General features: G+C 52.6%; 53 protein-coding genes and 1 pseudogene (2 of these 54 only partly in view). 30 read left to right on the forward strand and 24 right to left on the reverse strand.

The features are described 5' to 3' along the window. On the reverse strand, positions 1–475 hold the 5' end (the start) of the coding sequence (locus tag RAHAQ2_RS09205; protein ID WP_015696960.1) for a M20 peptidase aminoacylase family protein. 710 nt of this gene lie to the left of the window's left edge; the window shows 475 of its 1,185 coding nt (coding positions 1–475); the start codon lies at positions 473–475; the stop codon falls past the left edge of the window. 230 nt (positions 476–705) lie between these two features. On the opposite strand from RAHAQ2_RS09205, the gene RAHAQ2_RS09210 reads away from it, so the two are divergent. The 9 genes from RAHAQ2_RS09210 (at position 706) to RAHAQ2_RS09255 (ending at position 9,733) form a co-directional block, all read left to right on the forward strand. Further along, complete coding sequence (locus RAHAQ2_RS09210) at positions 706–1,692, forward strand: MsnO8 family LLM class oxidoreductase (RefSeq protein WP_015696961.1); 987 nt, start codon at positions 706–708, stop codon at positions 1,690–1,692. A 9-nt stretch (positions 1,693–1,701) separates the two neighbouring features. After that, the gene (locus RAHAQ2_RS09215) at positions 1,702–3,039 is read left to right on the forward strand and encodes an LLM class flavin-dependent oxidoreductase (protein WP_015696962.1); all 1,338 of its coding nucleotides are present in this window, start codon (positions 1,702–1,704) and stop codon (positions 3,037–3,039) included. 153 nt (positions 3,040–3,192) lie between these two features. Beyond that, positions 3,193–4,170 carry an acrylyl-CoA reductase (NADPH) gene (acuI, locus tag RAHAQ2_RS09220; protein ID WP_015696963.1) on the forward strand — a complete coding sequence of 326 codons (978 nt, stop codon included), beginning with the start codon at positions 3,193–3,195 and terminating at the stop codon, positions 4,168–4,170. Positions 4,171–4,362: 192 nt separating this feature from the next. Continuing rightward, on the forward strand, positions 4,363–5,334 hold the full coding sequence (locus RAHAQ2_RS09225; RefSeq protein WP_015696964.1) for a chemotaxis protein: 972 nt from the start codon (positions 4,363–4,365) through the stop codon (positions 5,332–5,334). A 317-nt stretch (positions 5,335–5,651) separates the two neighbouring features. Beyond that, positions 5,652–6,434 carry an alpha/beta fold hydrolase gene (locus tag RAHAQ2_RS09235; protein WP_015696965.1) on the forward strand — a complete coding sequence of 261 codons (783 nt, stop codon included), beginning with the start codon at positions 5,652–5,654 and terminating at the stop codon, positions 6,432–6,434. A 107-nt stretch (positions 6,435–6,541) separates the two neighbouring features. Next, positions 6,542–7,105 (forward strand): peptidylprolyl isomerase, encoded by a 564-nt coding sequence (locus RAHAQ2_RS09240; protein ID WP_015696966.1) that lies wholly within the window; start codon positions 6,542–6,544, stop codon positions 7,103–7,105. Between the two features lie 45 nt (positions 7,106–7,150). Continuing rightward, on the forward strand, positions 7,151–7,477 hold the full coding sequence (locus RAHAQ2_RS09245; RefSeq protein ID WP_015696967.1) for a hypothetical protein: 327 nt from the start codon (positions 7,151–7,153) through the stop codon (positions 7,475–7,477). Between the two features lie 10 nt (positions 7,478–7,487). After that, entirely contained in the window at positions 7,488–8,324 is an 837-nt protein-coding gene (locus RAHAQ2_RS09250; protein WP_015696968.1) for an MBL fold metallo-hydrolase, read from the forward strand. 194 nt (positions 8,325–8,518) lie between these two features. Beyond that, the gene (locus tag RAHAQ2_RS09255; RefSeq protein WP_015696969.1) at positions 8,519–9,733 is read left to right on the forward strand and encodes an acyltransferase family protein; all 1,215 of its coding nucleotides are present in this window, start codon (positions 8,519–8,521) and stop codon (positions 9,731–9,733) included. A 162-nt stretch (positions 9,734–9,895) separates the two neighbouring features. On the opposite strand, the gene RAHAQ2_RS09260 is transcribed toward RAHAQ2_RS09255, so the two are convergent. Further along, the gene (locus RAHAQ2_RS09260) at positions 9,896–10,783 is read right to left on the reverse strand and encodes a LysR family transcriptional regulator (protein WP_015696970.1); all 888 of its coding nucleotides are present in this window, start codon (positions 10,781–10,783) and stop codon (positions 9,896–9,898) included. A 466-nt stretch (positions 10,784–11,249) separates the two neighbouring features. Here RAHAQ2_RS09260 and RAHAQ2_RS09265 point away from each other — a divergent pair, with 466 nt between their 5' ends. From RAHAQ2_RS09265 to RAHAQ2_RS09280, 4 genes are all read left to right on the forward strand, one after another. After that, entirely contained in the window at positions 11,250–12,677 is a 1,428-nt protein-coding gene (locus RAHAQ2_RS09265; RefSeq protein ID WP_015696971.1) for a bifunctional 2-methylcitrate dehydratase/aconitate hydratase, read from the forward strand. A 63-nt stretch (positions 12,678–12,740) separates the two neighbouring features. Then, on the forward strand, positions 12,741–13,868 hold the full coding sequence (locus RAHAQ2_RS09270) for a hypothetical protein (protein ID WP_238532063.1): 1,128 nt from the start codon (positions 12,741–12,743) through the stop codon (positions 13,866–13,868). Beyond that, a complete protein-coding gene (locus tag RAHAQ2_RS09275; protein WP_015696973.1) occupies positions 13,865–14,845 on the forward strand; it encodes an aminoglycoside phosphotransferase family protein in 981 nt (326 codons plus the stop codon). The genes RAHAQ2_RS09270 and RAHAQ2_RS09275 overlap by 4 nt, the downstream gene beginning before the upstream one ends. Positions 14,846–14,873: 28 nt before the next feature. Beyond that, a complete protein-coding gene (locus tag RAHAQ2_RS09280) occupies positions 14,874–16,256 on the forward strand; it encodes a DHA2 family efflux MFS transporter permease subunit (protein ID WP_015696974.1) in 1,383 nt (460 codons plus the stop codon). A 91-nt stretch (positions 16,257–16,347) separates the two neighbouring features. Here RAHAQ2_RS09280 and RAHAQ2_RS09285 read toward each other — a convergent pair whose 3' ends face one another. From RAHAQ2_RS09285 to RAHAQ2_RS09295, 3 genes are read right to left on the reverse strand one after another with little or no spacing between them, the layout of a single operon-like run. Then, complete coding sequence (locus tag RAHAQ2_RS09285; protein WP_015696975.1) at positions 16,348–17,265, reverse strand: HlyD family secretion protein; 918 nt, start codon at positions 17,263–17,265, stop codon at positions 16,348–16,350. Then, complete coding sequence (locus tag RAHAQ2_RS09290; protein WP_015696976.1) at positions 17,262–17,477, reverse strand: DUF1656 domain-containing protein; 216 nt, start codon at positions 17,475–17,477, stop codon at positions 17,262–17,264. Before RAHAQ2_RS09290 ends, RAHAQ2_RS09285 begins: the two co-directional genes overlap by 4 nt. Next, positions 17,467–19,491, reverse strand: a complete 2,025-nt coding sequence (locus RAHAQ2_RS09295; protein WP_015696977.1) for an FUSC family protein — start codon at positions 19,489–19,491, stop codon at positions 17,467–17,469. The genes RAHAQ2_RS09290 and RAHAQ2_RS09295 overlap by 11 nt, the downstream gene beginning before the upstream one ends. A gap of 125 nt (positions 19,492–19,616) precedes the next feature. Between RAHAQ2_RS09295 and RAHAQ2_RS09300 the strand changes: the two genes are divergently transcribed. The 3 genes from RAHAQ2_RS09300 (at position 19,617) to katG (ending at position 24,127) form a co-directional block, all read left to right on the forward strand. Beyond that, positions 19,617–20,402 carry an AraC family transcriptional regulator gene (locus RAHAQ2_RS09300; RefSeq protein WP_015696978.1) on the forward strand — a complete coding sequence of 262 codons (786 nt, stop codon included), beginning with the start codon at positions 19,617–19,619 and terminating at the stop codon, positions 20,400–20,402. Positions 20,403–20,629: 227 nt separating this feature from the next. Further along, positions 20,630–21,655 (forward strand): LLM class flavin-dependent oxidoreductase, encoded by a 1,026-nt coding sequence (locus RAHAQ2_RS09305; RefSeq protein WP_015696979.1) that lies wholly within the window; start codon positions 20,630–20,632, stop codon positions 21,653–21,655. Between the two features lie 261 nt (positions 21,656–21,916). Beyond that, complete coding sequence (gene katG, locus RAHAQ2_RS09310; RefSeq protein ID WP_015696980.1) at positions 21,917–24,127, forward strand: catalase/peroxidase HPI; 2,211 nt, start codon at positions 21,917–21,919, stop codon at positions 24,125–24,127. Between the two features lie 59 nt (positions 24,128–24,186). On the opposite strand, the gene RAHAQ2_RS09315 is transcribed toward katG, so the two are convergent. From RAHAQ2_RS09315 to RAHAQ2_RS09350, 8 genes are read right to left on the reverse strand one after another with little or no spacing between them, the layout of a single operon-like run. Beyond that, a complete protein-coding gene (locus RAHAQ2_RS09315; RefSeq protein ID WP_015696981.1) occupies positions 24,187–25,587 on the reverse strand; it encodes an FAD-binding oxidoreductase in 1,401 nt (466 codons plus the stop codon). A 27-nt stretch (positions 25,588–25,614) separates the two neighbouring features. Next, entirely contained in the window at positions 25,615–26,430 is an 816-nt protein-coding gene (locus RAHAQ2_RS09320; RefSeq protein WP_015696982.1) for an ABC transporter permease, read from the reverse strand. 4 nt (positions 26,431–26,434) lie between these two features. Next, positions 26,435–27,262 (reverse strand): ABC transporter ATP-binding protein, encoded by an 828-nt coding sequence (locus RAHAQ2_RS09325; RefSeq protein ID WP_015696983.1) that lies wholly within the window; start codon positions 27,260–27,262, stop codon positions 26,435–26,437. Continuing rightward, complete coding sequence (locus tag RAHAQ2_RS09330) at positions 27,259–28,242, reverse strand: ABC transporter substrate-binding protein (protein ID WP_015696984.1); 984 nt, start codon at positions 28,240–28,242, stop codon at positions 27,259–27,261. Before RAHAQ2_RS09330 ends, RAHAQ2_RS09325 begins: the two co-directional genes overlap by 4 nt. Before the next feature lie 13 nt (positions 28,243–28,255). After that, positions 28,256–29,137: a creatininase family protein gene (locus RAHAQ2_RS09335; protein WP_015696985.1), complete on the reverse strand. Its 882-nt coding sequence runs from the start codon at positions 29,135–29,137 to the stop codon at positions 28,256–28,258. A gap of 29 nt (positions 29,138–29,166) precedes the next feature. Beyond that, a complete protein-coding gene (locus RAHAQ2_RS09340) occupies positions 29,167–29,628 on the reverse strand; it encodes a RidA family protein (RefSeq protein WP_015696986.1) in 462 nt (153 codons plus the stop codon). Further along, entirely contained in the window at positions 29,618–30,898 is a 1,281-nt protein-coding gene (locus RAHAQ2_RS09345; protein WP_015696987.1) for an amidohydrolase family protein, read from the reverse strand. The genes RAHAQ2_RS09340 and RAHAQ2_RS09345 overlap by 11 nt, the downstream gene beginning before the upstream one ends. 20 nt (positions 30,899–30,918) lie before the next feature. Beyond that, positions 30,919–31,893: a PDR/VanB family oxidoreductase gene (locus RAHAQ2_RS09350; protein WP_015696988.1), complete on the reverse strand. Its 975-nt coding sequence runs from the start codon at positions 31,891–31,893 to the stop codon at positions 30,919–30,921. A 213-nt stretch (positions 31,894–32,106) separates the two neighbouring features. Between RAHAQ2_RS09350 and RAHAQ2_RS09355 the strand changes: the two genes are divergently transcribed. The 4 genes from RAHAQ2_RS09355 (at position 32,107) to RAHAQ2_RS09370 (ending at position 36,752) form a co-directional block, all read left to right on the forward strand. Continuing rightward, positions 32,107–33,030 (forward strand): LysR family transcriptional regulator, encoded by a 924-nt coding sequence (locus RAHAQ2_RS09355; RefSeq protein WP_015696989.1) that lies wholly within the window; start codon positions 32,107–32,109, stop codon positions 33,028–33,030. 261 nt (positions 33,031–33,291) lie between these two features. Continuing rightward, a complete protein-coding gene (locus RAHAQ2_RS09360; RefSeq protein WP_015696990.1) occupies positions 33,292–34,281 on the forward strand; it encodes an ABC transporter substrate-binding protein in 990 nt (329 codons plus the stop codon). 11 nt (positions 34,282–34,292) lie between these two features. After that, complete coding sequence (locus tag RAHAQ2_RS09365; RefSeq protein ID WP_015696991.1) at positions 34,293–35,720, forward strand: amidohydrolase family protein; 1,428 nt, start codon at positions 34,293–34,295, stop codon at positions 35,718–35,720. 27 nt (positions 35,721–35,747) lie between these two features. Continuing rightward, complete coding sequence (locus RAHAQ2_RS09370) at positions 35,748–36,752, forward strand: isopenicillin N synthase family dioxygenase (protein WP_015696992.1); 1,005 nt, start codon at positions 35,748–35,750, stop codon at positions 36,750–36,752. Positions 36,753–36,811: 59 nt separating this feature from the next. Here RAHAQ2_RS09370 and RAHAQ2_RS09375 read toward each other — a convergent pair whose 3' ends face one another. Continuing rightward, the gene (locus tag RAHAQ2_RS09375) at positions 36,812–37,000 is read right to left on the reverse strand and encodes a YjfB family protein (RefSeq protein WP_015696993.1); all 189 of its coding nucleotides are present in this window, start codon (positions 36,998–37,000) and stop codon (positions 36,812–36,814) included. 224 nt (positions 37,001–37,224) lie between these two features. On the opposite strand from RAHAQ2_RS09375, the gene RAHAQ2_RS09380 reads away from it, so the two are divergent. Further along, a complete protein-coding gene (locus tag RAHAQ2_RS09380) occupies positions 37,225–37,764 on the forward strand; it encodes a DUF2058 domain-containing protein (protein WP_015696994.1) in 540 nt (179 codons plus the stop codon). A 55-nt stretch (positions 37,765–37,819) separates the two neighbouring features. Here RAHAQ2_RS09380 and RAHAQ2_RS09385 read toward each other — a convergent pair whose 3' ends face one another. The 3 genes from RAHAQ2_RS09385 to RAHAQ2_RS09395 all read right to left on the reverse strand — a co-directional run bounded on the left by RAHAQ2_RS09385 (position 37,820) and on the right by RAHAQ2_RS09395 (position 40,144). After that, positions 37,820–38,728 (reverse strand): LysR family transcriptional regulator, encoded by a 909-nt coding sequence (locus tag RAHAQ2_RS09385; protein ID WP_015696995.1) that lies wholly within the window; start codon positions 38,726–38,728, stop codon positions 37,820–37,822. A gap of 135 nt (positions 38,729–38,863) precedes the next feature. After that, a complete protein-coding gene (locus RAHAQ2_RS09390) occupies positions 38,864–39,637 on the reverse strand; it encodes an SDR family oxidoreductase (protein ID WP_015696996.1) in 774 nt (257 codons plus the stop codon). Positions 39,638–39,754: 117 nt separating this feature from the next. Beyond that, positions 39,755–40,144, reverse strand: coding sequence for a winged helix-turn-helix transcriptional regulator (locus RAHAQ2_RS09395; RefSeq protein WP_015696997.1), 390 nt, complete (start codon positions 40,142–40,144; stop codon positions 39,755–39,757). Positions 40,145–40,256: 112 nt separating this feature from the next. On the opposite strand from RAHAQ2_RS09395, the gene RAHAQ2_RS09400 reads away from it, so the two are divergent. Both RAHAQ2_RS09400 and RAHAQ2_RS09405 read left to right on the forward strand, forming a co-directional pair. Further along, positions 40,257–40,991, forward strand: a complete 735-nt coding sequence (locus tag RAHAQ2_RS09400; protein ID WP_015696998.1) for an SDR family NAD(P)-dependent oxidoreductase — start codon at positions 40,257–40,259, stop codon at positions 40,989–40,991. A gap of 69 nt (positions 40,992–41,060) precedes the next feature. Further along, positions 41,061–41,660 carry an NADPH-dependent F420 reductase gene (locus RAHAQ2_RS09405; RefSeq protein ID WP_015696999.1) on the forward strand — a complete coding sequence of 200 codons (600 nt, stop codon included), beginning with the start codon at positions 41,061–41,063 and terminating at the stop codon, positions 41,658–41,660. 67 nt (positions 41,661–41,727) lie between these two features. Here the strand turns inward: RAHAQ2_RS09405 and RAHAQ2_RS09410 are convergent, their stop codons facing one another. Next, positions 41,728–42,618 carry a LysR family transcriptional regulator gene (locus RAHAQ2_RS09410; protein WP_015697000.1) on the reverse strand — a complete coding sequence of 297 codons (891 nt, stop codon included), beginning with the start codon at positions 42,616–42,618 and terminating at the stop codon, positions 41,728–41,730. Between the two features lie 229 nt (positions 42,619–42,847). On the opposite strand from RAHAQ2_RS09410, the gene RAHAQ2_RS09415 reads away from it, so the two are divergent. Both RAHAQ2_RS09415 and RAHAQ2_RS09420 read left to right on the forward strand, forming a co-directional pair. After that, positions 42,848–44,044, forward strand: coding sequence for an MFS transporter (locus RAHAQ2_RS09415; RefSeq protein ID WP_015697001.1), 1,197 nt, complete (start codon positions 42,848–42,850; stop codon positions 44,042–44,044). Between the two features lie 10 nt (positions 44,045–44,054). Then, positions 44,055–45,083: an alpha/beta hydrolase gene (locus RAHAQ2_RS09420; RefSeq protein ID WP_015697002.1), complete on the forward strand. Its 1,029-nt coding sequence runs from the start codon at positions 44,055–44,057 to the stop codon at positions 45,081–45,083. Between the two features lie 98 nt (positions 45,084–45,181). Here the strand turns inward: RAHAQ2_RS09420 and RAHAQ2_RS09425 are convergent, their stop codons facing one another. Together RAHAQ2_RS09425 and RAHAQ2_RS24885 are read right to left on the reverse strand one after the other, a co-directional pair. After that, positions 45,182–45,499, reverse strand: coding sequence for a darcynin family protein (locus RAHAQ2_RS09425; protein ID WP_015697003.1), 318 nt, complete (start codon positions 45,497–45,499; stop codon positions 45,182–45,184). 865 nt (positions 45,500–46,364) lie between these two features. Further along, positions 46,365–46,636 (reverse strand): annotated as a pseudogene (locus RAHAQ2_RS24885) (IS110 family transposase); the annotation flags it as partial. 1 nt (position 46,637) lies between these two features. Here RAHAQ2_RS24885 and RAHAQ2_RS25690 point away from each other — a divergent pair. Then, positions 46,638–46,808 (forward strand): TetR/AcrR family transcriptional regulator C-terminal ligand-binding domain-containing protein, encoded by a 171-nt coding sequence (locus tag RAHAQ2_RS25690; RefSeq protein ID WP_156105434.1) that lies wholly within the window; start codon positions 46,638–46,640, stop codon positions 46,806–46,808. A 293-nt stretch (positions 46,809–47,101) separates the two neighbouring features. Further along, on the forward strand, positions 47,102–48,193 hold the full coding sequence (locus RAHAQ2_RS09430) for an alpha/beta hydrolase family protein (RefSeq protein ID WP_015697004.1): 1,092 nt from the start codon (positions 47,102–47,104) through the stop codon (positions 48,191–48,193). On the opposite strand, the gene RAHAQ2_RS09435 is transcribed toward RAHAQ2_RS09430, so the two are convergent. Then, positions 48,099–49,136 carry a helix-turn-helix domain-containing protein gene (locus RAHAQ2_RS09435; protein ID WP_015697005.1) on the reverse strand — a complete coding sequence of 346 codons (1,038 nt, stop codon included), beginning with the start codon at positions 49,134–49,136 and terminating at the stop codon, positions 48,099–48,101. The two genes, RAHAQ2_RS09430 and RAHAQ2_RS09435, sit on opposite strands and share 95 nt — an antisense overlap. 598 nt (positions 49,137–49,734) lie before the next feature. Between RAHAQ2_RS09435 and RAHAQ2_RS09440 the strand changes: the two genes are divergently transcribed. Then, complete coding sequence (locus RAHAQ2_RS09440; protein ID WP_158309242.1) at positions 49,735–51,750, forward strand: TonB-dependent siderophore receptor; 2,016 nt, start codon at positions 49,735–49,737, stop codon at positions 51,748–51,750. Here the strand turns inward: RAHAQ2_RS09440 and fhuF are convergent. The 3 genes from fhuF to RAHAQ2_RS24635 are packed head-to-tail and all read right to left on the reverse strand — an operon-like array spanning position 51,734 to position 55,375. Next, positions 51,734–52,501 carry a siderophore-iron reductase FhuF gene (gene fhuF / locus RAHAQ2_RS09445; RefSeq protein WP_015697007.1) on the reverse strand — a complete coding sequence of 256 codons (768 nt, stop codon included), beginning with the start codon at positions 52,499–52,501 and terminating at the stop codon, positions 51,734–51,736. The genes RAHAQ2_RS09440 and fhuF overlap by 17 nt on opposite strands. A 1-nt stretch (position 52,502) precedes the next feature. Further along, positions 52,503–54,497, reverse strand: coding sequence for a Fe(3+)-hydroxamate ABC transporter permease FhuB (gene fhuB / locus RAHAQ2_RS09450; protein ID WP_015697008.1), 1,995 nt, complete (start codon positions 54,495–54,497; stop codon positions 52,503–52,505). Further along, positions 54,494–55,375, reverse strand: coding sequence for an ABC transporter substrate-binding protein (locus tag RAHAQ2_RS24635; RefSeq protein WP_015697009.1), 882 nt, complete (start codon positions 55,373–55,375; stop codon positions 54,494–54,496). The genes fhuB and RAHAQ2_RS24635 overlap by 4 nt, the downstream gene beginning before the upstream one ends. 886 nt (positions 55,376–56,261) lie before the next feature. Between RAHAQ2_RS24635 and RAHAQ2_RS09460 the strand changes: the two genes are divergently transcribed. Beyond that, entirely contained in the window at positions 56,262–56,819 is a 558-nt protein-coding gene (locus tag RAHAQ2_RS09460; RefSeq protein ID WP_015697011.1) for an OsmC family protein, read from the forward strand. A gap of 183 nt (positions 56,820–57,002) precedes the next feature. Continuing rightward, a protein-coding gene (locus RAHAQ2_RS09465) for a TetR/AcrR family transcriptional regulator (protein ID WP_015697012.1) crosses the window boundary here: on the forward strand, positions 57,003–57,190 show its beginning. The gene runs 382 nt beyond the window's last position; only the first 188 of its 570 coding nucleotides appear in the window; its start codon is at positions 57,003–57,005; its stop codon lies beyond the right edge, outside the window.

Here is a 57,190-nt window from a genome sequence, read left to right on the forward strand (position 1 = left end):
CACCGGCTTTAATCAGCTGCGACGCACCGCCAAACCGCTCTTCGGCGGGCTGGAAAAACAGACGCACGCGGCCGGGGAGCTGATCTTCACGGGCTTTCAGCAAACAGGCCGCGCCGAGGATCACGGACGTGTGGAAATCGTGGCCGCAGGCATGCATCACGCCGGGCTGTTGCGAACTGAATGGCACACCGGAGGCTTCTTCAATCGGCAGGGCGTCGATGTCACCGCGCAGGGCAACCACCGGGCCGTATTCCGGGCCGATTTCAGCCACGACACCGGTTTTCAGCCCGAGCGATAAAATGCGGATCCCGGCGGCATCCAGCCACCGGGTAATCTTTTGTGTGGTCACAAACTCCTGATTGGATAACTCAGGATGCTGATGTAATTCACGGCGATAAGCGATGAGTTGTTCTTCTAATCCTGTGGCATTTTGGGCGGCGATGTTTTTCGTTTGCTCGGCAAGTGAAATGCTCATGGCGAAATAACCTTATTGTCTGAATTAGCATGTTATAGAGATGCAGCAACTCATTTCATGCTAGCCAGACGGAAGGAAATAACTAAATACTCAGTCGCTATAATTTATAGTCATTTTGCACAGCGGCCCGCATAGCAAAATACTGACTATAGAAACGTGTTTTTATTATTTAGCTTTGAACTTATTTCGTGGAACTCTTTTTATCACAACGGATAAAAAGGGACGCGCAGGTGAATTACCGACTGAGTTTATTAGATCAAAGCCCGATCAACGACGGGCAGACCGCTGCGCAGGCGCTAGACGCGACGCTGACTTTTGCGCTGGCAGCTGAAAAACTGGGCTATCACCGCTTATGGGTGTCGGAACATCACGATACTGACAAGCTGGCGGGCAGCTCACCGGAAGTGCTGATCGCCTGGCTGCTGGCGCGCACTTCCCGGCTGCGGATCGGCTCCGGCGGCGTGATGCTGCAACATTACAGCCCGTATAAAGTGGCGGAGAATTTCCACCTGCTGTCATCACTGGCGCCGGATCGCGTAGATATCGGCATCGGCAAAGCCCCCGGCGGTTTACCGCTGTCGACCAAAGCATTGCGCGGTCATGCCCCGGCCGAATCATCGCCGGGTTTCCCCGCGCAGTTACAGCAACTGACGCATTATCTGACGCACCTCGATGATCATCTGGCGGGCACAGAGGCGCGTGCGTTGCCGCGTCCGCCGGTTGCGCCGCAGCGGTTTTTACTGGGTGCCAGCAAAGAGAGCGCCCGTCTGGCGGCGTCGCTGGGCTGGAACTTTGTCTTTGCCGGTTTTATCAATGCCTCAGCGCAAGTGATGACCGAGTCGGTGCTGGCCTTCCACGAATATTCCGCCGGACAGGGGCAGGCGCTGGTCAGCCTGGCGGTGCTGGCGGCAGAAACCCGGGAACAGGCGGCCGGGCTGGTGGCCGAGCGGCATAATTTTCGCGTCACGGTGGGCGACCGGCACGTCACGGTGGGTTCCCGCGAACAGGCCGAAGCTTTTGTGCGGCAGTCCGGTGCGACGCAATACCACATCGAACAGCAGCAAATCAGTGTGCTGCACGGCACGCCGGGCGACATCCATGAGCAGTTGCGCGATATCCAGCGCCGCCTGTGCGTAAACGAATTTGTTATTCACACTCCCCTGACCGAGGCTGCTGTACGGCTGAAGTCCATCGAATTGCTGGCTGGCCAGCTGTAAGGAGATTTCATGAGCCATTCTAAAAGTATCAAGCTGGGTCTGATGTTGCACGGTGCCGGCGGCCACATGAATTCGTGGCGTCATGAGAAAGCGCCTGCGGATGCCAGCGTTAATTTCCCGTATTTTCGTGATCTGGCCCTGCGCGCCGAAGCTGCCGGTTTTGATTTCCTGTTTGTGGCCGACGGTTTACACATCAACGAAAAATCGTTGCCGCATTTCCTCAACCGTTTTGAACCTGTCGCGTTGCTGTCTGCGCTGGCTTCGGCCACGCACAGCATCGGGCTGGCGGGCACCATTTCAACCTCGTACAGCGATCCGTTCACCGTGGCACGCCAGCTGGCATCGATTGACAATATCAGTCAGGGACGGGCGGGCTGGAACGTGGTGACCTCGCCGCTGGCCGGTTCGGCGAAAAACTTCGGCAAGGATCATCCTGAACACGCACTGCGCTATCAGATTGCGGAAGAATACATCAGCGTGGTGCAGGGGCTTTGGGATTCGTGGGAGGACGGTGCTTTTGTGCGTGACCGCGAAAGCGGGGTGTTTTTCGACGCGGCGAAGCTGCATAAACTGAATCATCAGGGGCAGTTTTTCTCGGTGGAAGGGCCGCTGAATATTCAGCGTTCGCCACAAGGGCAGCCGGTGATTTTCCAGGCCGGCGCGTCGGATGCCGGTATCGCGCTGGCGGGGAAATCTGCCGATGCCGTTTTCACTAACGCCCGCACGCTGGAAGAAGCGCAGGAATATTCAGCAAAATTGCAGGCGCAGGTCAGTAAAAATGGCCGTCATCCGGTGGGTATCTTCCCCGGTATCAGCCCGATTGTCGGCACAACCGAAGCGGAAGCTGAGGCCAAATATCAGTATCTGCTGTCGCTGTTGTCACCCGACGATGCCCTGGCCTACCTCGGACGGTTCTTCGATCACCATGATTTCAGCCAGTATCCGCCTGACGGCCCGTTCCCTGAGCTGGGCGATTTAGGTCAAAACACTTTCCGTTCCACCACCGACAGCATCAAGAAGCTGGCGCGGGAGAAAAACCTGACGCTGCGTGAAGTGGCGTATCAGACCACGTTGCCGCGCGGCGAATTCTTCGGCACGCCGCAGCAGGTTGCTGACCAGCTGATCCGCTGGGTGGAAGAGGGCGGAGCCAGCGGATTTATCATCAGCGGACCGGTGCTGACCGAAGCGCTGGACGACATTACCCGGCTGGTGTTGCCGGTGCTGGAAGCACGAGGTTACTGGCATCCTTCGCAGGCGACGACGCTGCGTGAGCGCCTGAATATTCCGTTCAAGACTAACCGTTACAGCGTACCGGAATCACTTCGTGAGACGGTGAGCATAAAATAGTTACAACATACTAAAGCTTTTCCACCGCCCGCCACGGTAGCCCCGAGCGGGCTTTTTGCTTTGCAGGGGATCTGCGGGGGTTGTCTCACCGAAAAAAGGGGCGTAGGTTTCGACAAAACCATAAGAAATCTTTGAACAGATAAAGGGACAAAAATGAAAGCATTGGTTCTGGAACAACAAGACAAGGCCACGCTGGCCGAAGTGAAAGAGATTGCGCTGCCGGACATGGCGGCAGGCGATGTGCTGGTGGATATCAGCTGGTCAGGGCTGAATTACAAAGACGCACTGGCCATCACCGGTAAAGGTAAAATCATTCGTCAGTTTCCGATGGTGCCGGGCATTGATTTCGCCGGCCATGTCAGCCGCAGCAACGACCCGCGTTTTTCCGTCGGGCAATCCGTCATTCTGACCGGCTGGGGCGTCGGTGAAACGCACTGGGGCGGTCTGGCTGAGCAGGCTTGCGTCAAAGGCGACTGGTTGGTGGCGCTGCCGGAAGGTCTGGCTGCGCGCAATGCCATGATCATCGGCACCGCCGGTTTCACCGCCATGCTGTGCGTCATGGCGCTGGAAGAGGCGGGCGTGACGCCGGAAAGCGGTACCGTGGTGGTGACCGGTGCCAGCGGCGGCGTGGGCAGTACGGCGGTGGCGCTGTTGCATACGCTCGGTTACACCGTGGCGGCCGTCACGGGCCGTGAGTCGACCCATGCTTATCTGCGTAAACTGGGTGCCAGCGAAATCCTCTCCCGCGATGATTTTGCCGAAACCCGTCCGCTGGAAAAACAAGTCTGGGCCGGTGCGGTGGATACCGTCGGCGACAAGGTGCTGGCAAAACTGCTGGCGCAAACCAATTACGGCGGCTGCGTGGCAGCCTGCGGTCTGGCGGGGGGCTTCAACCTGCCGACCACGGTGATGCCGTTTATTCTGCGCAATGTGCGTTTGCAGGGGGTGGATTCAGTGTCGGTTCCCGCTGAACGCCGCGCGGCGGTGTGGGAACGTTTACTGAATACGCTGCCGGAAGATTTTTATCAGCAGGCTGCGACAGAAATTACGCTGGAACAGGTTCCGGCTGTCGCAGCCGATTTCCTGAACAATAAAATTCAGGGCAGAACGCTGGTTAAAATCGGCGGCTGACCGTTGTTGCCCGGTATTTCCGTGATACCGGGTGCTTTCCCTTCAATTTTCTTCCCGCTCTAAAGAATTCCCCCTGTCCGGCCGATAAACAGAGTGTCCCTCTGAGAAAAAAGAGAATGGAATTCCTTATTTTCCGAATGACGTACAGCGCAAACATAGTCAAAAACGAATAACAACAGGCATGGGGAAAGTATGGATAATTTTCAGAAAGAAATTGATGAGAGAACCAATCTCACTTCATCAAACCGGTTTGAGCTTTTGCTGTTCCGTCTGGGGACGTCGCCGGATGACGAGCAATCTGAACTTTTTGGTATCAACGTTTTTAAATTGCGCGAAATCGTGCCGATGCCAACGCTGACCAAAGCCGCTGGCATGACCTCGCCGATGATGGGCATGGCGAACATCCGTGGCGAAATTATTCCGGTTATCGATCTGCCTGCCGTGGTGGGTTGCGTGCCAAAAACCGGCCTGAACATTCTGCTGGTCACCGAATATGCGCGCAGTACTCAGGCGTTTGCGGTGGAATCCGTTGACGACATCGTGCGTCTCGAATGGAGTCAGGTGCTGGCCGCCGAAGCCGGTGTGAAGAGCCGCAACATCACCAGTATTGCGCGTCTGGACAGCGATAAGTCCAGCAATCGTCTGGCGCTGGTGCTGGACGTCGAACAAATCCTCCATGACATTATTCCGAACAGCAATATTGACATGGATAAGAAGAAAACCAGCGCATTTAAACTCAAGCCGGGCACGGTGGCGATTGTCGCCGAAGACTCGAAAGTCGCCCGTCAGATGCTGGAGAAGGGCCTGAACATGATGGAAATTCCGGCGCAGATGCATGTCACCGGTCTGGAAGCCTGGAATAAAATCCGCAAAATGGCCGAAGAATGCAAAGCCCAGGGGCTGCCCATTTCCGATAAAATCTCTTTCGTATTAACCGATCTGGAAATGCCGGAAATGGACGGCTTTACGCTCACGCTCAATATCAAGCGTGATGAATTCCTGAAAAATATCCCGGTCATTATCCACTCCTCTTTATCCGGCAGCGCCAACGAAGATCACGTGCGTAAGGTGGGTGCCGACGGTTACGTGGCCAAGTTCGAAATCAACGAACTGGAAGCGGCTATTCATAAAGCGCTGGATGCGAAGAATATTGCCCATGTGTAATCTTATGAAACCCTGATATAAAAAGCCCGCTCCCTTGTGCGGGCTTTTTATTATCAGCGGCAGACAGAACAACGTACAGGAAAATAGTGCCTGCCATCCCCTGCAAAAAAGCATTTCCCCCGTCAGCCGGTGCCTCCGGCAAGTTCCCGCCTGTTAAGTGCCGCCTCGCATCTACGATTTCGATAGTGATATCGAAATTATCCATTAGAGCAAAGATAGCAATTGTTCTATTAATAACGTTAGCAGCGTGTTTAAGGTTTGCCATCGTAACGGGAAAGTTTATTTCCATGAAGCTGAAAAAGAATAGGGAGTATTAAATGTTTATCCGGCCACTTAAATTAACTCAGCACGTCGATGTGCAGGGTTCAGAAAAAGCGCCTGCGTTGGTACTTCTGCATTCTTTGGGAACGGATTTGCACTTGTGGGATTTGCAAATGCCGCGTCTGACCGAACGTTATCGCGTTATTCGTCTGGATATCCGCGGGCATGGATTAAGCGCCGTCGATTCGCTGCGATTCTCCATGTCAGATTTGGCCGACGATGTCGTGGCGGCGCTGGATCATCTGCACATTAACGAATTCTATGTTGCCGGGGTTTCCATCGGCGGAACGATAGCGCAATGGATTGGATACAAGATACCCAAACGCGTACAGGGAATGATCATTGTTGATACGGCGCTGGTGAATGCCGCGCCACCTTCGCTCTGGCGGGCACGGGCTGAAGATGTATTTCACCACGGCGTTGAACATCTCGAAATGGGGATTTTAAGCAAATGGGTGACGCCGAAATTTATCGACACGCCCGATGCGGATGGTTTGAAGCAGATGCTGCGGCGGACAACGGTTGAAGCTTTCGCGGGTTGCTCGTATGCCATCGCCGATACCGATCTGACCGATATGGATATTCCGGGGGTAAGGGCTGTTGTGGTGAGAGGGAGTGAGGATCAGCTTACGCCTCAGGACTACGCACAACGTCTGGCTGAAAAGCGCAATGCCCAATTGCATATCATTCCGGGTGCGGCGCATTTACCTAATTTTGAGAAACCCGACGCGCTCACTGATGAAATCATCTCGTTCATTGAGAAGAAGGATTCGCATTAACAACCAGAGCGGAAAGTCAGCATCTGTAAGGGCGCCTGAGCGCTGTTAACGGGCAAATTTTGCATGGCAGACGATAAAAAGTCTGGTGCACCTACGGAGTCATTCCTATGAATCGTCGGTTATTTATTGGCGGAAGTCTGGGCTTATGCGCAGGTGCTGTAATGCTTCCTGCTGCGTTAAAAGGGGTAAGGGATCAGGGAAATGTTATTGAGATGCAACTGGCGAGTGGAACAGTGAGCATTCGCTTATTTCCCGATTTGGCTCCGGTGCATGTTGAACGCATAAAAGCGCTGGTGCAGGCCAGGTTTTATGATGGTATGCCGTTTAACCGGGTCATAAAAGGCTTTATGGCGCAAACCGGTGACCCGGTAAAAGAGACGGGTCTGGATTATATGCGGTTACCGACGCTGACCGCAGAATTTAACAGCCTGCCTTTTGAGCGAGGTACCCTCGGCATGGCCAGATCACGACATCCGCACAGTGCCAGCCATCAGTTTTTCATCACCTCCGCCAGGGCCGGTTTTTTAGATCACAATTACACGGCTTTCGGGAAGGTAACCCATGGCATGGAGTTAATTGACCAGCTCCGCGCCGGGTCTTCCGAAATAGGTACGGTGCTTAATCCGGATGTCATAAAAAGCATGCGATTAGCCACTATCCGGTCCGTTTAAAACCACCCAACGGCAGAAATATCAATTCAAAGGAGTGGATGTAAGATGCCCAGCATGACTGTCTATACCTCTGCAAGCCATCGGTTAGATGCAGATTCTTTTGCGGAATTTTCAACGTCTTTAACGCATCTCGCCATGGAGATCCTGAAGGCGAAAGAAAATAATATTCACATCAGTTACCTCACCGCAGAGATAGGTTTTGGCACGCCGGTTTACTTCGAAGCAAAACTCAGGCAGGAAGTGTTCCGGAGCCTGCCCGTGTTGGATGAATTCATGCATCAGGTTGATTTATTAATTAAGGAGAAGACAGGAGTAATAGCGAGGATTCGCTGTTTCTCTTTTGAAGCGAGTCATATTTATGCAAAGAACTAAGGAACGGATTATGAATACCAATTTTCCAGCAAGAGATCTCGGCGATATAACGGTGACAGCCGTCAGTGATGGCTATCTGCAAGTTGACTTCGGGATGCTTTCAAATGTGGATGAAGAAGAGTGCAGGGAAATTCAGCGCAGTGCGCAAGTCAGTGAACTCAATGCCGTTCACATTAACACCTTCTTAGTCCGTCAGAAGGGCAAAAATATCCTTATTGACAGTGGGGCGGGAGGGGTTAAGGGATGGGGGGGCAGACTGGTTGCCAATCTGGACCTGCTGGGGATACATCCTGACAATATTGACGCTGTATTGCTCACACATGCGCATCCCGATCATATTGGTGGGTTATTAAACGCAGAGGGTGAGGCTGTATTTGCTAATGCCGAACTGGTCATCAGCAGCGATGAATTTAATTATCTTGAAAACGACGAGAATTTCGCTGCTGTCAGTGACCGCGTAAAAGGTAGTTTCCTTTTGGCGCGAAGTATATTTAAAAAGTATCAGAAAAATCTTCGTCTCATCGATAAAGGCGAGGTATTTCCGGGTGTTTTTGCGATCCCGCTGAAAGGTCACACACCGGGTCATACGGGGTACCGGGTTGAGGGCAGCAGAGACAGCCTGTTGATTTGGGGGGATATTGTTCATTTCCCGCATATTCAACTGCTAAAACCAGATGTTGCCATTGCCTTTGATTATGATCCGCAGATGGCCGCAGAGACACGTTGCCGCATGCTGGAAATGGTGAGCTCAGACAGAGTGCTTGTCGGCGGTATGCATTTTGGCGAGCAAGGATTCGGTTATATTGAAAAACGTCAATCCGGATACGGGATTGTCGATTTCCACTAGTTAAAAAGTATCATCAGAACATTCTGCTCTGAAAATAATGTATTTCCTGACCGGCAATGCAACGGGTAAACACTGGCAATTTGTCAGGCTCTGCTTAAGTTGCTTTGCCGTTATTAATTTTTTACTGTGTAACACTGTCGCTATGCTACTGAATAAATTCTCAGGTTTAAAATACTATCCTCAGGGGGAGCAAAATGAATCCTGCAATAAACAGAGAAATAAGTATTGATGCTATTCGCGCCGGCGTAAATGAACCGGATATCAGTCAGTCAATAATGACGGAGAAATTACCTTCACAGCCCAAACTTCCATCACTTACCGGAAGCCGATTCTGGGCCGCCTTATTAGTCTTTTTATTTCATTCATCATTACCCAGCGATCTTGCTCCCTTTTCTGACCCTGCCATACAGCACATTTACACTGTTATCGTGGGTAAAGCGGGTTGGCTCGGCGTTTCCTATTTCTTCATACTCAGCGGATTCATTATGGTGTGGTCTTCGAGAGATAACGACACCGTGGGAGATTTTTACCTGCGACGTTTTGCCAAGATTTATCCCACGCACTGCCTGACCTGGGCTATGGCGTTCGTTATTGGTGCCATGAGCCTATATCAATATAAACTCTGGTCATCAAACCTTTTGTTACTGAATACCTGGGTTGATGATGTTCATTATTTTTTTGTGGGTAACAGGCCCAGCTGGTCTCTTTGTATAGAAGCGATGTTTTATCTTTCTTTCCCTTTTCTTTTCAGAATAATGAAGACGATACCTAAAAAATTCGATTTACCCGGTTTAGCGTTGGTCACGGCGGCATCCTTGTTGGTTCAAATATACATTTATATTTGGGTTGAGCCGAACAAGATGATGGGGGCGTTTCCAATTTCGCAGCAACACTTTTGGATTTCGTACATTTTTCCTCCGTCACGCATATTTGAGTTTCTTGCCGGTATGTTTGCCGCCCGGCTGTTGATGAACGGTCGAATGCTCGTGTTGACGAAAACGGCTTCGTTTGCCCTGCTTGCAGCCGCTTATATCGGGTCCATGTATATCCCCTACCAGTTCAGTATGAGCGTGGTTTTCATCATCCCCGTTTGTTTGTTAATCACTTCGATTGCGGGTGATGATTTAAAAAACCGCAATACACTGTTAAACACTAAAACGTCGGTGTGGTTAGGAGAGATATCCTATTCATTCTATATGGTTCATTTCTTAGTACTCTTTTATTTTTTGAATCTCACGGCAGGAAGAAAGTTTAGCTTGCCGGAAGGGATTGCGCTTATTGCCGTTGCGTTAGTTTTATCTGTTTCATGTGCCTCTTTTTTATATAAATACTTTGAAGTGCCCATGATGAAGTTAATTCTGGAGAAATGCCGAATGAAAGCATTAGTCGTTCTGCGTAAATCTGCATAATGTAAAAGGGCGTATTCATCCTGTCGTCGTCAGAACAGGATGAGGCGGGAGAGTCTGCTGATTGGGTGGGAGGGCATACGTCAGACATATGCTCTCCCATCGGTATTTGATGAGTGACTTTCACTAAAAAGAGGGGTGAATAAACGTTTTTCTACGAATGCTTTAATAACCGATATTGTGCAACCGGGGATCCTGAAAAAGGGAGGTCATTATGCCTTTGAATTTAGTGCTATCCAAATAAGGTGAATCAGTACGATAAACAAGCTCTATCTTGAAGTCATTGAACTGACCGCTGAGTTCATGAATTTTTATCTTATTTTGTACTTCGCTGCTGATCGAACAACGTAAAACTAACGATACGCCTTTGCCGGCAGCAATGCTGGAGAACAGTACGGGATAGGAGCCGCATTCTACCACCCGCTTTGGTGTGATATGTCCTTCATTAAAAAGAACATTATAGTTACGGGTTGTGGTTGCACATTTTTTGCTGCTGAGCAAAAAAACTTCGCCATCAAGGCTGGAGATGTCTTGAATGGTCGGGTAATTTTTCTCTGTAATAATCACCAGTTCGCTGGAGAGTAATATGGAGCGTGCGTGTTGAGTATTGGAAAAACCCGCGCCGATTATTACCGCATCAAATTCATTTTGGTCAAAGGCATTGAGCAAGCTTAGGGTATTTCCAACCGAAATATCTATGTTCCAGCCCAGATCATGACCTAAATCGATCAGCGAGCTGACAATATAGGGGGGTAAACATTCGATTATGCCAATACGGATATTCAGCTGGCTGCTTTTTGAGTGGTAAATGTTGTTTTTACAATCATCCGCGAGGTTCAATATTTTAAGCGCATAGTCATAAAGTATCTGGCCCTGCGCAGTCAGCGTGCACCCGTCGGTTTTACGATCTAAAAGGGTGACATCCAGATTATCCTCCAGGCTCCTGATTCGGTGGGAAATACTCGACTGCACACGATTTAGACGCTCGGCTGCCTGGGTTATGTTCCCTGTCTCCACGACTGTCACGAATGCAAGAAGTTCACTTAGTTTCATTTGAGACCTCATGCTAAAAATTAGTTCACCGTCACAACAATTATTTATATTCTGTATTAATGAGTTTGTCACTCTATTTCAGACCTTCGCTCCGGGACACGGAGACAGGCACCGTATGGCCACATCAGGAGGCGCGTCAGTATTATTACCCTTCTGACAGACATTAATTCTGAATTGTGAATTTCAACAACAGACTGTGCTTATTTTCCTGTCTGTCTCTCATGCTCATTTCCGCCAACTGCCGGTCAACCTCAACAGGCATTTTATCAGGGCATCAATACTTTCGATGAGTGCCTCGATTTTATTCGCTGGTCTTTTATTGCCCTGCCCATTACGATTTTATGAGTGACGAAGAGTATTTCCATATAAATCAATTGGTTGTCTATTTCTATTTTCTGAATATATATATTACCGGTTCTCAATTACTTGTATTTCAAAAAATTACTTTTTGTTAATGGGGTGAAATATGGCGCAAGCAGGATTTGATGAGGTAATGGTTGATCTGGTTGACTACGCCTATGAGCAGACAACCTTTGATAATGAAACGTTACGTCTGGCGCGTTTCTGCCTGCTGGACTCGATAGGTTGCGCGATTGCCGCTTCTGCCGACCATGACTGCCAAAGGCTGATGGGCAGCGCTCAGTTCAGCAAGAGCCAGGAGGGTGTCCCGGTTGTCGGTACCGGACTCAGACTGGGACCGATCGAGGCAGCCTTTCATTTAGGTTCGATGATCCGCTGGCTGGAGTTCAATGACACATGGCTTGCGCAAGAGTGGGGGCATCCGTCCGATAATCTGGGGGCTATTCTGGCCGCCGCAGCCTGGCACAGTCTGGCTGACGGTAATCAGCCGCCCGCTACGATGACAGCCGTCCTGAATACGATGATCCGTGCCTACGAGATCCACGGCGTGCTGTGTCTGTCGAACTGTTTTAATGCACTGGGTATCGACCATGTGGTGTTGGTGAAAGTGGCTTCTGCGATTGCCTCAGCCCAACTGCTCGGCTTGTCAAAAGACCAGGCACTGAGCGCACTGTCCAACGCTATTATCGACGGCCACTCTCTCAGAACCTACCGGCATGCGCCAAATGCAGGTACCCGTAAGTCATGGGCCGCCGGGGATGCCACGGCGCGCGGCCTGCAGTTGGCGCTGTTCGCGCAAACCGGCGAAATGGGTTATCCCACGGCGCTGACGGTCAGCCGGTGGGGATTCGATGACGCTGTTTTGAGAGGCAAACCCTTCAATTTGTCGCGCAACCTGTCAGATTTTGTCATTAAGAATATTTTGTTCAAAGTCCCCAATCCTGCTGAATACCACGCCCAGACTGCTGTAGAAGCGGCCATTAACCTTCGGGAGCGGATACTGGCAGCCGGGTTCACACCTGAGAGTATCGAGTATGTGCGGGTGGAAACAACCCGACCGGCGATGCAGATTATTGATAAATCAGGGCCGCTGAATAACGCCGCAGACCGCGATCACTGTCTCCAGTACATGGTTGCCGTGGGGCTTCAGACCGGAAATCTGACAATTAAGGATTTCCACGAACCGCTCGCCAGCGACCCTCAGCTGGATGCATTGCGATTGAAAATTACCTGCACTGAACGCCCTTCCTTTACAGAGAGCTACTACGACCCCGATAAGCGCGCCATTCCTAATGCACTCTTTCTGAAATGTCATGGAATGACTGAAGAGCTCTCCGAAACTATTGAATATCCGCTGGGTCATGTTCGTCGCCGTGAAGAATGTTTCGGGGCGCTGCTGACGAAATTCCATCTGAATCTGTCGGACAGCCCGCTGCGTGACCGCTCCTCTATTCTGGCGGAAACCCTGATTTCAGAATCGAAGCTTGATGCTATGTCCGTCACTGACCTCCTGAAAATGTTCGCCTGGGACTAGGTCGCATCTAACACACTTACATATATTCATTTAGCGCGAGGTGATGAAGTGAAAAAAGCCATATTGGTAGGTTGCGGAGCGGAGATCGGCGCAAATTTGCTGATTCAGAATGATCCGGCGAAGGATGGTTTTGCGATTCAAACCGTCGTCACGAATCCTCCTTCTTTAGATAAACATTATCCTGAACTGCGTCCGATAGATGGCATCGTGGCCCGTCTGGCGATGGCGCTTCCCGGCGTACAGTCCCGTGTCAACATTATCAATAGCGACACCCTGCAAATCGACGGGCGTGAGGTCCACTTTTTCTTTGGCGATCTTGCCAAAGGTCTTCCCCCGCAGACGGGGCGCTTCGACATTGGTTTTATCGCTACCAGCAAGCTGGATATGGACAAGAACAGCCCCGTCGCGCGCAACATGCAGGAGCTCGCTGACGTGGTGCTGGGCGTTGCAGAGGCAAATGCGCTGCCGAGTATCTATGGTTGTCTGGAGGACCTGACCCGCGATGATATTGGCACTATCCAGCGTCAGGTGGTCGATTCTGGCCTGTATTGCCTCGGATCCTGTCAGACGAATGGCATGCATGCCTCACTGCGCGTATTAACGGAAGCGCTGAGAACCCTCAACTGCAACGCCTCGCATATTGTGTCGGTTGAAACCGATATCGTGCATCCGGATACACCTAACGGCGTACTCGGTACCCGATCCTTTGAAGGGCGCCTGCAGGATGCGCGCGACAACCTCCGTCCGAGCTTCTCACAAATAGCCATGAGTCAGGACAAGGTGATGCCCTGGGCACCGTTAGTGAATACCGTTTCATTACGCGCCCCCGTGCACGCACCCGGCTATCAGATTAACCGTTTCATCGTAAAGGATGACGGCGCGTTAAACACCGGTGTCATCGAGGCGGCGATTGAGCGGGTGAGCGCGACGCATCCTCATGTTGTTAAAGCATCGCGGACGCCTTTAGGCAGCCGTGCGTATGCTTACGAGCGCAGATGCTCAACCATTCTCTCTGACCCGAACCACTTGCTCATTCTCCGGCCGGCCTATCTGGCGAGCCAGAGTTTGAGTGAGGTCATCATCCAGTCGTTTGTTAACAACACCGTTGGCTATAGCGCTGTTGTACGTGCTGTAGCACGTAGCATCGCGCTTGGCCTGCCAGTGGCAACTTTCCAGGGGATTGAAAAATGACAAGTTCACATACAGTAGATTTTTTAAGCTCAGGCTTTGTCGTGAAGACGGCCATGTCCGAAGTGTTCAATAGCAAACTGAAAGCCGAAGTCGATCAGATACGCGCATTGCACGATATTTATCCGGAACTGATGGTTCCGGTTCTGCACGACGGGCTGGCTGCCGGGCGGCAATTCTATATTCTCGAGAAAATGGACTCTCTTCCTCTGTCCAAAATCGTATTTGACGACCAGCGGTCGCTTGCTGAACGCAGGATGATCGTGAGAAACGCACTGGAAAACGTACAGAAAGCGATCAGCCTGGAATCAGAGACCCCGTCGGCGATGGTCAACGATATGCCAGCCCGGTTACTGGAAGAGTGGGAAGGCACGCGTTTCGCACACGAGCTGTTTGAAAAACCTGTTCTGCTTAACGGCGCATCATTGAGTATGACTGCCAGGGAAGTCTTTGAAAAAGCACTGGAACTGGCCAGAACCGAAGAATTCAGGTCAGTGGAAAAAGCCCATTTCAATTTTCATTTTGGCAATGTGCTCTATAACGAGGAACATGCTCAGACCCGTTTCATTGACCCTGATTTCTCAGTGCGGGGACTCGATCCGCTTTTCGGTTTTTCCCGGTTTGCCTTTTCGTTTTGGCATGAACTGGCGGCAGAGGTGAAAGACGCGGTCAAAATTGTACCGATGCCTGATGCACTGATGTTCGTGCTGGCGAAGTCTGACTACGGCAACATTCTCAGCGAGATCCCTGAATTAGGGGGTATTTCCGGCCTGCTGCCGCTGATGGGGGAAAGTATGCGCAACCGGTTCTATGTCCTCACGACCTATTGTTTCCTGAGAAGCATTCGTATTAACGGCAGTAAACAGCCCTGGAAAGTACCCCGGTCTCCGGTTTTCGCCAGCCCCGAAGAAGTGCTGATGCTTGGCCTGCTGGCCTACCTCGAAGGGCCGGATGCCGCGTCTGAAAGCCTGTGTGCGTAATTCCAATTCAATATAGGACGTTAAGGATATGTCGTTGGTCAGCAGCAGTACCTTAGAACAAGGATTTGAAGCCCCAAGGCGCTATCTGGCGGCCGCGGCCATTTTAATTGGCGTGATTATGGCGGCGCTGGACAGTTCCATTGTCAATATCTCGTTGCCCTCTATTGCGGGGGCTTTACAGGTAGATTCGGCATCTATCATCTGGGTGACCAACGGCTATCAGGTAGCCAGTGCTGCAACGATGTTGATCTGCGCATCGCTGGGGTCAAGGATAGGGGAGCGGCGCTTCTATACGGCTGGCATGGTGCTGTTTACGCTGGCATCGCTGGGTTGTAGCCTCTCCCCGAGCTTCGGCATGCTGGTTACCATGCGCATACTCCAGGGGGTGAGCTATGCCGTCATGATCAGCGTCGGACTGGGCCTTTACCGGGTTATCTTTCCGCCGAATGCGTTGGGCACTATTTTAGGGCTGAATGCGCTGGCGTTTGCGGTGGGTACGGCCATCGGCCCTGCGTTAGGCGGCCTGATCATCTCGTATCTTGACTGGCCCTGGTTGTTCTATATCAATCTTCCGTTGGGTGCGCTTGCCATTGTGTTCTCGCTGATTTCTTTGGGCGTGGATACTGAGAAGGAAAAAGGGTTCGACTGGGGAGGTGCCGTCACGTCAGCCGCTGCCCTGGGTCTGATGGTCATCGCTGTCGATCAAATCGGGCGCTGGGACAGCCGGTTACTCCTGCTTTGTGGCGTTGCTTCGGTGGCGTTGCTTGCCATCTTTGTCAAAGCGCAGACGCGTTCAAAGAGCCCGTTGCTGCCCCTCGATATCTTTCATTCCCGGCGCTATACCTTCGCGGTGATCTCTTCCGTCTCAATGTTTGTGGCCCAGGGGATGGCGCTGGTCGGTTTGCCCTTTGTACTGCAACACGCCTATCACTATTCCGTGCTGGAGTCGGCGTTCATTTTTACACCGTGGCCGGTTGCCGTTGCAATCTGCGCCCCGGTGGCGGGCAGGCTGTCCAATCGTTTAAATCCTACTCAGATATCGACAGTCGGCGTGGTGATTTTCTGCCTGGGCTTAGGGTCTCTGGCGCTGTTGCCGCAAATGGCGACGGTGAATGATTTTCTCTGGCGCGTGGCGGTTTGCGGGATTGGCTACGGGCTGTTCCTGCCGCCGAACAATAAAGAGATGTTTTCAAATGTGGCCGCGAACCGGACGGTCACGGCCTCGGGGGTCTTGTCGACCGCCAGGACCGCGGGGCAATCCATTGGCGCGGCGCTGGTCGCGATGGTTATTGCACTGTTGAACGGACTGACGGGGGAGGCGGGGGCACAGTTCGCCGTCTATGTCTTCGGGCTGGCCTGTCTTATCTCTGCACTGTCGTCGGTCTCAAGTATGCTACGCCTGCACCGGTAATCTGCCGCGCAGAGATGAGGCTTTATGCCAGCAGCAGTATTAATGCCATTCTGTTGCTGGCTCTTCTCATTTTAATTTATTCTTCAGGCAATCACCGGCCAGATAACAAAAGAGCCTTATGATCGGCTTTCACCTCCGCGCGCTTTGACGCGTTGATGGCGACACTGGCGGTCATGCCTGCCACCAGTTCGACCCCTTCGGGCAGTTGATCAATATGGATGCGAACCGGAACCCGCTGAGCGAGTCGTACCCAGCTGAACGTCGACTCTACATCAGGGAGCCCCTGGCTGCCCGGTGCGTCATTGCTGTCATCTATCCCGCGACCAATGCTTTCCACGTGGCCGGTCAGCGTCGGTTCATATCCCATCAGCACGATTTTCGCCGCGCTACCGACATGAATATGCTGCATTTTCGTTTCCTCAAAATAGCCGACTATCCAGAAACTGCTGGCATCAATAATGGCAACTTTTGTTATCCCTGCGCTGGCATAATCGCCGGGACGCAGTCTCAGGTGCGTGACATAGCCATCTGCCGGAGAGTGAATCGTTGCGCGGGAAAGATTGAGCTTCGCCAGTTCCAGCGCGGCCAGCGCCCCCTGGTATTCCGCCGCCGCCACGCCCGCCGCACTGTTTGTATTTTGTATATCTTCTTTCGAAATCACCCCGCTAATCTGACTGCGGCGTCTGGCCGCATCCTGACGCATTTGCATTTCATTTCGCTTCGCATCAACCTCAGCCTGAGCGCTGATCACCGCCAGTTTCAACCATTGCGGATCGATTGAATAAAGCACGTCACCGCGATTAACCCATTGGTTATCGCGCACTGCGACGCGGCTGACCGGTCCGGAAACATCTGGCGTGATTTGTACCACATCGGCCCGTACACGACCGTCACGCGTCCAGGGTGTCTGTGCATAATGTTTCCACATCATGAAGGCAATAACCGCTGCCGCCATGACGGCGCTTAGGGTAAACATATAACGGGCTAACAGAGAAAAAAATGGCTTCATACTAATAATCCTAACGCGTCCAGACCCTGCATTAACAAGGCGAAGATAATGATAAACGTCGTGAAATCAATCAGCGGCCGACAGGGCAAACGCCGATAGAATGGGCTAAAAGAGAGAAAAGGCGTGATTAAAATCGTGCCGAAAAACGCCATCAAAGCCATGACTAATAAGCCAGGCAAAAAGACGCCCCCGATATTAATATCAGTCATCATGTGTCTGTTCCTGGTCCGGTTTCTTATCTCTCTCTTTTAACGCACAGTGCAGATCCACAATATGTTCAATGAGCGCGTGCGGGGGTTCAGGTGAATCCGGAGAGTCAATGGCGAGGATGATGTCAATACGTTGCTGCAATTCCCGGGGCTGCGCGCCACGGGCCAGCAGATTCAGAAGGTTATTGACCTGTGTTGCTGTTTCTCCCCTGAGCTGATTCAGGGAGCGTCTTAAATACGTCACTGCAAGGCCCGTGTTCAGATAATTGAGCAAACTGTTAAGCACGGCGTCCGCTGCCTGATTACTGCGCTGGAGCCGGGGCAGGATCAATGCGGTCCGGTCTATCATCAGGTTCATCCAGGTCACATCATGGGTGGATGAGAGGCCCTTTGCACGATATCTGATATCACGCCGACACCGGTGCAGCAGACGACGGATAGCAGAATCTGCCTGGACGGTCTGTAACAAACTCATACTGACCACGGCATAGCCGGTTGCGGCAAATAATGCGATCGCCGTGTTGATCGCAGAGGCAAAATCACCACTGTAGCGCGCCCCCAGTTCCGACATAATGGGGAGCGTTAAGGTGATGCCCATCGCCATAAACGTGGTGGGCGGTCTGGCCTGCAGCGATCCGGCCAGCAGATATGCAGGCGCAAGTACCGCCACCAATACAGAAAACTCGGTTACCTGAGGGAGAAGGATGAAGCTATAAAGCAGGCTGATAACGACCCCGTAGACTGAGCCCGCAATATATTTAACGATATGAGGAACCGGGGTGTCGAAACTGCCAAATAATGTGCAGCAGACGCCAAGAATTGATACTGCCGTGGCGCCATCAGGCCAGGCGGAATAAATCCATAGCAGGCAGCCACTGAAGATGATGGCAAACGCCCCCAGCGCAGCACGCGCAGCCGTAAAGTGATCCCGGTGATAAACATAACCTTTTACCTCCCTGGCGATATCAGGCACATGCTCAGGTTTCGCGAAAAGGATGGCATGAGAAAGCTGTTCGCATTGCTGCAAAAGCAGGATTGTCTCTTGCAGTCGTTTGACAAAATTAACCTGCAACGCCTCTTTAAAATTTAATTCGTCAGCGCGTAACTGTTGTTGCAACGCCACACAGCGTAGCCGCAGCGTTTCGGCACCGGACTTACGCGCGGATGAATCCTCACAGGCGAGCCAGTCCGTGGCCTCACGGACCAGCATCGCAAGGCTTTCCGGTAAGTTTTTTAATTCATGCAGGTAATCCTGTAACTGATTACTCAGTACCAAAAGCCGTGACAATCTGTCATGGATTAACTGACGCGCTTTACGCGATGATTTTGATATCGCGAAGTCATACGGCAGATGGTGGCCAAACCCCTCAAGAGACTGTAACGCCAGCGCAAGTTGAAGTTGCTTTTCTTTCCCGCCGGACGCGCTTTTTAACGTGTCAGTCACCATCCTGCGGGCATCACGTTGCGTTGCCGAGAGCTTGCTGTTGAAGAGACCCGTAATACGCCTGGGTATGACATACCGGTGGATAAAGCTGGCGCACAGGATGCCGATCGTGATCTCCTGCACCCGGGTGATGGCAATATCAAAAATGGTGCCCGGCTCGAATACGGCAGGAAAGCCGATAAGACTCGCCGTGTAGCCCGCCAGTACAAAGGCATAAGCGCGGGGGGTACGATCAAGCTGCGAAAAATAAAGGCAAAGTGTTATCCAGCCGGTGAGTACCAGACTGCAAATGATCGGGGTGTTAACAAAACCCGGCACAATCACCACCGTCATCGCCGCACCGGTTATCGTTCCCATCAGGCGATAAACGCTTCGGCTCAGTGAGGCACCGACGGACGTTTGCGAAACGATATAGACGGTAATAATGGACCAGGAAGGCCTGTCCAGACCGATAGCTAACGCGATGTAATACGCCAGCATAGCCGCGGTAAAGGTCTTGGCCGAATATAACAACGCGTTCGCATCATTAAGAAGAAAGGAGGAGGGGAACGCCCTGCGTAAAGAGTTAAACATGAGAGTAATGGCCCCTGGCAAGCGGTGGTGGCAAACAGTTCATTTGCGCATACCGGCAATTATTGCCAGATTACTCAGATGTGAAAATACTCTATACTGCCAAAAAATACCTAAATCATGCCAATATGACGCCTTCCCGCGACGCTATTTCGCTTTTCGATCCTGACTCTACAGCCAGTGCGGCCGTGGCACGTCATCTTGATTTCACCGAGTACGAAGCGGAAGTCCCGGTGCACACGCACCGCAAAGGACAGTTAATTCTTGCCCTTTATGGTGCGGTTACGTGTCGGGCTGAAAATGATATCTGGATAGTGCCGCCCCACTGCGGCGTGTGGATCCCCGGTGGTATTCCCCATAGCGCGAGAGCCACCTGGAATGCGCATCTCAGCTACTTATTTATTGAGCCGGGCGCGGCCGCACTGCCGGAACAATGCTGCACATTTGCTATTTCTCCGCTGATTCGCGAACTGATTAGCCGTCTGGTCAGGGAAGATACGCATTACCTGCCGGACAGCCATGCCGCAAGGCTGGCCCGGGTGACGCTTGATGAGCTGGTGAATATGCCACAGCAGAATTTTAATTTGCCGGTTTCTGCCCATCCCAAAATACAGAGGATGGCCGACGCGCTGGTCAGTCATCCGCATGACCGCAGCACACTGAATGCGTGGGCAAAACGGCTGGCATTAAGTGAACGGTCCCTTGCCCGACTGATGGTGCGTGAAACCGGTCTGTCATTCGGACGCTGGCGTCAGCAACTCCATTTAATTATTGCATTACGGAGGCTTGCCAGCGGAGAGTCCGTGCAAAATGTGGCCAGTGAATTGGGCTATGAGTCAGTCAATGCGTTTATCACCATGTTTAAGAAGTCTGTCGGCTGCACGCCTGCGCTCTATTTTAGTGAAAGAAAATAACCCTGATAGTTTCCCCGCATGCTGAAGTTTAATGCGCTCCGGCTGGTGATTGATGGGATACCAAAATCTGCCAGCCTCGCAGTGGTTAATCAAATAAACTGAATCTTTATGTTAAACAAATGATATTTATTCTCATCCTGAGTCGCGTAAAGTAAACCCATCACAACGCCTTGTCCCGCATGAGAGAGACAGCGCACAGGTTCACGGATTATGAGGATGAAGACGCGATGAAAAAGATTGGATTTTTATCATTTGGACACTGGACACCGTCACCCCAGTCGGGCACGCGCTCGGCGGCTGATGCCTTATTGCAATCTATCGATCTGGCGGTCGCCGCCGAAGAACTGGGCGCCGATGGTGCGTATTTCCGGGTGCATCACTTTGCGCGCCAGCTGGCATCGCCTTTTCCGTTGCTGGCCGCCATCGGCGCGAAAACCCGCAAGATTGAGATCGGTACCGGCGTTATCGATATGCGTTATGAAAATCCGCTGTATATGGCGGAAAGCGCCAGTGCGGCGGATCTGATTTCCGGGGGGCGTTTACAACTGGGTATCAGCCGTGGCTCTCCGGAGCAGGTCATCGACGGCTGGCGCTATTTTGGTTATCAGCCGGAAGAAGGCGAAACGGAAGCCGATATGGCGCGCCGTCATACAGAAAAACTGCTTGATGTCCTGCGTGGCGAAGGTTTTGCGAAACCGAATCCGCAACCGATGTTTGCGAATCCGCCGGGTTTGTTACGCCCTGAGCCGTATTCAGAAGGGCTGCGTGAACGTATCTGGTGGGGCGCAGGGTCGAATGCCACCGCAGCCTGGGCGGCGAAACTGGGCATGAACCTGCAAAGTTCCACGCTGAAAGATGATGAAACCGGTGAGGCGTTCCATATTCAACAGGCGCAGCAAATTCGCGCATACCGCAAGGCATGGGCGGAGGCGGGGCATGAGCGCGCACCGCGTGTCTCCGTCAGCCGCAGTATTTTTGCCCTGATGGATGACCGCGACCGCGCGTATTTTGGTGGCAGCGGCGATGACGGCGACAAAGTCGGGTTCCTCGATGAGAAAACCCGCGCTATTTTTGGCCGCAGCTATGCAGCGACACCGGACCGGCTGATCACACTGCTGAAACAGGATGAAGCGATCGCTGAAGCCGATACGTTATTGCTGACCGTCCCGAATCAGCTCGGCGTCGATTACAACGTGCACGTGATTGAGTCAATCCTCAAATATGTCGCCCCTGAAATGGGCTGGCGTGAGTAACTGCTGAAGAAAGTTTTAGAAACCCCAGGCCCGCCGGCGGAAAACCGGCGGGCTTTTTGCATTTTGAGACACTGGCGGAGAAGTCTCTGTGATTAAGTGGCTACGCTGTAATCAGGAATGGAGTATTTTTGTTGTGAAAATGCGCAGAAATAGCGCCAAATTCCGAAGGGAAGGTCTATCAAATACATAGGGTGATTCAGATGTGACGGTTTTCAATCTGCGTATAGAGTAGCAATGAGTCTACATAACAGGAGTGTGAGCATGAGCAGTTCTATTGATGAAGAAGCAAAAGACGCAAAGCCGATTGTTGAAGCAAACAGAGAAGCCAGTGCCGGTAAATGTCCATTTCATGAAGGCAACAGCAATAAAGCGTCAGGTGGCGGGACAAGTAATCGTGACTGGTGGCCTAACCAGCTCAGGGTTGACCTGCTGAATCAGCACTCACATCGCTCAAACCCGTTGGGCGAATCCTTTGATTATCGTAAAGAATTTGCCAAATTAGATTACTCCGCACTGAAAGCCGATCTCAAAGGGGTGCTCACTGCGTCACAGCCCTGGTGGCCCGCCGACTGGGGCAGTTATATCGGTCTTTTCATCCGTCTGGCGTGGCACAGCGCCGGGACGTATCGTTCCGTTGACGGACGCGGCGGTTCAGGTCGCGGCCAGCAGCGTTTCGCGCCGTTAAACTCCTGGCCGGACAACGTCAGCCTGGATAAAGCGCGCCGCCTGTTGTGGCCGGTGAAACAAAAATACGGTCAGAAAATTTCCTGGGCCGACCTGTACATTCTGGCGGGCAACGTCGCGCTGGAAAACGCCGGTTTCCGCACCTTTGGTTTTGGTGCCGGGCGTGAAGACGTCTGGGAACCGGATCTGGATATCAACTGGGGTGACGAAACCACCTGGCTGGAACATCGTCATCCCGAAGAGCTGGCTAAATCGCCGCTGGGCGCAACGGAAATGGGGCTGATTTACGTCAACCCGGAAGGTCCGAATCACAGTGGTGATCCGGCTTCGGCGGCCCCGGCAATCCGTGCCACTTTCGGCAATATGGGCATGAACGATGAAGAGATTGTCGCGTTAATCGCCGGTGGTCACACCCTGGGTAAAACCCACGGTGCAGCCGATGCCAGCAACGTGGGTGTTGACCCTGAAACCGCGCCGATTGAATCACAAGGCCTGGGCTGGGCAAACCGTCACGGAACCGGGGCCGGTGCGGATGCCATCACGTCCGGTCTGGAAGTGATCTGGTCGCAGACCCCGACACAGTGGAGCAATTACTTCTTCGAAAACCTGTTCAAATATGAATGGGTGCAAACCCGCAGTCCGGCGGGGGCGATTCAGTTTGAAGCCGCCGATGCGCCGGATATTATTCCTGATCCGTTCGACAGTACGAAAAAACGCAAACCGACCATGCTGGTGACCGATCTGACCCTGCGTTTTGATCCGGAGTTTGAAAAAATATCGCGTCGTTTCCATGGTGATCCGCAGGCTTTCAACGAAGCCTTTGCCCGTGCATGGTACAAACTGACCCACCGCGATATGGGGCCTAAAGCGCGTTATATCGGACCGGAAGTGCCAAAAGAAGACTTAATCTGGCAGGATCCGTTGCCGGTTCCGGTGTATCACCCGACGGTTGCCGATATCGCGCAGCTGAAAGAAAAAATCGCTGCTTCCGGCCTGAGCGTCAGTGAACTGGTCTCGGTGGCGTGGGCTTCGGCATCTACCTTCCGTGGCGGCGACAAACGTGGCGGCGCAAACGGTGCGCGTCTGGCGCTGCGCCCGCAAAGAGACTGGGAGGTGAACGCCATTGCCGCCCGCGTGCTGCCCGCTCTGGAAGCCATCCAGCAGTCATTCCAGAAGGTGTCTCTGGCGGATGTGATCGTTCTGGCCGGGGTGGTCGGTGTTGAAAAGGCGGCGAAAGCGGCTCATATCGACATCGACGTGCCTTTCACGCCGGGCCGGGTGGATGCGCGTCAGGACCAGACCGATATTGAGTCGTTCGAACTGCTGAAACCGAAAGCGGATGGTTTCCGTAACTACCGGGGTGATTCAGCCAATACATCAACTGAAAATCTCCTGATCGACAAGGCGCAGCAACTGACCCTGACCGTGCCGGAATTAACGGTGCTGGTCGGCGGATTACGTGCGCTGGGGGCAAACTACGACGGCAGCAATCTCGGCATTTTCTCGGAAAAAACCGGCGAACTGAACACCGATTTCTTCGTCAATCTGCTCGATATGCGCACTGAATGGAAAGCCGCCGACGGCTCCGGTGAGCGTTTTGAAGGCCGTGACCGCGTCAGCGGAGAAGTCAGGTTCGCCGCCACGCGTGCCGATCTGGTGTTCGGCTCGAATGCGGTATTACGTGCCAACGCGGAGGTGTATGCCAGCAGTGATGCCAAAGAGAAATTCGTGAAAGACTTTGTCGCCGCCTGGACCAAAGTGATGGATCTCGACAGATTCGAACTCTGATTTGAACGGATAGTTTGAAAGCAAAAAGCCCGCTTAAATTTTCTTAAGCGGGCTTTTTTTCAGTCACGCAATAGCAGGGGATTGTTATCTAATACCAGTGAGTCGCGTACCTCCCAGCCCCGGAGCTTGCCGGGATTAAGTAACCCGCCGGGGTCAAGACACTTTTTAACGGAAACGACGTCAGGTTTAATTTCTCCCTGTTTGCCATCTTCAATGTGATAAACGTGAGGATTATTTATTTTCACGCCATTATCACGGAAGATGTTCATTATTTCATTCAGCCTTTCTTCGGTAGAATAACGAACCAGTTGTAAGCCGCTGGCGGTGATATTGCCGTCATTGTCACGCAGGAATTCAATATGCGAAATAACCTCGTCACCCAACAGCGCCGCCATATCGATAATCTGCTGACGATAATTCGCATGATTAAACGCCGTCTGTAAATAGGTCAGGGAGCTGTCGATTTTCAGTGCGTGCAGCGTGGTATGGTTCCAGCAATATTCCATCAGTGACGCATTGGCCTCACGCGCCACATCGGCAGACTGCCGTACCGCGCTGTGTCCACGGTATTTTTCCAGCAGACCGGCACAAAACCCTTCGCTTTCCTGCGCAATCACGCTAATCACCGCATGCTGACTGGCCTGATAATGCCCGTTCAGATGACTGAAATAAGACGGGATCGGCGCGGCAAACAGCGCAAGCTGGCGCTTGACCAGCCCCGGCGAACGGGCAATTGCATTGGCATAATCGAGTGCGTCGGTGAAGTCATCGAACACGTCCAGCCGTTCAGTCCACGAGTGAACCGGTGCCAGCGCCAGTTCAACCTCCAGTACAATGCCGTTGCTGCCGTAAGCATGATGCAGCAGTAATGCCTGCGGCGCAGGAACGTGCAGAATGCGCGGCTCGGCTTCCATGGTCATGACCTTGACGCTGAGCACATTGCCCGGCGCGCCGAGCGGACCGTAGTTAATGGAGCCGATGCCGCCAAAGCCGCCGCCGTAAAGGCCGCCGAGGCTGGCGAGCCGGTAGGTTGACGGCATGCAGCGCAATTCCCAGCCTGCCGGACGGGTCAGGGTTTCAATCGCGGAAAGACGGATCCCCGCCTGGGCACGCACCACGCCGTTACCCAGTTCGCAGATCTGATCAAAGCCGGTCATGTCCACCAGAATTCCGCCTTCCAGCGGCACCAGCTGGCCGTAGTTACCGGTCGCGCCGCCGCGCAAAATCAGCGGTAACTGATGCTTAACGCAGGCCTGCACCAGTAAACTCAGCTCTTCTTCGCTGCGCGGCCTGACCACGGCATCGGCCTGTTTGTCTTCCAGTTGCCGCTTCAGCACCGGGCTGAACCAGTGAAAATCGCGCGAAAGGCGCTTGACCTTGGGCGACTGCAAAGTCCAGTCGAGATCCGGGAGCGCCTGCTGAATCAGGGCAAGCGCCTGTTGACGTTGTTCGCTGTCCATATTCTTCCTGCCAAAAAATGTATGAGATTAATGAGATTGCACGGCTTCGCTTTCATGCCAGGCGCTCAGGGCGCGCCTCGAAATCCACGACATCACCCCAAACAGCGCGATACCGGTGAGTGAAATGAGCAGCAGGGCGGCAAACATCAGCGGGATGTCGAGCTGGTATCCCGCCTGCAATATCTGGTAGGCCAGACCGGTGTTATTGCCGCCGGTACCGGCAACAAATTCCGCGACCACCGCACCAATCAGCGACAGGCCGCTGGAAATGCGCAGCGCACCGAAAAAATACGGCAGGGCAGAAGGAATGCGTAACCGGATCAGGATTTGCAGACGGCTGGCGCGGCTCAGCTGGAAATAACTTAGCAGGCCGGGCGAGACACTGCGCAGTCCCTGCGTGGTATTGGAAATGATCGGGAACACCGCCATCAGTGTCGAACACACCACCAGCGACAGCGTGGTATCTTTGACCCAGATGATGATCAGCGGCGCGATGGCGACAATCGGCGTTACTTGTAAAAACACGATGTACGGGAACAACGCAGTTTCAACAAAGCGGTTTTGCACCAGCACGAAAGCCACCACCGAACCGATGACTATCGACAGTAAAAACGAGATCAGGGTGATTTTCAGCGTAAACAGCAGCGACATCGTCAGCGAGCCGAAGTTGGTCCACAGGCTTTCCAGCATCACTACCGGCGAAGGCACCAGAAACTGGGGGATTTTGAAATAACTCACCCAGCCCTGCCACAGCAAAATCACCACAATCGCGACCACTGCCGGATACAGCACCTTGCGAAAGGTCTGGTTATTGATCCACGGAGAGGATTTTTGAGTTTGCATAGCGTTACTCCATACCCGATTGGCTGGCTTGCAGCAGGCTGTCCTGCAACTGCTTCGCATAGCGTGAAAACGCCGGACTGACGCGAAAATCTTCGCTGCGCGGAAAGGGCTCGGTAATGGCGATATCTTCCACCACACGCCCCGGACGGGCTGCCATCATGATCACCCGCTGTGACAGAAATACCGCTTCATGAATCGAGTGCGTGACAAACACCACCGTCAGACCCTGTTCCCGCCACAGGCGCAGCAGGTCGCTGTCGAGCTTGTTACGGGTGATTTCGTCGAGCGCCCCAAAGGGTTCATCCATCAGCAGCAGTTTCGGACGCGTCACCAGTCCGCGGGCAATGGAGACGCGCATCTGCATGCCGCCCGACAACTCGCGTGGCAGGACTTTGGCAAATTTACCCAGCCCCACCAGTTCCAGCGCCTCGCTGACGCGGGTATTGGCTTCGGCCCGCGGTACGCCCGCGAGATCCAGCGGCAAACGCACGTTGTTTTGCACATTGCTCCACGGCATCAGCGTGGCTTCCTGAAACACGAAAGACAGCGGCACCTGCGTTTTTTCGCGACTGTCACGCCGCCACAGCACCAGTTTCCCGTCGCTGGGTTCCGTCAGCCCGGCGACCATTTTTAACAGCGTACTTTTGCCACAACCCGACGGGCCAAGCAGGGTGACGAATTCACCCTGATTAATGGTCAGATTGACCGGCAAAAGGGCGCGTGTGCCGTTGCTGTAAATTTTCTCCGCCGACAGCACTTCGATGGCGGGTACGGGCGGAGGATTGGCTGAGCGGACATCGCTCATCACGGTCAGTTTAGGGGCTGAATTCATGGCATAACCTTCGCGTCTTTGATCATGTCGAGGGTATAAGTCTGCTCAAACGGCACTTTATCCGCGTCGATCAGCTTGTTTTTCACCAGCATGTCCCAGGTTTTTTTCAGACGCGGTTCAGTGATGATGCCGATGCCGCTGGTTTGCGCGTCTCCGCCGGTCACCAGCGCATACTTCTTCATCTGCGCGATGCCGAAGGCTATCTGGTCGGCACCCATACGCGGGTTGGCCTGAGTGATAAGCTGGTTGCCTGCGGTCGGATCCTGCAAATAGTCTTTCCAGCCCTGCATGGAGGCTTTCACGAAGGCCGCCACCGCCGCCGGACGTTTTTTAACGGTGTCGGCCATGCAGATAATCGAGTTGCCGTACGGCGGATAACCCCAGTCGCTGAGCATGTAGACGTAGAACGGCCTGCCGCCTTTTTCGATTGAGAAAGGCTCGGAGGTGACATAACCCTGCTGAACCAGATTATTGTCGGCCAGGAACGGCTGCACGCTGAAGGTGTACGGGCGGATTTTGGCACCCGCCAGCCCCAGTTCACTCTTCGCCCACGGCCAGAACGAGGTATACGCCTCGGTGGCCAGCAGGAAGGTTTTGTCTTTCAGTTCCTGACCTTTCTCCACTTTGTCGTGGCTGATAAACACCGTCGGCGAATGCTGGAATACCGTCGCGACTGTCACCGCATGCACGCCAGCCTGCCAGGTTTCCAGCGCCTGACCGTTGTCGCCAAGCGTACAGTCAGCCTGTCCGGCAGCCATCAGTTGCATCACGTTGACCTGCGGACCGCCCATTTTGATGCTGACATCCAGACCGGCGGTTTTGTACAGCCCTTTGGCCTGCGCCTGGTAAAAACCGCCGTGCTCCGCCTGTGCGTACCAGTTGGTCAGGAAGGTGAATTTCTCTTCCGCCATGCTGGTGGCGGAAACCCCGGCCAGCAGCAGGGCAAGCAAGGTGTAAGCCGGTGTACGTCGTATTTTCATCGTAAGAATTCCTTTATTTGGAGACCAAAGAAGACGAAGGAGGCGTGAAACTGGTTTGCACAAAACCGTTCCAGTGGTGTTTTCCCCAGGTCGGTTCGCTGCGGACTTTCCATTCCATGTGATGGATTTCGGTGATCGCCTGCGCCCAGCTTGCCGCCAGCGAATCGAGGATCGCATGACCCTGTTCAGCGGTGGCGCCGGTCGGGTCGCCAATCACGCCACTCGGACCAAAATCATAAGAAGCCCAGGCAGCGGCAGGACGGCCCGAGGAAAGTGTCGGACACGGGAACTCCGGCGGATAATTGGCGACCGCATGTTCGATGTGGACACATTCCGGTGCCAGCGCCAGCATGACAGCGGTTTCGCTGTGACCGGCGTGCATCGCCATTTTTTGCTCCTGTGCGCTCAGAAACTGGTTTTCCACGTTGGGTACGCGAAACACATCGTGAGGGATCATGATCATGTCGCCGTGACGCAGGCGCATTTCCCGCGAGGCCATTTGCAGCACCTGCGGTTGTCCGCCGTGACCGTTGATCATCAATAGTTTGCGGAATCCGGCGCGGTACAGGGATTCGGCAATTTCTAAAATGGTCTGCAGCAGCGTGTCGCCGGTCAGGGTCAGCGTGCCGGGGAAATTCAGATGTTCGTCAGATTTGCCGTAGGTGATCGGAGGAATAGCGTAAGCCGGAATATCTTCCGGCAACCGCGCCAGGGCATGGCCCGCCACACCGGAGGAGATCACGCTGTCAACCGAACACGGCAGATGCGGCCCGTGCTGCTCAATCGCACCGGTCGGCAGGACGATCACGGTGTTGGCTTTATCGGGCAGGGCAGCAATGGCTGTCCAGCTCAGAAAGGGGAGAAAACGCGCTGCGGGAATATAACCGTTAATCATGCTGTACCTCAGGGTCGGACTTTATCGGGTTAGCGGGACAGGGGTAACCAGGCAGTGGCTTCCACTTCAATCAGTACGTCGGCGTCAGGCAGCATTTCACTGACCTGCACCACGGTGGAGACCGGCGGTTGCCCGGCGTAAAAGAGTTTTCTGACCCGGCTGTAATACGGGAAGTGATCGAGATTGCGAAAATACTGCACCAGCTTGATCACATCGCTCATTTGTCCGCCCGCATCTTCAATGGTGTGGCGGATGCTTTCGAGTACATACCAGCTCTGGGCGAGGATCGGCCCCTGTTTGGCGTCGGTGGAAAACTCACCGGTTTCGCCCAGCAGCAGGCGCGCTTCGGCGGGGATATCCTGAAAACCGCGCACGATCGTCGCCGTCTGCGGGTTAACGGGAATAATGCCGGAGAGAAAAACGAAATCACCGGCGCGACGCCAGGCGGCATATTGGGCGAGCGGTTTGCCCGCTCCCGCGTCAAGACTCATGGGATAACTCCTGATTCCAGGTGCGTTGATGGGTCAGCCTGCCGTGGCGGATAACCAGGCGGGCCGCGCTGTGTAAAGGCCAGGTCATGCTGTCGCTGCCGGGGAAAAGAACCAGCGTGGCATCGCTGCCGGGTGTCAGCGGCAGGCCGCTCTGCGCATTACCGGTCAGGGCGGCGACATCGCAGATAAGCCGCGACTGCTGATCAAAAACATTTTCAAGCTGAAGCGCGAACAGGGCGCAGCTCAGCGTATCCAGCGGGTCATAACTGCCTGCCGGACAAAAAGCGTCCTGTACGTTATCGCAGCCGAGCAGTAGCGGAATGCCCGCCGCCTGCGCTTCTTTCAGCAAGGTGATGCCGCGCTGGCGCGGTGTGCGGCCCGTCACGGCGTCCTGTAACAGCAGGTTGGTCATCGGCAGCGCAATTAGCGTAACGCGCTGCGCCGCCAGCAAACTCAGCACATTCTGCGCCTGCGGGTCACTGCCCGAGGCCAGTGCGCAACCGTGGCTGCAACAGATATGGCCGCTGAAGGTGTTCTCCGACAGGTAATGCGCCAGCCAGCTCAGGCCGTGTGCGACCGGCGAAAGCTCCTCGTCGATATGCAAATCCAGACTCAGTTGCCAGCGTGAGGCGCTGCGCATCAGGTGGGTCATCGCCGCCGGATCCCAGTTTGAGGAGTGGATAAATCCGCCCAGCAGACAGTCTTTTCCGCTTTGTGCGACCGCACGGGCAATGCGGTCAGCCGCGTCGGCATCTGCGAAAAAACTCAGCGGTGCCAGCGCCACCCGCTCCAGCGTGACACCCGCTTGCGCCATTCCGGCCAGCTCAGACCAGGCCAGCGGCGGCACCACGTCAAACCAGTCAATGTGGGTGCGCAAACGGGTCACACCGTTAGCCGCCGCCCAGGCCAGCCCCTTGCCTGCACGCTGGCGAAGGTCAGCCGCCGTCCAGTGCTGACGGTCCTGATGCAGGGTTTCAATGGCCGCCAGCAGACCGGGTTTTGACGGACGGCTGCGGGCAAGGGTGAAGGTTTTATCGAGATGCGCATGGGGTTCCACCAGCCCCGGCAGCGCCAGCGCACCGTGCACGTTCCACAGATCGTCCTGAGACGGCAGGGCAGGCATCAGCGAGGAAATTTTGCCCGCGTGAAAGCGCACATCTGCCGTAACCGGCTCGCCATTTTGTAAAGGCCAGTTCTCAGGAAGTAACCACGCCGGGAGGCGAACGTTGGCAATGCCTTTAAGCGCTGCTGCGGGGGTCGAAATGTTCATCGTCAGGCTCCGCGTTGACATTACAGGTCGAGGACCAGAACGGGGCTTTGGGAACGCGAACAGCACAGCGTAATCTGCGTGTTCTCCGCTTTCTCTTCTTCGGTCAGCACGCAGTCGCGGTGATCGGGAATACCGTCGATAACGTCAGTAATACAGGAGCCGCAAATACCCTGTTCGCACGACAGCATAATATCGACCCCGGCACTTAATAGGACTTCGGCAATCGTCTGGTGCGGGCCGACTAAATACCGTTGCCCGCCGGTGCCGAGCTGAATATGAAATGCCTGACCGCCTGCATCATTATTCAGATTCGCATTACTGAAACGCTCAAAAGATAATTGGTTTTCCTGCCAGTGATGCGTCTGCATAATATCGTTAAGTCGCTGAATAAACCCGTCCGGGCCGCAGGCCAGCACCTGCGTATTCTCATCCGGCTGACACAAACTCAGCGGTGTATTGTTGCGCAGGGAATCGTTTGCGCTGCTGTCATGCAAAAAAACGTGCCTGGCTAATGCAGGCGCGGTTAAACGCGGGAGAAACGCGGCTTTTTCACTGTCCGAGACATAATAATGCAGTTCAAATTCAATCTTTTGCTGCGCCATATGTTCTGCCATTGCCAGCAAGGGTGTGATGCCGATCCCCCCGGCAAACAGTAAATATCGCCCGGCCTGCGGCAGCGGGAAATGATTGCGCGGTGCCGAGATCGTCAGGTTATCGCCGGGGCTGAAATGATGATGGATGAAGTGCGAGCCGCCGGTGGAGTTTTCCGCCAGTTTTACGCATATTTCATAATATTCACCGCGGCTGTTTTCACTGCATAAAGAATACTGGCGCGGGCCGAGATCAGGAATAAAAACGTCAATGTGCGCGCCCGGTAAATAAGCCGGTAATAAATTCCCCTGCTGCGCAATAAGCTGCAAGGAAATATTCCCGACACCGTTGATGTCGGCGGTTTTAATAGTGACAGGAATTAATCCGGCATCTTTCATCGTCATTTACCGTATTTGCTCTGGTGAATCATTCATAAAAGGGAAATTCATTCGTTCGCCGCATAACCTGCTGTCTTAACCCGCATTACTGCACAGGGTCAGCCTGAAAAGTGATGAAACGATTGTTCCCGTTGCAATGAAAGCTACGTTATTGTTATAAAACTGTTGCGTCCAGCGCTTTGATTCGCACGTCCCGTTGCATAAAAGAGAGCACTCATTATGTTCGCATTCTCCCGTTTTCTGCTGTACTTCACTGAGGTTGCCCGCCAGGGATCGTTTCGTAAGGCGTCCGAAACCCTGCATGTGGCCGCATCATCCATTGACCGGCAGATATTGCGGGTTGAAAAAGAATTAGCCATGCCGCTGTTTGAGCGGCATCCCACCGGGCTGCGGCTGACGGCGGCCGGAGAGCTATTGCTGCATGCCGCCAGTAACTGGAAAAAGGATTTTTCACGTGTCTGCGAACAGCTCGATGACCTGCGCGGGTTGCGGCGCGGGCATGTGCGGATTGCCACCATCGATGCCATCAACCGGCAGTTTTTCTCATCGATGCTCAAAAAGGTGCATCTCGATTATCCGAACATCTCATTCACACTGACGACCATGAACAACGTGGATATTCAGCAGGCACTGATTTCAGGCGATGCCGATTTCGGACTGATGCTGAATCCGCAAAGTTCCCGCGAGTTGCAGGTGCGGGCTTTTGCCGAAATCGAGTTGGGGGTTGTGGTGCCGAAGGGGCATCCGCTTGGCGACAGAAGCGGCGTGCGTTTTAATCAGTGCATGGAATACCCGTTTATCCTGCCCGCCGCGCCGCTGATGCTGGCCGAACCGGTTCAGGCACTGATGAATATCAATGGCGATAGGATCCACGAGGTCGCGGTATCGAATAACATCCACATGATCCGCTCGCTGATTAAGGAGAGAATGGGCATCGGCATTCTGTGCTGGCTCGACATTATGGATGAGGTGCACAACGACGAGTTGCGGTTTATTCCGCTGACCGATCCGCAGTTAAAAACCTTCACGCTTTCCCTGTGCGTTGCCCCTGCCCGACAACTTTCCCTGGCCGCCTCAATGATGCTCAAACAACTGGAGATGTTGTTCAGTCAGATCCCGACAACGGGGGGCGACCGGCATTGATTTGCACTGTTTTGGTGCTTCGCGCTCTGTGGTGAATCAAAGGTTGCAGAGCGCACAGGTCAGATCCCCCGGCAAAGCGCACGGGAGGCGCATCAGCGAAGTTGGCATCCTTTTTGTATAGCTTAATGTGAGTAGAAGCGGTCAGTGCAGGCAACTGCGCGGGACATTGCTCAGCAACCATTTCGCGGTTCATTTTGAGCCGGTCAGGGGGCTGAGCCGCGTTTGCTTGTCCCCCCTCCGGCGATGATTAGGAGAGGAGCAATGAAGTCAATATCCCGCATTCCCCTGTCTTGCTGCGTGCTGAGCACGCTGGTTCTTGGATCATTTTCCCTGTCGGCAAGTGCCGATGAGAAAATCGCCTTGCTGACCTCGTGGTACGCCCAGGCCGAGCAGGGCGGCTATTATCAGGCGCTGGCGACAGGCATTTATAAACGTTACGGGCTGGATGTCAGTATTCAGTCCGGCGGCCCGCAGATCAACGGCATGCAGTTACTGTTGTCAAAACGCGCTAACGTGATCATCGGTTATGACCTCCAGTTGCTCGAATCTGTACAGCGCGGTTTTCAGGCCAAAGCTATCGCTGCTCCCTTTCAGTACGACCCGCAGGGTTTACTGACCCATGCCTCCGTCACCTCCCTGGATGGCCTGAAAGATAAAACCATTCTGGTTTCCAGTTCCGGTCAATCAACCTGGTGGCCGTGGCTCAGGGCGCGTTATCAGCTCAGGGATGCACAGGTGCGCCCCTATACCTTCAACATTCAGCCGTTTGTTGCTGACGAAAATGTAGCGCAGCAGGCGTACGTCAGTTCTGAAGTGTTTCAGGCGCAGAAGGCTGGCGTGAAATCCAATTTCTTCCTCTTCTCGGAGCATGGCTATCCGCCTTACGGCGGGATCCTGATCACCCGTCCGGACCTTATCAGCAGCCGTAAAGAGGCAATGGCGAAATTTGTGCAGGCGTCGATGGAAGGCTGGGTGAGTTATCTGCAAAACCCGGCACCGGGCAACGCGCTGATCAAAAAAGACAACCCGAAGATGACCGACGACCTGCTGGCCTGGGGTGTTCAGCAAATCAAAGAACATCACCTGATTGATGGCGGCGATGCAGCGACGCAGGGCTGGGGCACCATGACCGAAGCCCGCTGGCAGAAAACCCGTGATTTCATGGTCAGCGCCAAACTGCTGAATGCGGATACCGACTGGAAGCAGGCGTATACCACCGAATTTGTTGAGCACATGCAGGTTAAACCCTGAGGAGCGTTGCGATGTCATCTGACTCTTTACTGATTAAAAATGCGCACGCCATCCTCACCGGTCTGCCGGGAGAAAAAGCGCGTCACGCAGGACCGGATATTCGCGTCCGCGATGGTGTTATCGGCGCGATCGGTTCCCTGACGGCGCTGCCCGACGAGCGGCTGATTGATGCGCGTGACTGCGTGGTCTATCCGGCCTGGGTGAATACTCACCATCATCTGTTTCAGTCCTTGCTCAAAGGCGAGCCACAGGGGCTGAACAAAAGTCTGACCGCGTGGTTAAGCGCGACGCCGTATCGCTTTCGCGCCACGTTTGATGAATCCACGTTTCGCCTTGCGGTGCGTATCGGCCTGACCGAACTGCTGCGTTCCGGCTGCGCCACCGTGGCGGATCACAATTACCTTTACTGGCCGGATATGCCGTTCGATACCTCGGACATTCTGTTCAGTGAAGGGGAAGCGCTGGGCATGCGCATTGTGTTGTGCCGGGGCGGCGCAACGCAGGGACGGGCGATTGAGCAGGATTTACCGCAAGCGCTGCGACCGGAAAATTTCGACCACTATATGGCGGACATGGAACGGCTGGTTGGCCGCTATCACGATCCGCAACCGGCGTCTCTGCGTCGTGTAGTGATGGCACCGACCACGCTGCTGCATTCTGCGCCCGGCGCGCAGTTGCGTGAAATGGCGAAACTGGCGCGCCGTTTAGGCATCCGGCTGCACAGTCATTTGTCGGAAACCGTGGATTATCTTGATGCGGCGCGCGCTAAATTCGACATGACGCCGGTGCAGTTTTGTGCGGAACACGACTGGCTGGGGGACGACGTGTGGTTTGCGCATCTGGTGAAGTTACTGCCGCAGGAGATTGCGATACTGGGACAAACCCGCACCGGCATTGCGCATTGTCCGCAAAGCAACGGGCGTCTGGGCAGCGGCATCGCCGATCTGCTGGCGCTGGAGCAGGCTGGCGTTCCGGTTTCGCTGGGCGTTGACGGCGCGGCATCGAACGAAGCCGCGGATATGCAAAGTGAGGCGCATGCCGCGTGGCTGTTGCAACGTGCCCGAAAAGGCATGCTGGCGAAGCCGCGCTATGACGGCGGCACCTTTGAAGGCGGCGGCGATGCGGCATCCATCGAAGACGTGGTGCGCTGGGGCAGCGCGGGCGGGGCGCAAATCCTCGGCCTGCAACAGAGCGGCACCGTGCAGGTGGGCATGCTGGCAGATATCGCCATTTACCGGCTGGACGACCCACGTTACTTCGGCCTGCATGACATGGCGATCGGGCCGGTAGCCTGCGGCGGCCGCGCGTCACTTAAGGCGCTGATGATCAAGGGCCGCGTTATCGTCGAAAACGATGTCATCCCCGGTCTTGATCTGGAGGCCATGCGCCACGAGGCAATGTCTGCCGTCCGAACCCTGCAACAGCGCGCTGCGGGTTGAACCCTATTGATTATGAAGGATAAAAAAATGACACAATCCACTCACACCTCATCCGCTCAGGCATCAGGTTATGCATTACAGGAACTGGAAAAAGAAGCGGGAATGGGCGCGATGGGCGAAGAGACGTTTGCCCGCGAAGTTCGCTGCATCGATCTCTCTGATTTCGAAAACCGTAAAAGCGAGATCGCCGATGAACTCTGGCTGGCAGCCGTCGAAATCGGTTTCTTTCAGGTGAGCAACCACGGCATTGCGCTGGACGATATTCGTCAGGCATTCAGCATGACGGAAGATTTCTTCTCGCTGCCCGACGAAGTCAAAGCGCAATATCCGCTGGCGCGTAACGCCGGCTGGGAAAATAAGTCTCAGGTGCGCCCGTCGACCAAAACGCCGGATCAGAAAGAGTCCTATCAGATCACCCGTCCGCTGATGGCGTCGCTGTGGCCCGGCGAACAGGAGTTGCCTGCTTTTAAACAGACCATGCTGAGTTTTGAGTCACAGTGCTGGCAACTGGGCATGAAATTGCTTTCCTGTTTTGCGCTCAAGCTGGGTTTCCCGGAGCACTTTTTCGAGCAGGCGCACAATCCAGATCAGCAAAGCTATCAGAGTACGCTGCGCATGCTGCACTACTATGCTACCGAACAATCGGAGCAGGGGATGTGGCGTGCCGGTGCGCACACTGATTTCGATTGCCTGACACTGCTTTTCCAGCGTCCCGGTCAGGGCGGCTTACAGGTGTGTCCGGGCAAAGATCGCGAAAGTCAGCAGTGGACCAGTATCGAACCGCGCGAAGAGGTGATCACCTGCAATATTGGCGACATGCTGATGCGCTGGAGCGACGATCAGTTGCCTTCCAATTTCCATCGGGTAAGAAACCCGCTGCCCGGCGAATATCAGGGCGCGCGCTACAGCCTGGCGTTTTTCTGCCAGGCCAACAAAGACGTCGAAATTCTGGGACCGCAGGCGAAATATCCGGCCATCAGCGCCGAAGACTATCTGCAGCAGCGAATTCAGGCGAATTTCGCGAAAGGATAAGGGGATCTGAAAGCAAAAAAAGCCCGCTGAGTTTACTCACGCGGGCTTTTTTGTATCAGTCAGGCGGTGGTATTGATATTGCGACCGATTGCCGGATTAGCAGGTAACGCGGGGATCGAGTCAATCATGCTGGTCACTGCCGTCTGCTGACTATCCAGCGACTTTTTCAGCAGGATGTTGTTGACCTGAGTGCTGGTATCCAGGCTATTAAGGCTGGTCGCCAGCGATGCAATTTGCGAAACATCCATTTTGTTCTCCTGTTCGGTACAACATAAAAGGAACTGCTCCGGGCGTGGAGCTGTAAGGTTATCGGCAGTTTGCGCAATAACTGTAGAGGTAAATACTGTTGAGGTCGCAGTCGCTTAAAGGCTCTCCCGATCCCGGACGCAAGGGGAAAAGGCCCGGTAGCCTGTATCGCCTCAGGAATTACGGTTATAATCGCACAAATTATTCAACGGATTTAGAAACGAAAATGACAAAACTCTCCTTACAAGAACAACTGCTGAAAGCGGGATTAGTGACCAGCAAAAAGATGGACAAAGTGCAGAGAACGGCGAAAAAATCACGCGTTCAGGCACGCGAGGCCAGAGAGGCGGTGGAAGAAAATAAAAAAGCGCAGATGGAACGTGACAGGCAGCTGAGCGAACAACAAAAACAAGCCGCGTTATCTAAAGAATATAAAGCGCAGGTGAAGCAACTGATTGAAATGAATAAAATCGTCATTTCAGCAGGGAATATTGATTTTAACTTCACCGATAATAATCTGATTAAAAAATTGGTGGTGGATAAGGCAACGCAGTCTCAGCTGATCAGTGGCCGTCTTGCCATCGCACGTCTGGTGGCTGATAACCGTGGCGAAAGTCAGTACGCCATTATCCCCGCCAGCGTCGCAGATAAAATTGCCCAGCGTGATGCCAGCAGTATTGTCTTAAACAGTGCGCTGAGTCAGGAAGAGCAGGATGAAGAAGATCCGTATGCTGATTTCAAAGTGCCTGATGATCTGATGTGGTAATGGCGATTTCCTCGGGAGATCTACCGAATAAATAACGGGCATTAAACGGGATAATTCAATTATCCAGATGAGGTTGCATCAGGGTCTCAAACCATGAATGGAAGACCGCCAGTCTCCTGGAGCGCTGGCGGCGATGCGGATAGATAAAGGATACCGGCATAGAGGCCGCCCGATAATCTGGCATGACCTCCACCAAATCTCCTGACGCCAGCAGGTGTTGCACATCAAAGCGGGGGATTTGTATCAGCCCAAGGCCTGCCAGGCAGCAGGCGATATAACTTTCTGCATTGTTAACGGCAACCTGGTGGGGGATATCGACACGGTGCAGGTGCCCGTCCTTTGACTGATACTCCCAGGGTAATTCTTTGCCCGCTTTGGATGAGGTATAACCGATGGTCAGATGTCCTGCGGCGAGATCGTCCGGCCTTGTGGGCAGGCCATGTTCGCGCAGATAAGCCGGGCTGGCGCAGTTGATCAGGGTTATGTGACCCAGTGAACGCATGACTAGACTGCTGTCATGCAAGACGCCCACACGGATGGCACAATCCACGCCATCCTGCACCAAATCGATAGCCCTGTCCGATGAGCCGAGAACCAGTTGTAAACGGGGGTGGCATCGCAATAATTCCGGCAGGGCCGGGGCTATCAGGCGACGGGCAATACGGCTGGGTACATCGATGGTAAGCTTCCCTGAAACATGGCGCTGACTGAGCTGAAATGACTGGTCGATATCCTCGACTTCTGCCAGTAAAGGGCGCACCCGTTCGAGCAACTGCTCGCCGTCGGCCGTCAGCCGCACCGTGCGGGTTGTGCGGTGCAGCAGCCTCACCCCCAGTTGCGATTCTAATTGCTGGATGGCGGCAGAAACTGAGGCTCGCGGTACAGAGAGTGCGCTGGCGGCCCGAACAAAACTTCCCATTTCAGCTACCTGCGCGAAGACGCGGTATTGGTTGAACCTGTCCATTTTTGCTGTCTCGTGGTTATTCCTGACAAAAGAAAATGCACTATTTCTCTTTGTTTGCGCAAGGAGGGGGGATATTTCAGGTTCCCCGGCCTGTCACCCCCTCTTTCTTTCAGGACGATATGCCGATGCCAGCGGTTATTTGGTGGTATAGCCGCCGTTGATCAAAATGGTCTGGCCGGTGATCCACCAGCCGTCGCTCACCAGATGACGAATGAAAGGCACCACATCTTCAATATCGGTCAGACCCGTTTTGCTGAAAGCGGAAAGTGCGGCTGCCGTCTTATGATATGCCACAGCGTCAGCGCCTTCTGCAGGATAAAAGAAGGGCGTATCCATCGGGCCAGGCCCTACAGCCGTGACCGAAATACCCCGCGCGCCAAATTCTTTGGAAGCCGCCCGTGTGTAATGCTCTACCGGGGCTTTCGTGCCCGCGTAAGCCGCATAAAACGGGGTAAAAGCGCCAAGAAGCGAGGTGACTACCGTGCAGATTTTACCGTTGTCGTTGAGATTTTTACCCGCTTCCTTGAGGAAAAAGAAAGCGGTTTTCGCGTTAACGGATGCCATCTCGTCGTATTCAGTTTCGCTTATTTCCGCCATAGGTTTTTTGAGTACTTTGCCGACGGTATTGATAGCGATATCCGGCTTGCCAATGGCGGCGATGGTGTCGGCAAAGAGTTTTTCAACGGCGGCAGCGGTCGTCAGATCGGCCTGCAATGCCACCGCTCTGGCACCGGCGGCTTCGATGGCGGCCAGCGTTTCATCGGCATCTGCTTTTGAGGAGGCGCTGTTGTAATGAATGGCGATGGCTTTTGCCCCCTGAGCGGCTAAATCGCGGGCGATCAAACCGCCGAGATTTTTGGCACCGCCCGCGATGATCACAACTTTGTCTTTAATAGAATGGTCTGCCATGGTGTGCTCCTTAGGTATCTGTCAGAAAGCTGAGTCTAGACATTAATCCCCTTGAAATAAGCACCCCAACGCTGAATAGACAATCCAGAAAATCAGTCTAATGAAAGACAGTCCGGCTCAGGGAGTTTCAGCATCCTTCAGGGAGGAAGGCTCGCGGCGGGCGAAAATGCCAGCCATTTCTTCACTATTCTCCGTTCCCCAGGCACACAGCGGCATGATGGCCTCGGCCAGACTGCGACCAAGCGGGGTCAGGGCGTAGTCAACGCGCGGCGGTACTTCCTGATAATCAGTCCTTGCCAGAACCTTATCGGCCTCGAGATCCTTCAGTTGCTGGATCAGCACCTTATTGCTGACGCCAGCGATCAAACGCCTGAGCTCACCATAACGCTTCGGGCCGTCACGCAGGAAAAAAAGAACCAGCGGCTTCCACTTGCCCGAGATGATACGCAGCGTCGTGTTCAGCCCGCAGCCGGTTCCGCAGATTTCAGTTTGAAAATTTGTTGTCATTTTAGGTGGTTACCAAAAGGTGCATACTTGACCAGAGGTTACCACGGTCGCACACTGGCCCGCAAGCAGGCCGTTCCCTGCTTCCGTACTCCCCACAAGAAGGAACCATGACATGAACAGACTGACTGGAAAAACCGCCGTGATCACCGGCGGCGCGACCGGCATCGGCTTTGCCGCGGCCAGGCGCTTTATCGAGGAGGGCGCTTTCGTCTTCATCTTTGGCCGCCGGCAGGCAGTGCTTGACGCTGCCGTGGCGGAACTTGGCAGCCATGCCCGCGCAGTCAAAGGCTCGGTTTCTGATGAGGGCGATCTCGACCGGCTTTACGCAGCCGTGCGGGCCGAGCGTGGCACGCTCGACATCGTTTTCGCCAATGCCGGGGCGGGAAGCCCGCTTCCGCTCGGCCAGCTCACCGCCGAACATATTGACGAAGCCTTCGATACCAATGTGAAAGGGACGATCTTTACCGTCCAGAAGGCGCTGCCGCTGATGGGGCCCGGCGGGTCGATTATCCTGACCGGTTCGAGCGCGGGCACCACCGGCGCCCCGGCATTCAGTGCCTACAGTGCCAGCAAGGCGGCGGTGCGGAACCTCGCACGGACCTGGGCGGAAGACCTGAAGGGAACCGGTATCCGGGTAAACGTGCTCTCGCCCGGCGCAACCGCGACCGAACTTGCCAAAGACGCGCTGGGGGAGGAGGGCCAGAAGGCCTTCGCCGCGATGACACCGTTGCAGCGTATGGCTGAACCTGCGGAGATCGGTGCGGTGGCTGCCTTTCTCGCCTCGCAGGACAGCAGCTTCATGACGGCCAGCGAAGTTGCCGTTGACGGTGGCCTGGCGCAACTCTGAAACATCAGGCCCGGCAGTGCAATATGAGTATCTGGCGCGGCGCGGGCTATGTTAACCAAAGGAATAAATATGAAATACGCCATTATCGGCTTCGGCCAGATTGGTCAGGCACTTGCCAGGGCATTTGCCCGCAGCGGTATCGAAGTCTCCGTGGCGACCACGCGGGACCCGGAAAGTTTTGCCTCTGATGCCGCCGCGATCGGGCCTGGGATCATTACGCAAAAACTGGCAGACGTGGTTCAGGCCGACGTCATCTTTTTGGCTGTGCGTTTTGAGTCTCACCCGGACGTTGCGAAGACGTTGCCGGACTGGAAGGGCAAGATCATTATCGATGTGACCAATGCCTACGGCGTCCATCCTGAGAAACTAGGAGGCCAGCCTTCTTCCTGCGTAGTGGCCCAGGCTTTTGCCGGAGGAAGACTGGTCAAAGGCTTTAATCATCTGGGCGCAGGCGTTCTCAGTCAGGATCCGGCGGTGCAGGGTGGCAGAAGAGTCGTGTTCCTGGCGAGCGACGATGATGATGCAGCAGATGAAATCAGTGCGCTTGCGGAGCGGCTCGGTTTCTCTCCGGTCAAGCTTGGCGGACTGATGGCGGGGGGACTGCTTGTGCAGGCACGCGGAAATAGCTGGGGACAACTGATCTTTAAAGACCTGGTCAGTTTTGACTGACGTATCCTGGTTTTCAAACGCGCGTGATCCCGGTATAGCTTATGAGGAGTCTGCGGCTCCCTCTGTTTTATGCCTTGTAACGCAAGGCATCAGCGACCCGTGAAAACGCGGGAGAGGGTTGTTTACGGCTGGGATAATACAGGTAATATCCGGGAAATGGATGGCACCATGGTTCAAGCACGCGTATCAGGCGACCCTCCTTAATATGTGATTCAAACTCTTCTTCCGGTAGAAAAGCAATGCCAAGCCCGGCTAACGCTGCGTCCACCATGTGTGCTGAAGTATTGAACGTCAGTTGCCCGGTGACCCGCACGTTTACCGGGCCTTCGTCATTCTCGAACTCCCAAATGTAAAGCCCCCCTGATGTCGTTTGTCGCATATTAATGCAATTGTGCTGGAGAAGATCGTGTGGCGTCTGCGGCACCGTATGGGTAGCGAAATACTCAGGCGATGCAACCGCAGCCATTTGCAACTTCGGACTAATCGGCATCGCTATCATGTCTTTATCAATGGTGTCACCCAGACGTACACCCGCATCAAACCTGTCGGCGACGATGTTGCGAAAACCGTGGTTAGCATCAAACTCCAGTCTGATATCAGGATATTCTTTCAGCAGAGGAGATAATTTGGGCAACAGTATCGTTTTCAGAACATGGGGACCGCAGGTGATGCGAACAGTCCCTGCGGGTTTATCACGCATCTCAGTCAGCATGTCTAACTCGGCGAGTATTTCATCAACCCGATCGCCTATGTTCAGTAGCAATCGCTCTCCGGCAGCGGTCGGCGATACGCTACGGGTCGTGCGTGTCAGCAGGCGAATTTGCATCTCCTCTTCAAGTGCAGAAATCGCCTGACTCAGTGCGGGTTGGGTGACACCCAGCTTTGCAGCGGCGCGGGTGAAACTGCTTTCACGGGCAACCGTAATAAAATAAAGAAGATCGTTTAGGTTGCGTTTCATAACGTCAGTCCCGTCTTATTAATAAGTACCGCTTATAAGCCCATTAAGTATCCATTAGCTAGTAATGATGCACACCGCGTGTAAAATTTTCAACAAGAGCTTATTCAGCGATGAAGGATAAACGCTCTTATTTTTTCATCTTCCTTTCACTTTTTATCTTTTACGTTATTTCTGCGAATAGCGTTCGGCTTATATGAAAACAGCCAGGGATTATTTGGAGATAATATTTATGCCGCCATTGTCGGGTAATACAACACGTCAAAAAGAGCGCGCTTACTGGAGCGGGGTTTTCGCTATGACGTTATGTGTCTTTGCACTCGTCGCTTCGGAATTTATGCCTGTGAGCTTGCTGACACCTATTTCAGCAGATTTAGGTGTCAGTGAGGGAAGCGTGGGTCAGGGGATCGCAATTTCCGGGCTGTTTGCGGTACTGACCAGTCTTTCCATCTCTGCACTGGCCGGTGCATTCAACCGTAAGATATTGCTGCTGAGCATGACGCTGCTGATGGCCTTTTCCGGTGCAATTATCGCGCTGGCGTCCGGCTATCTGATTTACATGGCAGGCCGCGCCTTACTGGGTATCGCGATAGGAGGATTCTGGTCACTTTCTGCCGCTACGGCTATTCGGCTGGTCCCGGCGCATCGGGTTTCGCGGGCATTGGCTATTTTTAACGGCGGTAATGCGCTGGCAACGGTGATAGCCGCCCCGCTGGGAAGTTATCTGGGGTCTGTTATCGGCTGGAGAGGGACGTTCTTTTGCATCGTTCCGGTCGCGGGCATTGCCTTTGTATGGCAGCTGTTCAGCCTGCCCGCAATGACAACCGATAAAGCCGATAAGGGAACTGCCAATGTTTTTCGTCTTTTTGCTAACCCGCTTGTGACCGTTGGTCTTGCAGCCTGCGGATTGTTTTTTATGGGGCAGTTTGCCTTATTCACCTATTTGCGCCCGTTCCTTGAGACGGTAACGCAGGCAGATATCACCACGTTATCGCTCATTTTGCTGACCCTCGGTGTGGCTGGCTTTATCGGTACGCTGGTGATTAGCACGTTTTTGAATAGTGCCTTTTATCTGACACTTATCTTCATTCCCTTGCTGATGGCAGTCATCGCCGGAGCGCTGATCGCGTTTGGGAACAGTGTATGGATTGTTGCGCCGCTGCTGAGTTTATGGGGGTTAATCGCCACTGCGGCCCCCACCGGATGGTGGACATGGATTGCCAGAACACTCCCGGACAATGCGGAAGCTGGCGGAGGCCTTATGGTTGCCATCGTGCAACTGTCAATTGCAATGGGCTCTACCCTCGGGGGCTTTGCTTTTGACCATCATGGCTATCAAAGCACTTTCACCATCAGCGCTATTTTACTCGTCATCGCGGCTGCCCTGGCTTTATTAACGTCACGTAAAGATATTCACCAAACCCACTGAGGATTAACCCATGAAAATACTTACCCTGCTGTTTGGGCTGTTAATTAGCTCATTTGCTGCGACAGGAGCCGATATGTCTAACGGAGCAGATAACTTTTATAAAAGTGATAAAGTCACACAGCAAAAAGTGACCTTTAAAAACCAGTATCAAATGAAAGTCGTCGGTAATTTGTTTATACCGAAAGGGATGAAGCAAAACGCACAGAATCCCGCTATTGTCATTGGCCATCCGATGGGGGCCGTGAAAGAGCAAAGCTCAAATTTATATGCCCAGAAACTGGCAGAACAAGGGTTTGTGACACTGGCAATTGATCTTTCCTTCTGGGGTGAGAGTGACGGAAAACCCGGCCATCTGATTTCCCCTGAAATTTATGCAGATGATTTTAGCGCAGCAGTCGATTATCTCAGCACCCAGCCTTATGTTGATCCGCAGAGAATTGGCGCACTGGGTATTTGTGGTAGCGGTAGCTTCGTTATCAGTGCTGCTAAAATTGACCCGAGAATGAAGGCCATTGCCACGGTCAGTATGTATGACATGGGGTCTGTATTCCGTAATGGTCTTAATCATTCAGTGACACCTGAACAGCGTAAAGTATTGATTAAGTCCGCTGCAGAACAACGTTTAGCCGAGTTTAAAGGCGGGGATATCGCCTATATTCCCGGCACCGTGAACAAGCTTGATGATTCAACCTCTGCGATTCAGCGCGAATTCTTCGATTTCTATCGCACATCCCGGGGGGGTTATACGCCACAGGGCGAGAAAGAAGAGCTCACCACAAAACCGATGCTGAGCAGCATAGGGAAGTTTATGAACTTCTATCCGTTCAATGATATCGAGACGATTTCTCCGCGCCCGATGCTTTTTATCACCGGCGACCAGGCGCATTCGAAGGAATTTAGCGAAGATGCGTACAAACGTGCCGGACAGCCGAAGGAGTTGTACATCGTCCCGGGGGCGGGTCATGTCGATTTGTACGACCGTACCGATTTGATACCTTTCGCTAAGCTGGCGTCATTCTTTAAAACTAACCTCAGATAATCAGCAAAGCCACATTCTGCCGGGTGTGGCTGCTCTTGCCCTCCGGCCCTGCGAGGCCGGAGGAGCATTCAGTTAGGTGATCTTATGTTGTCCGCAACTCAGGACGCTTTTTCAAACGCTTTATATCCATTCTCGAGGGAGGGAATGATATCCACCATTTCGAAATAGGGTTTGGTAATAAGCTCTGAGTCTCTTAAACGTTCGATAGCAAAGTAGAATGACTCCATGTCTTCTGCCTCGAACATGGCGACATCCGTGCATTTTGTGGTAAATGCCTCGGCATCAAACATCCTTAATGTCACCTTGTTATCAGGCAGAACGGTTGATAACACCGTATCCGCAATCCGGTTTCTTTCGCTTCTTTCCAGTCGAAGCCATTCCCGGGTGGTTTTAAGTAAAACAAAAACGGTAATCATAATCTCTCCTTGTTTGTGTAGAGGAGAACGCTAACATCTTTTTAAGAGAAAGATTTATCTGGCCTATCGTCAATTGGTAACAAAGTTTCTGAATGTTCTCTCAATGTAATTTCATCTTACGGCAGCGGTAAAGTGGCCTTGTTTTCTAACAGGCGGGGAGGCAGTACATCTCAGTTGACAGAACAACGGCCGCCAGGCCGTTTTATTTTTATTCTATTTGGTTTTTAGAAATCACTCAGTTTGTACCAGTCTCATAGAAACTCTTTGTAATTTCGATCAAAGAAATGAAGGCGACAAACAATCTTATAGGGCATCTTCCAAGCAAGCCCTATCTCAATTACACCGAGTATGCACCATGCTGTTGAGGAAGAAGGTGCTCAAAAATATTGTTTCAATGCGAGCGTCAAAAAGATGCAATTGTTTGGCCTGTAAGTTGTGGGTCCACGGTAAACGTCCTTCGTGAAAGAAACAGGAAACAAACAGTTAGCCACAGTTAGTTCCGTTAAAAAATGATATAGCCTGATTGGTAGCCGCTTGAAAAACTAAAAGTATCCTACTATAAGGGCTTCCCCGAACAGTCAACGCCGGTTTTTAATTTCTGTCTGTTCATCAATGAAAGGCAAGGGATGAAACTGCACTACTATAAACGGTCACGCTGAATCGCTATTGATTCGGACCCTGATGAAAGACGCTCGTGAGATCCTCCTTCGTTAATCGGATAGTGATATCCAGTAGGATATGCAGATACTTCTCGCGGGGGTCTAACCATTTACCATCAACGAGTTACAGTTCAGTTACTACTCAGTTTAATTTTCACGTTGTTGAATACAGTCTGAAGTCACCGCCGTAATGTAATGATGCCCAGCACAGCCTCACAAATAGCTATCGCATCAGTTGCATCATTTTTCCCGGTCTTACCCGCCATGCAATTGGGTGAGACAAATTTCGATGCCATCAACCGGACATCATGGCCATACTGCCTGAATAATCTTGCCCAATAGTGGCACCCGAGCAGGCTTCCATTCCAATGACACAGGGAGGTAAACCAGCGATGAGTTCAGAAAGTGCTGCACGCGACACCTTGGGTTTAACCAGAACTGCTTTACCATTTTGGTCAACGCAGTGAACAGCAAACACATTGTTTGAACGGGCAGCTTTGCGTGGCGAGGCTGGCTATGAGGGGCAGCGCAGAGCCATTCTTGAAACGCTTATTGCTCCTGTCTGGTTCAGAATTCTGATTACTCAGGAGTCTGTAGATGAGGAATATCTGGTGGCAAATATCAGCCGAGTTTTAGAGCAGATGTTTTGATCGCGTTTTTTATTAAGACCGAACTCGGGATGATAAAGCTCGCTATTTTGAGATAAAACAGATTAAAGACACTTTCAGAAACAGCGGTATGTCCGCTTTACGCTCACCGCCGACCTGACGATCCTTCAGATATGTTAATGAAGAGTATGCCGTCACTTTCTTCTCCCCAAGATTGATTCTTACACTACATATAGTCGAGCGAAGAAAACTTACGACCTCAATCGTGTTCCAGGACGCCCGGATACCGAACCTGATATATACAAGTTGCACAATTCATCTCTACAGGATTATTTATGATGTGCATACGCGCTTTTTGTTTATTGTCGGTGTTCCTTTACTGCATACAAGTGCAGGCATCTCCAGGCTTTCGTCAGATAACGCTATCAGACTCAAAGTTCGAAACTCTACATGTCACTGTGTGGTATCCGGCTTCTACTGAGGGAAGAACAGTTGATATAGGCAGTAATCCTGCTTTCGTCGGCGTTACGGTGAACCCCGATGCGCCACCATTACCCGGAGTACATCCTCTCCTGGTTATTTCACACGGATACAACGGAAACTGGCGGAATCTGTCCTGGATTGCAGCGGCCATGGCTGCAGAGGGATATATTGTTGCCGCCCCGGATCATCCAGGCACTACTACTTTTGATCAGAATCCGACAGAAGCTAAAAAGTTGTGGCGACGTCCGCACGATATTTCCCGGGTTATTGATTTCGTCATAGATTCTCCCGCACTTTTCGGGGCGACGGACAAGGGACGTATTGCTGCTTTAGGGCATTCTCTTGGCGGATGGACAGTCATGTCGCTCGCGGGTGCGCGATTTAAACCCTCCCTGTTTATCGACGATTGTCATAACCATCCCAAACGGGGCGACTGCCGGTTAACAGAAAAACTTGGCATCAATGAAACGCTTTCCCAGGAAAAAATATCCGCAAATAACAGGGATGCAAGGATCCGGGCCGTCGTCTCTCTTGATCTGGGATTAGCACCTGGTTTTACCCCTCAGAGTCTGAATGCTATTAATATTCCCGTCCTGATTTTAGCTGCACAGGCGGACCGACTGGCAGACTTACCCGCAGGACAGGAGTCCGGATACCTTGCTGCCAAAATGAATCCAAACAGGAGGCAATATGAGATCATTGAAGGCGCGACACATTTTAGTTTTATGCAGCTTTGTAAACCCGGCGCTGAAAATATCCTAAACGAAGAATCACCGGGCGACGATATTGTTTGCCAGGATGGCCTCCATGCCAAGAGATCAAATATTCATCAAAATCTGGTGAGTAAGATCAGTGCATTCCTGAATTCTGCACTTGATTACACTGCATCTTCTGTCGGAACAAAGTCGGTGACAGGCCTGAAACTCGCAGAAATTCACGATTAAAATTTGATTTAGTGGTGAATCCCGATTCCAACATTATATCCGTCACAGGCAATGGGGTGTTTAACAGCAGTTCCTTTGCCCATTCAATCCTGAAGCCATTGATCCACTGCGAGACATTGCACTGACTGACAGAATTGACTGCACCTGAAAGATGTCGTGCTGGTATGCCTGTTTTTCTGGCCAGAAGACTCAGTGTCAGGTCGGGATTGAGATAAATTTTTGTTTCACGAACTTGTTTCTCGAGTTTACTGTAAATCCCCTCAAACTCTCCCGCGGGTACCACAATACTCTCGGGGGACGTTTCTTCCCGCTTATCATTTCCTGATACAGTTGTCCTTCCCGCACTGACAATAGCTGCGGTGATGAGAGGAAGCAGTGTCATCTGGAAAATGACAATCATACCCGGAGCCTGTTTTCCGCCGGTGATGCTGAAGTCAAATGCAACCGCAAGATCTGTCAGTGCAGATATACACAGAAAGCAGCCTGCGAAAAAAGCCATCTTTACCGTATGTGTTGATTCCGCCAGTCGGTTCAGCGTGAAGTGACGCTCCCCCAGCCATGCAATACGAAAGAGGTCACATCCGTATCCTGTAAAAATGATAAATAGGATGAAATCAGTCGCAGCCGGCCAAACCATCCTGAGCAATAAGGCAATGGTTGGGGGTAAAAGCAGCAATACCCGGCGACGCTGCTTGCTGGTTTCAGTCATTGAGATGAAACTGTGCCATGCGAGAGGGGGCAGAAGTATTGCCAGGACGGATTGAATGTTCCTGAGCATGGCTGACTCGTATTCCCAGCGCAGCGTGCTTACCGAAAGAAGGACTGTGCAGGCGATAAGAAAACGCAGTGTACCGCGGTGGCGATTTTTTTCAGGAAATAGCGCCATCACTATTAAAACCAATAGCGCAAACAAAGTAATAACAGGAAAGGGAACAGAAAACATAACCACAGTACCATCATAAAAATTTACAACGAATATTTGCACACATGAAGGTAATTTGTCTCCTTCAACGTAATTCCCCGAACTTTAGGGGCCGTCACTGGAAGGGTCAGCGCGATTAAAAAGATCACTGTCCCCGTTTAAAACTTTATTAGCGAAACTTTCGACTATGGAATGATTCTTTTTGCCTTCAGCTACGTTCGTGAAATAGTTAAAGTCCGTATCTATCCAGGTCTGAAGCCTGGACTCGTAGTCCTCTGGATATTGTGATTGTTCTACTGCTGGCAGTCGTGAAAACTGATCCTGCGGCGCATTTTAGCCACTGCCACCGGCATGGTTCACAGCGTGGTGGCGCTGGCGCTTCCACGGGAGGCTATAAATACGCGCTGACTCGACGGGTAATAATGTGTTACATTTTCAATGAGAATGATAATGATAGTAATTACTGTTACCCAAGGGATTCACCAAAATGCCATCCGTTTTCACACCAGCCAAACTCAAGACTACTTTTAAGCCCTTAACATTGTTCATCTTTCCCACCATTCTGATCAGTACTCCCACTCATGCCGAAACGCAAACAGTCACAGAAGACAATATCACGGTGACTGCCGTTGCACCGGAAGACAGTACCGATTATCTGCAGGGTTATGTGGCCACTAAAAATCTCAGTGCCACCAAAGCGGATACTTCGATTATTCGTACACCGCAGTCGGTTTCTGTGGTCACTGCCGATGAAATGAAAGCCCGACAGACTGATACCCTGGCCGATGCTTTCAAATACACCCCCGGTTTTCTGGCACAACCGAACGGCTTTAGCCGCGCCGCAGACGACTATACGATCCGCGGTTTCAACGTGGGCTCCGGTACGGGTGGCATACTGAAAGATGGCATGAAGATGCAGGCCAGCGTGTATGACGGCGGTCTTGAACCTTATGCATTTGAACGTATTGAAATGATTAAAGGGGCCGCTTCTGTTTTATACGGACAATTATCGCCGGGCGGCTTAATCAACGCCGTGACTAAACGCCCTTCCACCATTCCCTGGCATGAACTGAATGTGGAATATGGCAGCTATGATCGCAAACAGATTTCGGGCGATTTCTCCGGTCCGATCGATGATGAAGGCAAATATTCTTACCGCTTAACGGGCCTGCTACGCGATAGTGACACGCAAACCGACTATATCAACGACGATAAGCAGTATCTGGCACCGGCATTTACCTGGCGGCCGAATGACAGCACGAGTCTGACACTCCTTGCCAGTTACCAGAAAATTAAGACCAAATTTGCCACCCCTCTGAATTATAACATGACGACATACAGTAAAACGGCAGGTGCAAAAATTGCACGTGATCAGTTTGTCGGCGAACCGGATTTTGACCGTTTTGATACCGAGATGAAGAGTCTGGGTTATCTCTTAACCCATCAGTTTTCTGACTCGCTGAAGCTCAGTCATGCGCTGCGTTATATGAATGCAGAAGGCGACTTTGACTATATGAATGCCAATGCTATCCGAGGTAATACCCTGACGCGCTATTACAGTAAGCGTCATGAGAAGTCCTCGGGATTAACCACTGATAGCAATCTGACCTGGACGCTCGATGGCGGCGACTGGGAACACCAGATATTGGCGGGAACCGATTATTACCATAAAACCTATGATTCCTGGCGTTACATCGGTTTAGGCTCCCCGCTGGATTTAACCAACATTCAGTATGGTAATAATCCTGCGGTGACCGCCACCGACAGTGGATCAAGGCTGACCAGCGATCAATTTGGTATTTACTTACAAGATCAGATTACCTGGAATAAAAAATGGGTACTGTTGCTGAGCGGTCGTAACGACTGGTCAGAAAGCCGCACGACGAAACATAGTAATCAAGCGCAAACCATTCAAAGCGATCATAAAGCCACGGGCCGTATAGGTGCTGTCTACCTGGCCGATAATGGTCTGGCACCGTATATCAGCTATAGCCAGTCATTCAATCCGACATCGGGTACCGACAGGCAAGGTAACAGCTTTCGTCCAACGGAAGGTGAGCAGTATGAGGCGGGCGTTCGCTTCCAGCCACCAGAAAGCAAAACCATTATCAGTATGGCGCTTTATCAGCTCACCCAAAACAATGCCCTGACTTCAGACCCTGTCGATAGCAGTTATAACGTGCAGACGGGTGAAATACGTTCCCGGGGCCTGGAACTGGAGATGAAGAGTGAGATAACGTCAAACCTCAATTTTATCACCTCCTACGCTTACACGGATGCGCGAGTGACGAAAGACAATAACACGTTGAAAAACGGCAGCCGGGTAGAAGGCGTGCCGTACAACACGGCCAGCATCTGGAGTGATTATCGTCTTGCCAGCCTGGGATTACCACAGGTGACGGTGGGGGCGGGCGCTCGCTACATCGGTACAACCAAAACCTCGCCGTCGATCAGCAGTGATAAGATCCCGGCGTATACGCTGTTTGATACCAAAATCAGCTACCAGCCGGTCAACAACCTGACCGTGTCCCTGAAGGTACAAAACCTGACTAACGAGAAATACCTCTATTGCAACACGGTTTGCCGCTACGGTGATGAACGCTCTGTTATTGGTGGGGTCAGTTATCAGTGGTAGAAGGTAGATAGTTTGCCTGCCACGCTTGTGGCAGGCAGCAATTTTTGCAGTAGCCCATCTCTGGCAATAAATAGCGCAGGCAGCATCCTTTACGCAGCTTCACCGCCTCGCCATCCGGTGACAGCCGTACAAATACCGATCGATACATCAGATTACGTGCCCCATCTGGCCAGCATTTTTCTGTAAACAACGCGGCGATGGCCTGCTCTTTTTCCGGCGACAGATAACCCGACGCGCTGAGCAAATGACGCAGCGCCTCAACGCCGTTGGCGATATTGCTCCATAGCACCGGCGCTTTTACGCCCGTTACAGCACTGAGTGCCACGAAGTGTGCATCAATATGCTGTTGAAAAAGAACCGAGAAATCTTCGACAGTTCTTACTGGCGCTACGGGTTTCCCCTCATCTGGTACGACAACCGCCGTTACCTGACCGTCAGCATCGAGCAATAACAGCAGATCCTTTAGATCAGCAGGCAACAGGGTATCGTATAGTATGCGTGCAAATAACCAACCGCCGGAAAATAGCGATAAGTAATGTTTACTCCACATGGAGGCAACGGCAGTGGCGTCCTGCTGCTCCCAGCTATGCTGGCGTGCAAAACCTTTAAGCTGCTGTGCGATAAATTCGTGTTGCAGCAGATATGTGGCGGGAAGTAAGCGATCGTTGCTCATGCTGGCATCGGGCAGGGTAACGCCTCTTACTAAAGGAAGAAATGCCGGGGTGAGTGGGGCAAACAGTTTCAGCATCATTTCATCGGCCTCTGCGTCGCATCATCCACATGAAATAGGGCGAACCAATGAAGGTAGCGCAAAGTCCTGCGGGGATCTGGAAGGGATAAAGCAGGTTACGTCCCACCCAATCGGCAAAGAGTAACAAAATTGCTCCCATGAGTGCCGATGCAATGAGCCGGGTGACTCCGCGCTGGAGCCCCATCATCACCACGATATGGGGTGCCAGCAACCCAACAAAACTAAGCGGGCCGGTCAGTAACGTAGCGCTGGCACAGAGTATCGCCGTCAGTAGTATAATCAGCAGCCGACTTCTGCCCACAGGCATGCCGGTGGCGCGCATCACGGTTTCTCCTAAGGGAAAACTGTCCAGCCAGCGAACCAGCAGCGGTAAAATCGCTAACGCAGCCAATAGAATCACGATAGCCACATACGCTTCGGGACTCGTCACGCGATAAGTGGAACCCGCCATCCAGTTCATTAGCAGTAGCGAACGATCATCCCCACTGGCGATATATAAAGTAGAGAAGGTATTACAGGCGGTGCCGGTGGCTATACCGGTCAGCAGCACACGTTCAGGTGAGAAAGAGGATTTACGGCTGATCACTATCATCAATATCATGGTGGCCATCGCGCCTGACGTTGCCGCAAAGAGCATCCACGCCGGGCTTGATGTCTGTGTGAACATAAACAACACGACCACACCGAATGCTGCACCGGAGCTGATACCTAATACTTCCGGGCTGGCCATCGCGTTAGTCGTCATTCTTTGCATCAGCGTGCCAGCCACTGCAAGCATAGCTCCGGCGGCGACAGCAGCCATTACTCTTGGCGCCCGCCATGTCAGTAATTGCCGGAATTGATCACGCTGAGAAAACGCCCAACCTTCGGGCATACGCCCAAATGCCAGCGCTATCCAAATGAGAATAATCAGCAGTAAAAGCAGAAACGCCATTAACCACCACGGTGACCGCACCCGTAACAGGGAAAAAGAAGACGCTGAGGATGAGGATGAAAGCTGTCGCTCTCTCAGATGTGGTATCAACAATAACAACAGCGGAGCTCCTGTTATCGCTGTTGCCAGCCCGGTGGGGATAGTAACGCCGACATACTGGCTGAGAGTCTGTACAAGTAAATCGGTAAAACTCAGCATCAGTGCACCCGTGAGCGGCACCAGAAACAGGCGAACAGACTGACGATGAATGCCACACAATCTCACGGCGGCAGGCGCCGCCAGACCGATAAAACTGATAACACCGACCCGGCTGACTACCATCGAACTTAACCACGCGGCAATCAACAACAACAGCAGACGGAAATAACGCACGGTGAGTCCCACACTGTGCGCTGTCTGCTCATTCATGCTCAGCAATTGCAGCGGCCGGCTCGTTGCGATAATCAGCAGGGTGACAATGCCCATTTGTAACGCCAGCCATTGCGCAGTATCCCAATTATTTTGCTCCAGCGACCCGGTTTGCCAGATAAAAAGATCCATCAGCGCGGCATGATTGAACAACATCATCATCGAGCTGGCACTCGAACAGAAGAGCGTCACGACCATACCACCAAGGATCAGTGATAAGGGGGATAATCCGCGTCCTTTCGCCAGCAGCATCACCAGCATCAATGTTACTGCGGATCCACCAAAAGCAATCCATTCACGCCCCGCGGCTAACGCAAAGGGAAACCATAAACCCATGACGACCATGGCAAGCCAGGCTCCGGCGGAGATACCCAGCGTCGCAGGCTCAGCCAGCGGATTACGTAATACCTGCTGGAAAATAAATCCGGCCAGCCCCAATGCTGCGCCCGCCAGCAAGCTCACCGCCAGACGAGGGAGAAGACTATAGTGAAAAATAAGCTGCTTATACGAAGTATCGTCCGGTGACCATATCGCATCCGACAGATCATGGGAGGAAAAATGATAGGCTGGATTTTGCATTAACAGCAGAATGGAACCCATCAGTAATACGCCGGATAGCAAGGTAAAACTCATAACGCTAGCGCGGGATCTCATACCGTTTGCCCCGGCATGGCGGTTTCCAGCTCGCGAAGAAAATGCATAGCAGACAGCAACCCGCCGCTGGGATAAAGACGGTTTATGGCGCTGTAGCGGCCCTCGCGTATCAAAGGAATTGATTTCCAAAGTGGCGAACTTAACAGTGCCTCTACAGTATGCCGATCGCCGCGATTACTGAAGAAAACCAGCCGCGCTTCCGGCTGGCTTAGGAGATGATCCAGCCCAACGATGGCTCCGCCCCAGGCGTTAGTTTTACCCTCATACGCATTATGAAAGCCCATTCTTTGCAGCAGGTCATCGTACATACCGTGACGACCAAAAAGTAACAAATGGCGTCCGTCTTCGTTAATTCGGGCCAAAAATAGTGGACGTGTTCGAAATTTTTGCAAACGCACGCCGACATTATGTAACTGGTCTGACGCTTCCTGAACCAGCTTTTCAGCACGTTCGCGTCTCGATGCGAAAACACCAAGCTGGGTTATCATCTGTTGCGCCAACAGCCAGGGCGAGCTGTCCGGCTGGAAAATGTCCATCGTGACTACCGGGGCAACGTGCTGCAGGCGGGTATTGACCTGCATCTGACTCCGGGTCGCGCAAATAAGGTCGGGTTTAAGCATCTCCAGCAACTCCAGATTGGGTTCATCAGGCAGCCCAATCTCACGTACAAACCCCGGGAGAGGCGGGTTTACAATAAAATTCTCATACCAACGTTTATTTGCAACAGCGAGTGGGATCACCCCAAGACCCAACAGGCTTTCGGTGATGGCTAAATCCAGCGAGACTATGCGTAATTGAGACGGGGCAACGGCGGCGAAGAGTGTTTTTGCCGGAAGCAACGTGAGGGCTGTCAGTAAAAGTGTTCGTCGGGTTAACAAAACAGAATCCCATCAACTATAAAAGGAAATGATAATCATTCATTAAGACAAAAAACACCAGAGCGCACAAGTCGTAATAAAGTGAACCGCATGATGTGATCGCCGGAACATGCCAGGCGCACTGGATTAACTAAAAGGGATAGCCGGTGTGAATCGGAAACTTTGAAAGGTTTTTCAGAAGGCTTGGGACTGCGGGTTATTTTAGTTTGGCTCCCCTGACTGGGATCGCCTTTGTCAGTAACTGGCTAATAAATAAGCTAAACCTGAGTTCCCTTTCTGACAAGACCACCAGAATGACCAACAATAGCTGTAGGTTACCTAAATCTGGTTTGAGCGCTCTGCTGTAGGGGGTGATTATCCTGCGTGCGCTGGTGAGAGAGCGATGGAGCAGGGTTTCGGTCGTGGGTTCTTGTGGCGCAGCAAGGCTGAGGATAGCCGTCGCGATCCACCACGTGACGTAGATTATCTGACCTGGGAATTATTGCGTACAGACTATCGAATAAAGCCTTTACTGGGCCAGATTTATTATTTAATTCAGCGAATTAATCATCGATGATACTTTTTTGAAATCAAGTTAAGATCCGTTTTACCGCCGTCGGCGTTACCCGCAGCTAAACATCTCCCAGGATTGACTAAAATATAAAGGTCTTATCCCTCAGGGACGTTGAAAGGATTTATAGAAGGTTTGAATCGTGCTAATTATTTGAATCATAGTCACATTATGATTCGCAAAAGGCATGAAAATAAAGCAAAAAGCCCGCTTAAGAAGTTGCCCCGCCATCGTGGTAGACAACACCTCAATCTTAAAGTAATCTACCATCTAGTAGGTTGATTGCGTTTAGCACCAGCCTTATCTTTGAGATCACTCGACACTTCAGGAGTTGTCATGACTAATTCAAAAAAACCTTTTGCTGACGCTAATGTTATTCGCGGTACACGAGAAGCTATTCGCCAGCAGCCAGAGCTGGGCAATCTCACCTTTAACATGAAGAGTAAATCCAACGGTGGGGTATCCGTCCGTGTGGAAACTCATGCGACTATCCAGAACGGCCAGGTTGATACCCGTCGCTCCGGAAAATTTGCTAATGTTGGCGATGAACCTGCTGATTTATCGGGTACTGATAGCGGTATGGGCCCGGCTGAGTACATTTTGCAGGCACTTGCCGGCTGTTATACCGCGACTCTGACTGTGATGGCGGCAGAAAAGGGCATTGAGCTTGATGGTATTGAACTTGACCTGAACTTCGACATTAATCTGAACGGTTTCCTGGGTCTTGACGAAAAAGTTCGCAACGGGGCGAAAGCGATCCGTGTTGGCGTTAAGCTCTCCAGTCCGACCGCCAGCCGTGAACAGCTTGATGAAATGGTTCGTGCACTGCCAGAAAGCTCGCCGATCCACGATACGTTGGCGAACCCGGTCAATATTGATACTCGGTTGGTGTAGGTAAAGCTCAGAGAGGGAAATGCCTGAACACTGTCATTTCCCTACTGCCTGATGGCTATTAACTCCGACCAAAACGCGTTATCAGAGAAGGTTAAATTACTGTTGTGAACTGATGTCCCCTTGCAGGGAACAACAGGCGCAGATAATATCTACCAACTAGTAGATTATAATTGTGAGGATTATATGTCAGTCATGACACGAGAAAGGCTTCTGAATGAAGCGGACCATCTGATGCGCGAACGGGGTTACTCTGCATTCAGCTATGCTGATTTGTCAAAGAGCATTGGTATCACTAAGGCCAGTATTCATCACCACTTCCCAACCAAAGACGTTTTGGGCGAACAAGTGGTGATTCAGGCCCATACCGATAC

The organism is Rahnella aquatilis CIP 78.65 = ATCC 33071 (assembly GCF_000241955.1).
Classification (GTDB): Bacteria; Pseudomonadota; Gammaproteobacteria; order Enterobacterales; family Enterobacteriaceae; genus Rahnella; species Rahnella aquatilis.

Bases quoted from the DNA above. Each gene is read 5' to 3' on its own strand.
- RAHAQ2_RS09375 (WP_015696993.1), bottom strand. From the start codon at position 37,000: ATGGATGTTTCGCAAATTGCATCGCTGGCGACCAGCCTTAATAGCCTG.
- RAHAQ2_RS09325 (WP_015696983.1), bottom strand. From the start codon at position 27,262: ATGAATTCAGCCCCTAAACTGACCGTGATGAGCGATGTCCGCTCAGCC.
- RAHAQ2_RS09340 (WP_015696986.1), bottom strand. From the start codon at position 29,628: ATGAGTCTTGACGCGGGAGCGGGCAAACCGCTCGCCCAATATGCCGCC.
- RAHAQ2_RS09255 (WP_015696969.1), top strand. From the start codon at position 8,519: ATGAATCCTGCAATAAACAGAGAAATAAGTATTGATGCTATTCGCGCC.
- RAHAQ2_RS09390 (WP_015696996.1), bottom strand. From the start codon at position 39,637: ATGGCAGACCATTCTATTAAAGACAAAGTTGTGATCATCGCGGGCGGT.
- RAHAQ2_RS09300 (WP_015696978.1), top strand. From the start codon at position 19,617: ATGACGCCTTCCCGCGACGCTATTTCGCTTTTCGATCCTGACTCTACA.
- RAHAQ2_RS09360 (WP_015696990.1), top strand. From the start codon at position 33,292: ATGAAGTCAATATCCCGCATTCCCCTGTCTTGCTGCGTGCTGAGCACG.
- RAHAQ2_RS09355 (WP_015696989.1), top strand. From the start codon at position 32,107: ATGTTCGCATTCTCCCGTTTTCTGCTGTACTTCACTGAGGTTGCCCGC.
- RAHAQ2_RS09225 (WP_015696964.1), top strand. From the start codon at position 4,363: ATGGATAATTTTCAGAAAGAAATTGATGAGAGAACCAATCTCACTTCA.
- katG (WP_015696980.1), top strand. From the start codon at position 21,917: ATGAGCAGTTCTATTGATGAAGAAGCAAAAGACGCAAAGCCGATTGTT.
- RAHAQ2_RS09245 (WP_015696967.1), top strand. From the start codon at position 7,151: ATGCCCAGCATGACTGTCTATACCTCTGCAAGCCATCGGTTAGATGCA.
- RAHAQ2_RS09410 (WP_015697000.1), bottom strand. From the start codon at position 42,618: ATGAAACGCAACCTAAACGATCTTCTTTATTTTATTACGGTTGCCCGT.
- RAHAQ2_RS09420 (WP_015697002.1), top strand. From the start codon at position 44,055: ATGAAAATACTTACCCTGCTGTTTGGGCTGTTAATTAGCTCATTTGCT.
- RAHAQ2_RS09240 (WP_015696966.1), top strand. From the start codon at position 6,542: ATGAATCGTCGGTTATTTATTGGCGGAAGTCTGGGCTTATGCGCAGGT.
- RAHAQ2_RS09335 (WP_015696985.1), bottom strand. From the start codon at position 29,137: ATGATTAACGGTTATATTCCCGCAGCGCGTTTTCTCCCCTTTCTGAGC.
- RAHAQ2_RS09280 (WP_015696974.1), top strand. From the start codon at position 14,874: ATGTCGTTGGTCAGCAGCAGTACCTTAGAACAAGGATTTGAAGCCCCA.
- RAHAQ2_RS09320 (WP_015696982.1), bottom strand. From the start codon at position 26,430: ATGCAAACTCAAAAATCCTCTCCGTGGATCAATAACCAGACCTTTCGC.
- RAHAQ2_RS09305 (WP_015696979.1), top strand. From the start codon at position 20,630: ATGAAAAAGATTGGATTTTTATCATTTGGACACTGGACACCGTCACCC.
- RAHAQ2_RS09235 (WP_015696965.1), top strand. From the start codon at position 5,652: ATGTTTATCCGGCCACTTAAATTAACTCAGCACGTCGATGTGCAGGGT.
- RAHAQ2_RS09385 (WP_015696995.1), bottom strand. From the start codon at position 38,728: ATGGACAGGTTCAACCAATACCGCGTCTTCGCGCAGGTAGCTGAAATG.
- RAHAQ2_RS09365 (WP_015696991.1), top strand. From the start codon at position 34,293: ATGTCATCTGACTCTTTACTGATTAAAAATGCGCACGCCATCCTCACC.
- RAHAQ2_RS09250 (WP_015696968.1), top strand. From the start codon at position 7,488: ATGAATACCAATTTTCCAGCAAGAGATCTCGGCGATATAACGGTGACA.
- RAHAQ2_RS09345 (WP_015696987.1), bottom strand. From the start codon at position 30,898: ATGAACATTTCGACCCCCGCAGCAGCGCTTAAAGGCATTGCCAACGTT.
- RAHAQ2_RS09400 (WP_015696998.1), top strand. From the start codon at position 40,257: ATGAACAGACTGACTGGAAAAACCGCCGTGATCACCGGCGGCGCGACC.
- RAHAQ2_RS09435 (WP_015697005.1), bottom strand. From the start codon at position 49,136: ATGTTTTCTGTTCCCTTTCCTGTTATTACTTTGTTTGCGCTATTGGTT.
- RAHAQ2_RS09415 (WP_015697001.1), top strand. From the start codon at position 42,848: ATGCCGCCATTGTCGGGTAATACAACACGTCAAAAAGAGCGCGCTTAC.
- RAHAQ2_RS09290 (WP_015696976.1), bottom strand. From the start codon at position 17,477: ATGATGACTGATATTAATATCGGGGGCGTCTTTTTGCCTGGCTTATTA.
- RAHAQ2_RS09430 (WP_015697004.1), top strand. From the start codon at position 47,102: ATGATGTGCATACGCGCTTTTTGTTTATTGTCGGTGTTCCTTTACTGC.
- fhuF (WP_015697007.1), bottom strand. From the start codon at position 52,501: ATGATGCTGAAACTGTTTGCCCCACTCACCCCGGCATTTCTTCCTTTA.
- RAHAQ2_RS09460 (WP_015697011.1), top strand. From the start codon at position 56,262: ATGACTAATTCAAAAAAACCTTTTGCTGACGCTAATGTTATTCGCGGT.
- RAHAQ2_RS09380 (WP_015696994.1), top strand. From the start codon at position 37,225: ATGACAAAACTCTCCTTACAAGAACAACTGCTGAAAGCGGGATTAGTG.
- RAHAQ2_RS09265 (WP_015696971.1), top strand. From the start codon at position 11,250: ATGGCGCAAGCAGGATTTGATGAGGTAATGGTTGATCTGGTTGACTAC.
- fhuB (WP_015697008.1), bottom strand. From the start codon at position 54,497: ATGAGATCCCGCGCTAGCGTTATGAGTTTTACCTTGCTATCCGGCGTA.
- RAHAQ2_RS09315 (WP_015696981.1), bottom strand. From the start codon at position 25,587: ATGGACAGCGAACAACGTCAACAGGCGCTTGCCCTGATTCAGCAGGCG.
- RAHAQ2_RS09370 (WP_015696992.1), top strand. From the start codon at position 35,748: ATGACACAATCCACTCACACCTCATCCGCTCAGGCATCAGGTTATGCA.
- RAHAQ2_RS09285 (WP_015696975.1), bottom strand. From the start codon at position 17,265: ATGAAGCCATTTTTTTCTCTGTTAGCCCGTTATATGTTTACCCTAAGC.
- RAHAQ2_RS09295 (WP_015696977.1), bottom strand. From the start codon at position 19,491: ATGTTTAACTCTTTACGCAGGGCGTTCCCCTCCTCCTTTCTTCTTAAT.
- RAHAQ2_RS09215 (WP_015696962.1), top strand. From the start codon at position 1,702: ATGAGCCATTCTAAAAGTATCAAGCTGGGTCTGATGTTGCACGGTGCC.
- RAHAQ2_RS09405 (WP_015696999.1), top strand. From the start codon at position 41,061: ATGAAATACGCCATTATCGGCTTCGGCCAGATTGGTCAGGCACTTGCC.
- acuI (WP_015696963.1), top strand. From the start codon at position 3,193: ATGAAAGCATTGGTTCTGGAACAACAAGACAAGGCCACGCTGGCCGAA.
- RAHAQ2_RS09330 (WP_015696984.1), bottom strand. From the start codon at position 28,242: ATGAAAATACGACGTACACCGGCTTACACCTTGCTTGCCCTGCTGCTG.
- RAHAQ2_RS09425 (WP_015697003.1), bottom strand. From the start codon at position 45,499: ATGATTACCGTTTTTGTTTTACTTAAAACCACCCGGGAATGGCTTCGA.
- RAHAQ2_RS09350 (WP_015696988.1), bottom strand. From the start codon at position 31,893: ATGACGATGAAAGATGCCGGATTAATTCCTGTCACTATTAAAACCGCC.
- RAHAQ2_RS09275 (WP_015696973.1), top strand. From the start codon at position 13,865: ATGACAAGTTCACATACAGTAGATTTTTTAAGCTCAGGCTTTGTCGTG.
- RAHAQ2_RS09260 (WP_015696970.1), bottom strand. From the start codon at position 10,783: ATGAAACTAAGTGAACTTCTTGCATTCGTGACAGTCGTGGAGACAGGG.
- RAHAQ2_RS09395 (WP_015696997.1), bottom strand. From the start codon at position 40,144: ATGACAACAAATTTTCAAACTGAAATCTGCGGAACCGGCTGCGGGCTG.